Genomic DNA, 57,671 nt, shown 5'->3' with positions numbered 1-57,671 from the left:
GACCAATCCAGTTAGCTTGCATCGCTCTGACCTGATCAGGCCAGTCGTCCAGTTGTTCTAAATCGGTCAGCAGCTCTTCAGCATAGTCGGTTATTTTGATGAACCACTGAGGAATTTCTTTTTGTTCAACCAGGGCACCTGAACGCCAGCCACGACCATCAATAACTTGTTCATTAGCTAACACGGTTTGATCAATAGGATCCCAGTTTACAGTGGCATTCTTTTTGTAAACCAAACCTTTTTCATATAAGCGCGTAAAGAACCATTGCTCCCACCGATAGTAATCCGGTTTGCAGGTGGCGACTTCCCGGTTCCAGTCATAGCCAAACCCGAGAGATTTCAGTTGGCCTTTCATGTATTCAATATTCGAATAGGTCCAGTTTGCAGGCGCTGTGTTGTTATTAATGGCGGCATTTTCGGCAGGCAGACCAAATGCATCCCAACCCATAGGTTGCAATACGTTTTTACCCTGCATTCGCTGAAAGCGGCTGATCACATCTCCAATCGTGTAGTTTCGTACGTGGCCCATGTGAAGACGTCCACTGGGGTACGGGAACATAGACAAACAGTAGAATTTTTCTTTGTCAGGCGCTTCAACTGCCTTAAACGACTGATTAGTATCCCAGTACTGTTGGGCTTCTTGTTCAATTTGCTTTGGATTGTAATGATTCTCGGCCATTGTTGATTAGGCTTCCGCGTTATAAATAGGTGACTTACTGATAAGCGGCATAGAATACCCCAGTGCCATTGCTTCCCACAATAGGAGCAACGGACTTTTATCCTCAGGTGCTGAGAAAATAAGCAAGATTACTGCGTTTTCAGGTAATGGGCTAATGCATTTAGTTGTTGTGCCTGCACGCTGTCTACTATTGGCGCGAGAGAGGCGAACCCATCGGGTGCAAAACCCTGTACTTGGTAGCGCATAATAATTCGGGTTTTACTAGTGTCAGGCAGGTGTGTGAACTGCCAGTTCAACGCGCCGTAAACCCCCATGTTTTGCAGCGGTCCTAAGCCACCGGTCATTGTCAATTGCTTGTCTGGCTCAACAAAACTAATTGCCATATGTTGTGCTGAGGCGTTTCCACTCTTTTCACAGAAACACCCCCCCGCTGCGGCGTCTATTGAAAACGTCCCCCGCCACCAACTATGATCTTTCGGCCACCATGCATCAACATTACTTACGAGTGCTCGCCAGGATTGAGGAACGCTGGCATCCGTCTCAATAGTATTTTCAATAATGAAGCCATGATCGGATACTGCATCAACTTTGGCGAGTGTAAGAAATGAGGGAAACAGGGAAAAACAAACGGAGAAAAAGTAGAAGTACGCTATTTTTTTGTTATTAATTGTCATTTTTTTATTCCTTGAACGTTTTTTAGCCGTTTACGGGTAAATAATAACGTAAAAAAAGCGTAATAGCCCTGATAGTGGTAAAAATTCGCTTTTTTTAAGTAACAGGGGTTTGACAGTGGTGAAGATTCGCGTTTCACTTACAAGAAAATGTGTAATCAGGACCTTATGAAAGGCTCATCTCCCCTTAATTGTCTCGACACTGGCGCGCTAACTCCACGCATTAATCGCCGACAAATCAACCAGGCTCTTAAAGACGACGAAGCGCTCAATACAGCATTTATTGGGCAGGAACGTGCCCGTGAAGCCCTTTCCTTTGGTTTAGGTGTTAACGCCAGCGGTTACAACATCTATGTTATGGGGGAAGCCGCTACGGGGCGTTTCACTCTGGTGAAAGATCATATAGAGCGCCAGGTCGCTACGTTAGCCGCGCCGGAAGATTGGGTTTATCTAAATAATTTTGACGAGGAACGCGAACCGCTATTACTACGAATGGCACCAGGAGAAGGAAAGGCCTTGGTAAAAGACATCAATGACTTAATTGATGATTTGCTTGATACGTTTCCCGCTGCCTTTGATAATCCGGGTTACCAAAGACAAAAAACAGCTATCTCCCGTTCTTTCGAGCGTCGTTACGACCAAGCTATTGATGCTGTAGAACGTTACGCCCAAGCCCATGATGTTGCATTATATGATGAATCAAACAGCATTAGTTTTGCACCTATTGTGAATGGTAAACCTGTGACGGATGAAGAGTTCGCAGGGCTTGATGACGACAAACGAAAATATTTTTACGATTTGATCGAAGAGCTGGAGAATAGGCTAAGTGAAAGTTTGCTTGGATTGCCAGCCTGGAAGCGAGAGTCTTCGGAAAAGCTGCGCCAGCTAAACAAGAAAACCGCCGAATTGGGTATTCGGCCACTGCTTAAAAACCTGGAACACAAATATGCCGGGCACCTTGGCGTCCTTAAAAGTTTACGTCGCATGCGCGGTCATTTGGTGGATACAATTGTATCGCTTTTAGCTGAGGACAATAAGGAAGACAAACCCGACGAGCTAGACCGCCGTCTGTATCTAGAAGAGCAGTATTTACCCAATGTGTTGGTTGGTCACACAGTGGAGGATGGTGCACCTGTCATTTACGAGCCAAACCCAACCTATCAGAATTTGTTCGGGAAAATTGAATACACTAATGTGCATGGCAGTGTGTATACCAATTACAGAATGATCCGCCCCGGGGCTCTGCACCGTGCAAACGGCGGCTACTTACTTCTGGACGTTGATCAGGTTATAGAGCAGGCTTTCGTTTGGGATGCATTGAAACTAGCCATAAAATCAGGCTCTCTTAAGATGGATCTTCCGCAACAGGATGTGGGAATGGTCAATGCTATTACGCTGAACCCTCAGCCGGTAGACTTAAATGTTAAGGTCATTTTACTGGGGTCCCGGGATCTTTATTATACTCTCCAGGATTACGATGATGAATTCGACGAACTGTTCCGGGTGCTTGTTGATTTCGACTATGAAATACCGGTAAACCGGCAATCTACCTTCAATTTTGTGGGCAAAGTCCGGCACCAGGTGCAAAAGGTGGGTTTTACTGACATTTCGCCTAAGGCAATGCACCGTTTGGTTGAGTACTCACTGAGAAGAGCAGAACATCAGGAAAAATTTTCTGCACACTTTTCCGAGGTTATCGAGCTTATCGAGGAAGCCAGCTATTTTGCGTTTCAACAGCAAAGTAAACACCTTGAGTTAGAGCATCTTGAAATAGCCCTTAGTGCAAAAAAACGCCGAACGGGTCGTGTCAGTCAGGCATTATTGAACGATATCAAAGAAGGGCATGTGTTAATTGCCACAGAAGGCACTGCTATTGGTAAAATAAACGGCCTTACTGTTCTTGAGGTAGGCGGCACAGCTTTTGGTACACCGGCGCGTATTACCTCTACAGTTTACGTCGGTGCCAGTGGTGTTGTAGATATCGAGCGTGAGGTAGAGTTAGGGCAACCAATACACTCCAAAGGTGTGATGTTACTCACAGGCTATCTCGGACACAAATACGCTCAGCACTTTCCGCTCACGCTGTCTGCAAATATTGCGTTGGAACAGTCCTACGGGCACATCGATGGCGACAGTGCCTCGCTTGCAGAATTGATTGCCTTAATTTCTGCTCTTACCGAGATCCCCGTTACACAGTCATTAGCGGTCACAGGCTCGATTAACCAGTATGGAGAGGTTCAGGCAGTTGGTGGCGTTAATGAAAAAATAGAGGGCTTTTTCGACTTGTGTCAACACCGGGGGTTGAATGGTGAACAGGGTGTAGTGATCCCCAAATCCAACGCGATAAACCTGGTGTTGGATAAAGTCATTGTCGATGCCGTTAAAAAAGGATTGTTTAAGGTTTATACGGTGGAAACAGTGGATGATGCCATTACCTTACTTATGCAAAAAGACGCAGGGGCCATGTCTTCACGTGGGCGCTATCAGAAGAATTCTGTCAATTATCATGCTGTTAACCGGCTCTATAATATCGCCCTAATGGTAAATGGCGGTGAGGAAGAATAGGGTCGTTCATCGTCATAGGCTGGTAGACCCTCTGCCGTGGGAAGAGGGTCAGCAACTGTTTACTTTGGTTGCATTCGCAACGCCCCATCTAACCTGATTACCTCGCCATTTATGTAAGGGTTCTCGGCAATATGCCCAACCAATTTAGCAAACTCACCTGGCTCGCCTAATCGTTTAGGGAAAGGAACGTTGGCGGCCAGAGCAGTTTGAACATTTTCTGGCATGCTCAACAGCATTGGTGTTGCCATAACTCCCGGAGCAATGGCATTAACGCGAACACCCGATGATGAGAGGTCTCGTGCCATGGGAAGGGTTAAGCCTACTATGCCAGCTTTACTTGATGCGTAAGCCGCCTGCCCAATTTGTCCCTCGAAGGCGGCAATCGACGCTGTGTTAATTATCACCCCTCGTTCCTCGCCGTCAGTTGACGATTTGGAAGCCATGGCCTGAGCGCATAGTCTTGCAACATTAAAAGTACCGATGAGGTTTATGTTTATCACTTTCTGATAGTCTGCAAGTGAACTGGCTACGCCCGATTTATCAAGTACTCTTGTGGCGGGCGCAATACCGGCACAATTGACACACAAATCAATGCTACCGAAATCTTTTTTTATAGCAGTAATTGCGTCACCGACTTGTTCGTCGTCTGTGACATCTGCCTGGTAAAATCTAACTTTATCAGCGGGTAGCGATAGTAACGCTTGACTGGCTTGTTCAGCATTGACATCAAGAATGGCTACATTAGCGCCTTCCTGACATAGAAAGGTTGCCGCAGCAAAACCGAGACCGGATGCGCCTCCGGAAATAACTGCGGTACTGTTAACAAGTTTCATGATTAAGTCCGTTATGTTTACGTTTACGTAAGTGTAACGCGGCTCAACTTGTTAACAAAGGTGTTACAACTAGTGCGTCTAAAATTGTATTAATTTTTTGGCAACTGAATTTTACGCTCTTCTGTAGGCCGGTAGATAACCAGTACATGGCCAATGGTCTGAACTTTAATTCCACTGGTCTCACGCACGATTGCATCCATGATCAATGCTTTTTCTTCTTTGTCGTCGGTTGGAACCTTCACTTTGATCAATTCATGGTGTGACAATGCATAGTCGATTTCGGCTACCACGCCTTCGGTCAGACCATTGGCGCCCAGTTGTACTACAGGTTTTAAAGAGTGGGCAAGGCCCTTGAGATATTGCTTTTGTTTATTTGAAAGTTTCATTTATCCGTTTTTCTTACAATTAATATAACGTTATACCTTGAAATACCATATTCTAACGCCATCTCGTTAACAATCCTAATGACATTGTGTTGGAATGACAAAAAAGAAGCATTCGGCCAGTAGTAAACGTTGGTTTTATGAATGTTTTGATGACCAGTACGAACGACAAGCCCCAAAGCTGCGCTGAACTCTTTTGAACAGAATGTGTGGTAAGAACGTAGATAGTATTATGTCTGGTATCACACCCAACATGTGTGGACATAGTCCAGTTAATCCGGGTCGGTCTATGTATTTGTGGGAATTGGCATCAGACATGTGTCATCAGTTATTGAAACCAAATGGCAGTTTTGTCATCAAAGTATTTCAGGGTTACGGGTTTGATGAGTAATTCCGTTTTGGTTGGGATGTTGTTAAACCAATCAGTACCTGAAAATTAGATTCCTCCAGAGCGCGTTCTCATGAGGTGTATTTGGTGGCTACAGGATATAAATTGTAGTAGTCTGTAGGTTGGCGAAGTAGGGAAGGCATTTCGTACGGAAATCAAAGGGGAATGCGCAGTGTTTGTTAAGGCTGTTTCTTAACTAAACGGGCGAGGCAGCAAGCCGTCATTTATCCTGGACGTTCCGGTTTTATTAGAGGTTAGTAGCTTGAGCGATATGGCAAAAAATTTAATCTTATGGTTGGTCATTGCCGTTGTGTTAATGTCAGTTTTCCAGAGTTTTTCTCCTGGTGAATCAACGCGTGCACAAACGGATTACACCACTTTTCTTAAAGAAGCAAACCAAGGGAATATTCGCGAGGTTCGCATAAACAGTGACGCTCGTGAAATTCGTGGCACCCGTCGTAACGGCGAGTCTTTTGTCACTTACATTCCTTATTTTGATGATCAGCTGATTTCTGATCTTGTGAAAAAAGATGTTCGGGTTTTAGGCGAGCCGCCTGAGAAACCATCTGTACTTACCAGCATCTTTATTTCTTGGTTCCCCATGTTGTTGCTGATTGCCGTCTGGATATTTTTCATGCGTCAAATGCAGGGTGGCGGTGGCCGCGGTGCCATGTCTTTTGGCAAGAGCAAAGCGCGCTTGCTAGGTGAAGATCAAATTAAAACAACGTTTGCTGATGTTGCCGGTTGTGACGAAGCAAAAGAAGACGTTGTCGAGTTGGTTGATTTCCTGAGAGACCCCTCTAAGTTTCAAAAGTTGGGCGGTAAAATTCCCAAGGGCGTATTAATGGTAGGCCCGCCGGGAACAGGTAAAACATTGCTCGCAAAAGCTATTGCTGGTGAGGCGAAAGTCCCGTTCTTTACCATTTCTGGCTCAGATTTTGTCGAAATGTTTGTTGGTGTCGGAGCATCCCGTGTGCGCGATATGTTCGAACAAGCTAAAAAAGCTGCGCCTTGTATCATCTTCATTGACGAAATAGATGCAGTAGGACGCCAACGTGGTGCAGGTTTAGGTGGTGGTCATGACGAGCGTGAGCAAACACTGAACCAAATGCTGGTTGAAATGGACGGTTTTGAAGGGCATGAAGGCATAATCGTGATTGCTGCAACTAACCGTCCGGATGTACTCGACCCTGCATTGCTTCGCCCAGGTCGTTTTGATAGACAAGTTGTTGTTGGTCTTCCAGATATTCGCGGCCGTGAACAAATTCTTAAAGTCCATATGCGCAAAGTGCCCATTGGTGAGAACGTGGAAGCATCTGTTATTGCCCGTGGTACACCAGGATTTTCTGGTGCAGACTTAGCCAACCTGGTTAATGAAGCCGCTCTTTTTGCCGCCAGAGCAAACAAGCGTTTGGTGTCAATGGAAGAGTTTGACAAGGCAAAAGATAAAATCATGATGGGCGCTGAGCGCAAATCTATGGTGATGACTGAAGACGAAAAGGCAATGACAGCTTACCATGAAGCCGGCCACGCTATCGTCGGACGTTTGGTACCTGAACACGACCCAGTCTATAAAGTTTCAATCATACCCCGTGGACGAGCCCTCGGTGTTACCATGTATCTGCCTGAGCAAGACCGGGTAAGTCATTCTAAACAACATTTGGAAAGTATGATTTCAAGTTTGTTTGGGGGCCGTATTGCCGAGCAGATAATCTACGGTGACGATAAAGTGACTACCGGTGCGTCTAATGATATAGAACGCGCTACTGATATTGCTCGTAAAATGGTTACTCAATGGGGCTTGTCAACTAAGATGGGTCCAATGTTGTATGCTGAAGATGAGGGTGAGGTATTTTTAGGTAAGTCAATGTCTAAAGCCTCCCATATGTCTGATGATACCGCGAGAGCGATAGACGCTGAAATTAAAGCTGTTATCGACAGCAATTACGATCGCGCTTACAAAATCCTAGAAGAAAACATCGACATTCTTCACACGATGAAAGATGCGTTGATGAAATATGAAACCATTGATGCCAAGCAGATTGATGATCTGATGGAGCGAAGAGAAGTAAGACCGCCTGCCGATTGGGATGATCGTGCACCAAAAGGTGATGGAAACCCTCCTGGCGGCAAACCAAGCCGCGAAGGTGAAATTACTGACGATGGTGTGGATAAACCGTCTGTTGGTAAACCGGGTGACCTGCCCAGCTGATCGTAAAGATAACAACACTCCCAAAAGCGCCAGAAATTCTCTGGCGCTTTTAGTATCTGCTCTCCTTGGCTAAAATAGCTTTAGTCGTAAAATCAATTTGATAGATATACGCTATGCAATTTAAACATACCAAAATAGACCTCCAAGTGCCCCAGGTAATGGGTATACTCAATGTCACACCAGATTCTTTTTCTGATGGCGGACTGCACAACACAGTTGAAAGTGCGCTGAAGCACGGTCGAAAATTGATTTCCAGTGGGGCTTCCTTTATTGATATCGGCGGAGAATCGACACGACCTGGCGCGCCATTAGTGAGTGAGCAGGAAGAGCTAGACAGAGTTATTCCTGTGATTGAAAAGCTAGCGTCAGAAACGGAAGTAGTTCTTTCTGTGGACACGAGTAAAGCGGCAGTAATGAAAGCAGCAGTAGATGCGGGAGCGTCGTTAATAAACGATGTCAGAGCACTAACTGAACCGAATGCGGTTGAAGTTGCAGCGGCCTGCGCGGTACCGGTTTGCCTTATGCATATGAAGGGCAAGCCTGAAAACATGCAAAATTCGCCTTTGTACGACGATGTAGCAGACGAAGTGATTAATTTTCTACTGGAACGAATTGATGCTTGCAAGCAAGCCGGAATCGATGACAACCAAATCATTCTGGACCCTGGTTTTGGTTTCGGGAAGCAGTTGGATCACAACTATCAGCTGCTAGCACAGCTCGGGAGAATTAATCATCTCGGCTACCCACTATTGGTGGGCATGTCGCGGAAATCAATGATTGGCGATCTGCTGGGTAAAGCAGTCGATGAAAGAATCGCGGGCAGTATTGCACTTGCGACGATAGCTGCGCAATCAGGAGCCAAAATCATCCGTGTACACGATGTGGATGAAACGGTAGATGCAGTGAAAATAGTACATAAAATTCAGCAAATACAAAAAACAATTCAAGGAGCCTGAAATGGGTCAGCGCAAGTATTTTGGCACAGACGGTATTCGCGGAAAGGTGGGTGAAAGTGCCATTAATCCCGAGTTCGTTACCAAATTAGGCTGGGCAGCCGGAAAAGTTCTGGCAGGTCATGGCACGAACAAAGTACTTATTGGTAAAGACACCCGGATTTCGGGTTACATGCTGGAATCGGCCCTGGAAGCAGGCCTTTCTGCTGCAGGTATCAATATTGGCTTATTGGGGCCCATGCCTACGCCAGCGATTGCCTATTTAACGAAAACTTTTCGGTCAGAGGCCGGCATAGTTATTTCAGCATCGCACAATCCGTACTATGACAACGGAATTAAGTTTTTCTCGGCGGCGGGCTTTAAACTCGACGACGACATTGAATTGGCTATTGAATCTATGCTGGACGAGCCAATGACCTGTGTGGCGTCCAATAAATTGGGTAAAGCCACAAGGATTAACGATGCTGCCGGGCGTTATATCGAGTTTTGTAAAGGTACTTTCCCTTCTGATTTATCGCTAAAGGGTATCAAGATCGTTGTCGATTGTGCTCATGGTGCCACGTATCACATCGCGCCAAATGTATTGTCAGAACTAGGTGCTGAGGTGATTGAAATCGGTACATCCCCGAATGGGCTCAATATAAACGAAAAAGTCGGCGCAACGTCTATGCGGGCGACAGTTGAAAAGGTACTTGAAACCGGCGCCGATCTCGGTTTTGCCCTTGACGGAGATGGCGACAGGATCATGTTAGTCGACCATTTGGGGAACGTACTGGATGGCGATGAGATACTTTATATAGTTGCTCGGGACGCCTTAAAATCAGGCAGACTATCAGGTGGTGTTGTAGGGACGTTAATGAGTAATTTGGGGCTGGAAGTTGCTCTGGGTAAATTAGGAATTCCCTTTGCCCGAAGTGCAGTTGGCGACCGTTACGTGATGGAATTACTACAGCAAAAAGGGTGGGCGATAGGTGGTGAGAACAGTGGCCATGTTCTGAATCTGAATATAGCGTCCACTGGTGATGGTATTGTAGCCGGGCTCCAGGTTATCACTGCTATGCTTCGCTCTGGAATGGATCTTCACCAATTAAGTAGCGGTTTTGAAAAGTATCCGCAAAAATTGATCAATGTCAGGTACAATGAAGGGGCGAATAGTCCACTGGAAGAAGGCAGTGTGAAGGATGCAGTGAGTACTGCCGAATCCGCTCTTGGTAAAAGTGGCCGCGTCTTGCTTAGAAAGAGCGGTACCGAACCGCTTATAAGGGTGATGGTAGAGTCTGATGACGACATGCATTCATTGAAATGGGCTGAATTTATAGCCGATGCTGTACGTAAAGTGGCCAATTAGTTGATTCGGCTAAAATAATGTTTGTTTTAGACTTGTATATTACAGCGGGAATCGTTAATATCACGCCCGCTTCGAGACAGGGTTAGGTCTGCATGAAGACAGTAACAAGAAAAAGCCTGGTTGCAGGTAACTGGAAAATGAACGGGTCCCGTGTTCTGGCGAGTGAGTTTATCACTTCCCTAAGCGCATTTAGCAGTGACAAGGTTGATGTGGTTTTATGTCCGCCGGCAATTCTGATATCATCATTTGATGAATCTGGTGTTGCTATTGGTGCACAGGATGTAAGCCAGTTTGATAATGGCGCACACACTGGTGATTTATCGGTTTCCATGTTACAGGAGTTTGGTTGCAAATATTGTCTTGTCGGCCACTCTGAGCGTAGAGATGATCACGGTGAGAGCAACGAATTAGTCGCTGAAAAAGCCTTGAAAGTGCTCGAAGCAGGTTTGACGCCCATTATATGCTGTGGCGAACCTTTGTCTGTAAGAGAAGCAGGCGACGTTAAAAGTTTTGTACGAGAGCAGTTAGATGCTGTGTTTAATCTCATAGATTTAACGGCTCTTCGCAGTGCAGTTATAGCTTACGAACCTATTTGGGCCATTGGTACCGGTAAGACTGCATCGCCAGAAGAAGCCCAGGATGTACATGCATTTATTCGGCAGTATATCGCCGAAAAAGACAGTGAATTAGCACAGTCTATGCAGTTGTTATATGGCGGCAGTGTAAAGCCTGACAACGCCAAAGCGCTTTTTGCAAAGCAGGACATCGATGGTGGACTGATTGGCGGCGCTAGTTTGAAAGCAAGCGATTTTATTGCAATCTGCCAAGCGGCAAATTGACGAGGTATTTATGTTATACGAAGTGCTGTTAGTAGCTTACCTTATTGTTGCACTTATGCTTATTGGCTTTGTGCTTATACAGCAGGGTAAAGGGGCTAACATGGGAGCATCGTTCGGCGGTGGTGGTTCAAATACGGTTTTCGGTTCTGGTGGTTCAGGAAACTTTATGACCAAAACAACTTCTGCATTGGCGACTTTGTTCTTTGTGTTGAGCCTGTTCTTGGGCAACATTACTGCTAATACTGAAAAAGCAGAAGATGGTTGGGATGATCTTTCTGCTCCGGCAGTTGAAGATACGATTCCTGTTGATGTTGCGCCTGTTACCGAAGAGTCTGATGTACCGGTTGTCGATAGTGACGTACCTGTTAATGAAACTCAAACAGACGATGTACCTAACTAAAGGTTTTGCGGAAGTGGTGGAATTGGTAGACACGCCATCTTGAGGGGGTGGTGACTTCGGTCGTGCGGGTTCAAGTCCCGCTTTCCGCACCAAATTTAAAAAGCTAACTCTATTGAGTTAGCTTTTTTTTTGCTTATGGTAAATTTGTGCATCAAACTTGCTACCTAGTAAGTAAACCCATCAATGAAAGGAAAAATCATGGATATTATTCGCATTATCTTGTCAATTTTACTTCCGCCACTAGGTGTCTTTCTGCAAGTTGGTATTGGTCCACAGTTTTGGATAAATATTTTGCTAACCTTGCTTGGTTATATTCCAGGTATTGTGCATGCAGTGTATATCATCGCAACACGTTAATCGCTGACCCTCAGTGCCGCAATGTAAGCGGTATTGAGGGCTTCTCTGTCATACTCGGTTAATTTACTCACATCTGCATTGTCGAATACAGCTTGAACGTGTTTATTAAATAACGTCTTGTGAGCCACAGTTTCCTGCTGACATTTTTGCAAACAGTTCAACAGGTGAACTAATACATCCGGGTGTGATGCTGCTGCTTGTCTGAGTTGAGAAAAAGCAGTGTCGAGTACCATTGCAAAAGAAAAAGTTTCCTTAATCATCCATTGCTCATTGTCGCGATGCACCACTGTGCTTGCGGGAAAGGTTCGTTTACTCATATAAAGACAAATTGTTGTGAGCCTGTCAGCACAAGTCATAGCTGTCATAGGGTCGTTTATTCCCGGAGATAATGCCCGTAAACTGATTTCTACAATTTGTTTAATTCCAAATGTTGTATCCTGAATGGCGGTTCTGCGGTTACCGAGTACGATATAGTTCTTCAAAGTAGAGAGCACTTCGTCCTGTATTGGGTGAATACAGTAAACAGTACATACATTTTGTGTATGAGTAACATAGTCGCCCGCTTTCACATGTAGGTGAAAGCCGCTGATATATTCTCTTTTGCCTGACAAGATGCCATGATAGTCAATTCGTTGGACATAACCTGATTGGTCTAGGTTTATTGCAAAAGCATATTTCGGAAACGTAACCATTTCCTCAGGAATTGAAAGGAATGTGCCGGAATTTTCGGTATTTGGAATTTGTACAGCCACCCGGACAAGACAATCCTGATAGCAACGCTCGATAATTTCATCGACCTGAATAAAACGAGCGATGTGATGAATATAGTAAATGAGAATAATGGTATCTGCGACACCAACTCCCATAACAACAAGGCCCATCAGCGAAGCTGATGCTAGTTGTGCAGCTTCTGAACCGAGATGATATACCGCGAACAGACAATAAATAAATGTAGAAGTTAGCGTGCCTAGGACCAACTGTGTACCCCTGTCATCCATAAACGTCTGCAGCAATCGTGGTCCGAATTGAGATGATGCCATCGTTAACGCTACAAGGGTCATTGAGAATGCGATACTCGTTGCCGTAATGATGGATGTTGCAACTGTAGACGCCAGAGTTCGTGAAGCTTCAGGCGAAAGTAATCTCATTTCGTTTTTAAATGCTGCATTTGCAGTAATTTCAGGTAACCAGCTCGTGCTTAAATAGCCCAGCAAAAGCGCCCCGGTAATCATGATGGATGGAATAAACCAGTAGCTCGCCCGTACACTTTCCCAGTAAGGTCTTAGTGTGTTGTACAACAAAATGTTTGAAAGCTTCATCTTACGTTTTATCGCGCAATGTGTGATCTTCCTCGACGGAAGTTAACACAGTAAGACTGGCGGGCTGGATTTCTATTGAAATTGATTTAGCATTTCTGATTTCGCCGTCTATCGCATAAGAAGTGCTTTCAGGTAAATCAATCTGTACTGAACGCACTTGCTTGTGACGAATTGTGTCGGAGTTTTGTTTCGATTCTTTGTCAGAAAAAACTAACTCTGCTAAAGACAAGAATTGTGATTCGCCAGTAGGTTGTGGGAGCAACCAGGTGACGTCCATAAGGCCATCAGTAATATTAGGTATATCTCCACCCTGAGCCAGGGCTGTGGTCACGGGTGCCGCGTTAGCAACAACGAAACTAGGCGTTTCTATCTCGGTTTCATCGTCTTCGTCAAATTTAACTGTCAGCGTCATGTTTTTATTCGCCGATATGGCATTCCAAAGTCCTTTCAAATAAGCGAATTGGCCCCCGCTATTTTTTTCTTCCCGGTCTGCAGTTGAAATCATTTTCTCTTCAAATCCCACTGCTGCCACTAGCAACATCATGTCGCCGTTACACAAGGTGGTATCCATATCAACGGTATGACCATCAACGATAATGTCACATGCAGTTTGCACGGGGATGAGTTTACTTATGTACCCGTGAAGAACCTGGCTAAGCGCATTGGCTGTGCCAAGGGGAATAACACCCAGTACCTTTTTGTGTGCTGCACAGACTGTGGCGACTTCAGTCACCGTGCCGTCTCCACCACAGGCAATAAGTATATCTGCACCAGCTTCAACCGCTTTCAACGCTAACTCTTTGGCATCAATATCTGGCGTGGTTTCATGAATGGTTACGCGGAAATTTGGGTTCAACATGGAAAGTATGATGTCTTTTTCGTTTTTCCATTTACCACCACCAGATACCGGGTTTGCAATAAGATGCAAGGAACGGGTAAGTTTAAGATGACCGCCTTGTTGAATACTTTGAAGTGCAGCCATTTGCTTTTTGTTTAATCGTGCAGTTTGTCTAACGGACTGAATGTTTTTCATTACACTGTCTATAGTCATACTGGGTGACTTAGCCAGCAAGTAGGCTGCAACGGTTAAAACAGAGCGGCCCCGGCCTAACGCACAGTGCACAACAACGCCGGTCCCTGCTTTTTTGTGCTGATCGATAAAGTTTATTGCTGTAGTAAGTTGAGCAATGGTTGGACTGGTATGGTCTAATACCGGAATATTGAGATAAGCGATATCATATTGATAAGATGACCAGTCAAGACCGTCAAACTCAGCGGTGACATCGAGTACAGCGCCGACCCCCAGGCATTTTAAACTCTCTATATCTTTACCGAATAACCGGCAGGCGAGAAAGAGATCCTCCTCAACTTTTTGAATAGGTGGAACTTTGTCATGTTTTCTGGCCCAAGTATTATAAGCGCCAGTACCTAGCAAAAAAGGAATGAAAACCCAACGTATATAGAAAGGTATTGAACCGTCTTCCCGCTTACGGAACAGGCTGGGGTATTTGAAGATATATGCTGCTGAAACGCTAGTTAATGAAAAGCAAGTCCATACCAGTAGTATTGTTACAAACCAATACGGGCAAGCCCAAGCTAGTAGGGCCGCTAGTATTGCTCCTAAAATATAGTACTTCACCATTTTCAAAGATGCTCTCCCTTTGCGAACTAAACGTGAACTAACTAATTTAATTTACGTACATATTGTGAAATACGAAATCTGTGAAATGTGGATTGCTCAGTGTATAAATTTAAGTTTAGCCACCGTGAATAAGTCTTTGCTTGTAAAAAGTGTGAATTTTATTTGGTTCCAGACCATATGGTTTCTGGTTATTTTTCACCAGTACACCTACTTATGGTTGGTCGGATTGCTCATACTGAGTCATTTTATTATTAGTCCGTTTAGGCGCAACGACGCTTTTTTTACCTGTGCATTGGCTCTATACGGGACCGTCGTTGATGGTTTATTAACACACTTTGGCGTATTTGAATTTTCAGCGTCTGATCAGTGGTTTATCCCTGTTTGGCTGGTCTCGCTATGGGTAGCATTCGGTATTATGCTGCGTGTCAGTCTTGATTATTTGCATCACAGGTTTGTGTTATCCGCTTTACTTGGCGCAGTGTCTGGGCCCCTGAGTTACTGGGCAGGTGCCAGATTCGGCGCTGTTTCTTTTCCCTTATCCTTAGCAACTACACTGATAATTTTAAGCGCGGTGTGGGCCGTAACGGTACCGCTTTGGATGTGGTTGAATAATGGCTTTATTAAGGTGTTACATCACCAGGGTTTATCATCGAGAGAGGAGGGTAAATGACTTCAAGTGTATTAGTCACCGGCGGCAATCGTGGTATTGGTTTAGAAATAGTGAAGGGCTTTGCTAAAAAAGGCTGTAAAGTTCTACTGGCTTGCAGAAATGAAGAGGATGGAATAAAGGCAAAAGAAGATATCGTAGGTGCAGATATACAGGTTATCGAGTTGGATCTGTCTGATATGAATTCTTTAAAGGACGGGGTGGTCAGAGCACAAGCAGTTTACGGAAATATCGATATTTTGGTAAATAACGCAGGCGTACTATGCAAAGATGACTGGCAAACAGTGTCAGACGATGCGATTAAAGAAGCAATGCAAGTACATGTGCATGGTCCTTTGGAAATTATAAAATATCTTTTGCCTTCTATGATTGAAAGGAATTATGGCCGAATAGTGAATATTACCTCCGGGTGGGGCGCTTTCAGCGAAGGTATGGAAGGCCCAATAGCTTACGCAATAAGTAAAGCTGCATTAAATGCCATGACGGTAAACCTGGCGAAGCAGGTTGACGCTAATAACGTTAAAATAAATGCTATGTCTCCAGGTTGGGTGCACACGCGAATGGGCGGCAGTGATGCGCCACTGACCCCCGAAGAAGGAGCGGAAACGGCAATTTGGCTGGGTTTATTGGATGAAGACGGTCCAACTGGCGGCTTTTTCCGAAATAAATCTAAAATTGAATGGTAGTGAGAATTAGCAAGTGGCGAGGATTACCTCGCCGCTTCTATCACTTTCGAACTTTGCTTCGAAACGATTTTATAAATGTCACTGGGTGACTGATGCTTATTTACATTAATCACCAAAGCAAATCTGTCGCGCTTAACTGCGTTTCTGACAGCCTCTATAATTTGTGTCCTGTCTGGTCTCAAACCGAGTAAACCCGCTGCGAAAAGGCCAATAAACAAGCCCGGGCTAATGAGGGCTATGTAGGTGAAAATAGGGTTGTTCCTTGTTAGTTCGGGACCAAAGCTAACCAGTAAAAATGCCACTACCATTCCCATTATAAAGCCGGAGAAACCGAGGATAAGATGAGAGTGCCACATGCGATGGCCAAGTTTGCTGCTTTCTATTTCAAGCTTTTCATTGAACGCCTCATCCATTGGTTGGATCAATGCATACTGGTTGTCAGATAAGCCGACGTCTTCCCTGAGGGATTCAATAGTATTTAATGCTTTATATTCGGAATCAAATACCGCAGCAACCTGGGTATTTGAGGCGCCCACTAATTTGTGGATGTCTTTTAAGGTTGCTTCATTATTCATCTTAAACTCCATATATCTATTTCACGCAAGCAGGGTAGCGCAGTACATAAAAACAGCACAACCGAAACCCATTTATGTGAAGTGTGTATACAAAGATTATTCCGTATGTATAAATCTCTTGCTTTTCATGCCCTTAAGACTGTGCTCAACGGGCTCGTAATCGGTTCACAGTGCATGGATGATGAAGTGTGTGAAGATTTTTCCATATTGTTGAAAAAATTTCGCACTCATAAGTGCGGAGGATCTACTAAAGAGGTCTTGTCATGCCTTTGAATATGTTGAGGTTAAAGGGTTTATGTACAGACAGCCATACTGGCTTTTTCATTGCATTAATTTTCGTAGATAGCATTACAACATCAGGGTAAAACCAATTGAGCGCGCAACCTAATCTTTACAGAGCCATTGATAACCCAGCCAACGGATATGGCGCCGAAAAACCTGTCGTCGCCTTAATATCTGATTGGCCGTCGACATATTTGGCAAGTCGATTCGCTGAACGGGGTATGGGCGTAAACAACATAAGTGCTGCACAAGCACTTCACAATGTTAACAGGCTAAATGATGTCAGTGCGATTGTATTTTGTATTACCAACGCTAGCGAGCACTTAAATTTAGGTAACTATCAACGCTTGCTAGAAAAATTGTCTGGAAAATATGCAAGAAAGCAACCACTGGTAAGCGCCTATTTGACTCATCCAGTGAAGGGTACGCACTTACTGTTTGATTTGATCCAATTATCACGCTTATGCAGCAACTGCAATATGGTCTGGCTGCCGTCAACCGAACTTGGTTGTATGTCCCGAGGTTCAGACACAACACTTTACGTGAAGAATATCTATAGCTCCGTTAAGCAATGGCACAACGGAAGTACGTTCTGATAGCTATGGACGGTACAGACTTAACTATTGTCAGACATCGTTGTGGACGTGGTTTCCGATACGAATATCTCAGTGGTCGGCCAGTAAAATGTAAACGCACGCTCAAAAGAATTGAGAACCTGGTGGTGCCACCAAACTGGCAAAAGGTGATGCTAAGTCGTAATGCAACTTCTGATTTGCAGGCGGTAGGCGAAGATAATAAAGGCCGCAAACAGTACATTTATCATAAGAACTGGCATAAGCGAAGGCAAAAAGAGAAATTTGAAAAACTCAGAGAATTTGGTGATCAGTTGCCAGAATTCAGACAGTTTTGCAGAGACAAAATCAAGGACGAAGGATGGAATCGAGATAAAACACTGTCGCTGATATGCCTCCTTCTCGACCACACAGGGTTGAGAGCGGGTAACCGGGTTTACAGCGAAACTAACGCTACTTTCGGCATTACCACTTTACGCCGTCGTCATTTAGAGAGGGAGGGGGATATTGTTCACTTGCGGTTTACCGGAAAACACAGCAAACCCCGTGATGTAGAAGTTATAGATTCGGAACTTGCGGATTTGGTTGGACAAAGTGCTGAACAGCCCGGTTACGCTTTATTTCGATTCCTCGATGATAGTCGAAAATGGCATGACGTTAGCAGCTGCGACGTGAATGAGTATATTCACGAGAACCTTGGCGCAAGTTTCAGTTGCAAGGATTTTAGAACATGGGGAGCGAGTAGATACGCCCTTACAAGTTTACCTGAAATAGGAAATGAACTTTTACGAAATTCAAGGAAAAGGTGGGATACCACCTTGGTGAAGAAAGTTGCCAAGATGCTCGGAAATACCCCAAGCGTTTGTAGGCAATATTACCTTCACCCCAAGCTATTTTCTGAGTTAAAGGAAGAAAACAGAAGAACGATTGTATTGAACGAGATAAAACAAATAATGGATGGAAAAACTAATTATGACAGCAGGATTCTGAAGGTTGAAGCGAGAATGCAGCAAATTATCTCGTCATAGAACTGTAATAAACTAAATTGACGTGAAGTCTATTAAAGCGGTAATAAGTATCTAACATATATCGATATAAGATAGTTTTGTTTTAAATCTGAACCTGTCATATTGTTTTATATTATTGATTAATAGTTTGTTTATATCAGTTCATGCGCCTTTTTGTATTTATAGGGTATTAGTTTAATAATTTATGGTTGATGCCATATTAGTTAGAGTAGTAGTTATTTCAGCTTGAACTAAACCCATTAGTTTGGTTATAATTAGTACTCAAATTAATTTCTGTTTATTAAAAGGCGCTTCGGGCGCTTTTTGTTTAATTATTTTTTGACTTATAGGGTACGTACAAACGCATGCAGATAGAAAGTTATCTTTCATTAGGCATATATTTTCTTGCGATGTTGGGAATTGGCCTTTTTGCTTATCGACATTCAACCAGTGATATTTCCGGGTACATTTTGGGTGGGCGGCAAGTAAGCCCTCAGGTTACTGCACTATCTGCTGGTGCTTCAGATATGAGTGGTTGGATGCTGATGGGGCTTCCAGGTGCGATGTTTGTCTCCGGTTTCGACGCGCTTTATATTGCTATAGGTCTACTGGTAGGTGCGTTAGCGAATTACTGGTTAGTGGCGCCTAAGTTGAGAGTTTATACCGAGGTAGCTGACGATGCGTTAACCGTACCTGAATTTTTCGCTAAGCGTTTTAATGATCCTAACGCGTCGATTCGAATAGTATCAGCAGCGATTATTGTGTTGTTCTTCACACTATATACATCAGCGGGCCTCGTCGCCGGTGGGAAGTTGTTCGAAAGTGCTTTTGACGTGCAGTATGAGTGGGGCCTGGCTATTACACTAAGTGTGGTCGTAGCTTATACCTTGCTCGGGGGGTTCCTTGCGGTGAGCATGACGGATTTTGTGCAAGGCTGCATTATGTTCGTGGCCCTTGTTTTAGTCCCTCTCGTGGCTTTAACCAAGTTTCAGGATGCCGGTGAAATGACCGCAGCAGCTTATGAAACTATTCCAAGTCTGACTGAGTCATGGAGTTCGGTAACCATAATCGGTTTGCTCTCAAGCCTTGCATGGGGACTGGGGTATTTTGGACAACCCCATATCATCGTACGTTTTATGGCGATTCGTTCGGTTAAATCGGTGTCGACGGCAAGGAACATTGGTATGTCCTGGATGTTAGTAACCATTATAGGAGCGCTTGGAACAGGGTTTGTAGGTGTAGCCTATGCGAACGAATTTGGATTGGCAGTGGATGACCCGGAGACTATTTTTATTATTTTCTCTGAATTGCTTTTTCATCCGTTTATTAGTGGCTTTCTCATGGCGGCGATTTTAGCAGCTATAATGAGTACTATCTCGTCTCAGTTACTGGTTTCTGCAAGCTCACTGACCGAGGACATATACCGCGTAGTTGCCAAGAAGACTCTGGATGAATCTTCCACTGTTCGAATCGGACGTTTCGGTGTTGCTGGCGTTGCAGTCGCAGCAATGGTACTGGCTTTGGATGCTTCAAATACAATTTTGTCTCTGGTAAGCAATGCATGGGCTGGTTTCGGAGCGGCATTTGGTCCACTTGTACTGTTTTGTTTGTATAGAAAAGATTTAACCGTTAACGCTGCGCTGGCAGGCATCGTCAGTGGTGCTGCTACCGTGTTGTTTTGGATTTATGCTCCAGTTTTAAGCAATGGTGCAACACTGAGCAGTGTTATTTATGAAATTATTCCAGGGTTTGCAGTAAGTACGCTTACGCTTTGGCTTTTCTCTGTATTGGGAGATACGCCATCGGCCGAAATTCGGGCCACGTATAGCCAAGCAAATCGGGAACTCGCGAATCAACAATCTTAAGGTGAATGTGAATATGAAACGCAATAATTGGAAACGCATCGTAGTAAAAGTAGGGAGTGCGCTTATATCGCCCAACCGAAAGGGATGTAGCAGCCATTACCTGCTCAGTATTGCACAATTTATAGTTAAATGCCGGGCGATGGGTACTCAGGTCGTATTGGTATCATCGGGCTCTGTAGCGGCTGGTGCTCATCAGTTCCCCGAGGGCGAGCGCTCGGATATCACCATCAAAAAAGCCATGGCTGCAGCCGGGCAAACTGAAATGATTGCTACATGGGACAGACTGTTTGATTTCCCTTCAGCGCAAATCTTGCTTACCCATGCTGACTTGCGAGACAGAGAGCGCTACGTCAGTATTAGGGACACGATATTCAGTTTGCTTGAGCACAATATTTTACCAATCATTAATGAAAATGACACGGTAACGACTGATAAGCTAAAAGTGGGAGATAACGACAACCTCTCTGCCATGGTTGCATCTGCAGCAGATGCAGATGCTCTCATTATTTGTTCGGATGTGGATGGTCTTTATGACAAAAACCCCCATACCCACGATGATGCGACATTGTTATCTTCTGTGGCTAATATCGATCAGTCCATATACGAAATGGCTGGCGGCGCAGCTAAAGGTGGTGTGGGAACCGGTGGTATGCGCACTAAAATTGAAGCGGCCGAAAAGGCAGTTTCCCATGGAATAGACACATATATTATTAACGGGTTCACTGAACTGTCGTTTAATATGTTGCTCAATGGTGAGAACCCGGGTACTCATTTTGAGGCGCATGAAAAACCAATGGCGGAAAATGAGCACTGGATGCGTCACACTACCCGCGCTCAGGGGGAAGTAATTGTTGAAAGTGAATTTGCACCTAACTTATCGGATGATGCAGAGTCGCTAACAAGTAAAGAAATTGTAGATGTAAAAGGTGAATTTTCAGTGGGTGATACCATCATTGTTCGTAAGGACGATGGTACAAAACTCGTCAAAGCCCGCTCTAATTACAGCAGTTGTCTGCTTAATTTTATCGCCAATCAAGAGAACGAAGAATTCGCCTCAGAGTTTGAAGAGCAAACCGGGCCAATTATTTCGAAAAAGAATTTAGCAAATTTGGAGAAAGAATGAGTTTAATTACGACCTTAGCAAACGACGCCAAGAAAGCTGCTCAGCGTTTGGCGATACTCGACGAAACGTCAAAGAATGCGGTGCTTAAGGACATGGCCGCGGCTATTCGTGGCAATAAAGAAACCATTAAACAAGTTAACGAGAAAGAGGTTGCTCGAGCAAGGGAAAATAACCTCGACGCAGCGATGATTGACCGCCTTATCCTCGATGATGCTCGTATTGAAGCGATGGCTGAGGGTATTGAGGTTATCATTAGCCTTGATGATCCGGTGGGTAAGGAGCGGGTCGTTGGCACGCGCCCAAATGGCATAGAGATTAAGAAAATGCGTATTCCATTAGGTGTCGTGTGCATGATTTATGAAGCACGGCCTAATGTGACAGCAGACGCTGGTGCGCTTTGTTTTAAATCTGGAAATGCAGTCATTCTTCGCGGCGGTAAAGAAGCGTTAGATACCAGTCTGGCAATAGCGGGCTTATTGCAAGACGTACTCGAAAAACACGGTTTGCCAAAAGCGCTAATTAGCGTCGTACCTGATCCAGACAGAGCGCTAATGCAAGAATTGATGGAACAGAGAGATTTCATTGACGTTATTATTCCTCGTGGTGGCGAAAGTTTGATTAATTACGTTACTGAAAACGCTAAAGTGCCTGTAATTCAGCATTTTAAAGGTGTATGTCATTTGTACGTAGATAAAGATGCCGATCTTAACAAGGCCATGAATCTGTTGTTAAATGGTAAAACTCAGCGTACAGGTGTGTGTAATGCTCTTGAAGGACTGGTTGTTCACCAGGCTATAGCCGGAGACTTTTTACCAAAAGTTGCTGAAGCATTTAAACAGCACGATGTGGTCGTTCATGTAAACGAGAAAGGCGCTAAGTATTTCGAAGGTGCTGACGTGATTGCAGAAAATGCGTATGGCGAGGAATATCTTGGATTAGAAATATCTATTCGCGTTGTTGACGATTTCGATAGTGCAATTGAACACATTGCAGATTTTGGTAGCAATCATACAGAAGTGATATGTACAGAGAATACAGATGCAGCAGCGCTTTTCCAACGAGCTGTAGACGCTTCAGTAGTAATGGTTAATGCTTCTTCTCGTTTTTCTGATGGCAGTCAGTTGGGGCTTGGCGCAGAAATTGGTATCGCCACAACTAAGCTTCATGCTTATGGTCCTATGGGACTGGAGTCCCTTACTGCAGAAAAATATCTGGTTAATGGTACTGGCCAGATCAGGGATTAAAACTTGTTACTGGTCGGCATTGTGTAAGCGATGCTGAATTGAGATAATGAAATACCGGGCTTTGCCCGGTATTTTTTTAGAAATAACAGGTATTAAGGTAACCTAGCAATGGCAGATGTTAGCATTGATTTACAATTGTGGTGGCAATATGTGAACGATTTTGTTCAATCACATAAGTTGCCTGCCTCAGCTATTGTTGTTGTACTTTTTCTTGCTTTTAAGCGGGTTATCCTGCTGGTATTAAAAAAGCGAAGTAAGCGTACCGGCGAGGACAGACGTCATTCAATCAATATTATAGAGCAACTGGGCAATGCTATTTTGCTCGTTTTACTGATGATGTTGTGGGCGTCGGAAATTCAGAGCCTGGCCATTTCAATTGCTGCATTCATGGTTGCCATTGTGCTTGCCACCCGTGAGTTTATCCAATGCTTCATGGGGTTCATCTACTATCTAGGGGCGCGCCCTTTTCGGGTGGGAGATTGGATTCAAATGAATCAGATCCAGGGAGAAGTGGTCGAAATGGACTGGGCCAAAACTGCGTTGCTAGAGGTTGATCCTGAATCTTATAATTACACCGGTAAACATCTGTACATCCCCAACAGTCAGTTGGTGACGCAAACCGTGCGTAATCTTAACTTTTTACGTCGCTATACCTTGCATACGTTTACCCTCGTATTAGAGCCAGATGCCAATCCCTATGCTTTACTGACGTCATTTCGCGAGAAAACGTTAGCCCATTGCCAGCATTTTAGAGATGTTGCAGACCGCTATAAAAGTCTAATTGAGCGGCATATGGATGCCGAATTTATCGATATCGACCCGGATATAGCCATTGAAACCAACCAGTTTGCAAAATTAATAGTCACTGTGTCGTTGTTTTGCCCAATTGAAGAGGCACACGCACTACAGCAAAAGATTTCACAAGATTGGATGGCCTTATGGCATGAAGCGATATCAAAAAACGAGTTTCAGCGTAAATCCCGTGAATAATCATTAAGTATGTGGCCACTGGCGCCTTTGTGAAAAATGGTTACTAAGAAAGGCCATTTGATCTGCCAGTATTCGACGATTCATAAGGTAAAACCGTTCGTAAATGTTTCGCTTAAAAGGAACGGCAAGTAGAGGCATAGCAGCTTCTTCCGGCGTTCTTGCGCCTTTGGCGTGATTGCATCGGGCACAGGCAGTCGCCACGTTTGTCCAGCAGTCCTTGCCACCTCTGGAACGAGGGATAATGTGATCGCGGGTGAGCTGTGAAGGCGCAAAATGGTTACCGCAATATAAACAGATATGGTTATCACGGCGAAAGAGAAAACGGTTGTTCAAGGCAATTTTGCCAGAAGTATCTGTCACTTTTCCATCGCACGCAATAATGCTGGACAGGGTCAGTGTACTTTGCTCGCCATGTCGGTTCCAGCCGCCATGCAAAACACAATCTGCTTCGCCTAACTCAAACAAAACTTTATTCTGACAATACAGTTTTGCTGCGTCTTCAGGATGAATCCACTCCTGTGGCATACCCGCTTTATTTAATCTTAGCACAAGCATTACCATTACCTCCTGCAGTTCACCTTTGTCGGGGAAGCTACTGTGTCTACCAAAAGTTGGTATCTGCTAATTTTTTTATACAGCATGGAATGTGGCTCAAGATCCATTTTCTGTATTTACTTAGCATACAACTTTTTATTGCAATATGATGAAAAAACGCCCAAAAGACAAATGTGTCGAGTGCAAAGTAGGCGTTATAATGCTTTGCTACTACGGTTTTTGTACTTCATTGAAATCCATTTGATAATGGCATTACCGAACATTCACAGCTATAATATCCGCCGCGTTTAAAAGCGAAATAAATATCAAAGAACATAAAGGACAAATAGTGACTCCTATTACTCATTCTTTTCAGTATGGTCAGCATACTGTAACACTGGAAACCGGCGTAATTGCCCGTCAGGCTACGGCTGCAGTTATTGCCAGCATGGACGACACCTCAGTTATGGTTACTGTGGTTGGTAAAAAAGAAGCGAAAGCCGATCAAGATTTCTTCCCATTGACAGTTAACTATCAGGAAAAAGCATATGCAGCAGGTAAAATACCTGGTGGCTTTTTCAAACGTGAAGGCCGTCCGTCAGAGGGTGAAACACTGATTGCGCGCTTAATCGACCGCCCAATCCGTCCTCTGTTTCCAGAGGGTTTTTTCAACGAAGTACAAGTCGTTGTAACTGTTTTATCAGCGAATCCTGAAATCCCCACTGACATTATCTCATTAATTGGTACGTCTGCCGCCTTGGCAATTTCAGGTATTCCTTTCAATGGACCTGTTGGTGCTGCTCGCGTTGGTTATGCAGAAGGCGAGTACATCCTTAACACCCGTAACTCAGAGCAAGAGACCAGCGATCTAGATCTCGTTGTAGCGGGAACAGAAAGTGCGGTTCTGATGGTTGAATCAGAAGCAAATATTTTGCCTGAAGACGTCATGTTAGGTGCTGTAATGTTCGGTCACGAACAATCGCAAGCCGTGGTTAGTGCGGTTAAAGCATTTGCCGCAGAGGTGAATACCCCAGCTTGGGATTGGTCTGCGAAAGCAGAAAATACCGAACTCAAAGAAAAAGTGAAAGCGTTGGCAGAAGCCGGTATGACTGCTGCTTATCAAATTTCTGACAAACTTGAACGCAAAGATGCGGTAACCAAAGTAACAGACGAAGCGTTAGCAAAAATTTTGGAAGAGAATCCAGAGCAAGACGCTAAAGAAGCGTCTGATTTGCTGCACGATCTGGAAAGTGACGTAGTGCGTTCACGCATTTTGGCTGGCGAACCTCGCATTGATGGTCGTGACCCGGCAATGGTTCGTGCATTGAATGTATCTACTGGAATTTTGCCGCGAACTCACGGTTCTGCTGTATTTACCCGTGGTGAAACCCAAGCGTTAGTTGTTGCAACCTTAGGTACAGAGCGCGATGCGCAGATGATTGACGAGTTGCAGGGCAAGCGCGATAGCAAGTTTATGCTTCATTACAACTTCCCTCCTTACTGCGTAGGCGAAACCGGTATGATTGGCTCGCCGAAGCGTCGTGAAATCGGCCACGGTCGTTTGGCTAAGCGTGGTATTCAGGCGGTAATGCCTTCTGATGAAGACTTCCCGTATGTAGTGCGTGTGGTGTCTGAAATCACAGAGTCTAACGGTTCCTCTTCAATGGCATCAGTTTGTGGTACCTCTCTGGCATTGATGGATGCGGGTGTTCCAATCAAAGCCTCTGTTGCTGGTATTGCAATGGGGCTGGTAAAAAGTGATGAAAACTTTGTTGTTCTGTCTGACATCCTGGGTGACGAAGATCACCTTGGCGACATGGACTTTAAAGTTGCCGGTACTACTGAAGGTATCACTGCTTTGCAGATGGATATCAAAATTGAAGGTATCACTAAAGAAATCATGCAGATTGCGTTAAAGCAGGCGAAAGAAGCCCGTTTACACATTCTGAGCGTGATGGATCAAGCCATTACTGGTCACCGTGAAGAGCTGAGCGAGTTTGCTCCGCGTATTTACACCATGAAGATCGATCAGGATAAAATCCGTGACGTTATTGGTAAAGGCGGCGCTATGATCCGTCAAATTACCGAGGAGTCGGATACCAACATCGAGATTGAAGACGATGGTACGATCAAAATCTTCGCTACTGAACGCGCTAAAGCAGATATCGCTATTGGCAAAATCGAAAGCGTTACAGCAGAAATCGAAGTTGGCAAGACTTACAACGGTAAGATTACTCGTATCGTTGACTTTGGTGCCTTTGTAGAAGTATTACCAGGTAAAGAAGGCTTGGTACACATTTCACAAATCGCCCATGAGCGCGTGAACAAGGTTTCTGATTACCTTAAAGAAGGTGAAATGGTTGATGTTAAAGTGATGGAAATTGACCGTCAGAACCGCGTTCGTCTGAGTATCAAAGAACTTCTTGAAAAGCCAGCACCTGCGGCTAAAGAAGATAACAAAGACGCAGAGTAATACCGTAGCAGTCCTGTCTGCTAAAAGTATTAATGTTAAAAAGGCGCTTAGCGCCTTTTTTTATGGAGAAAAATAATGACTGAAGAACAACAAACTAAAATAGAATCTGCAACATTCAGACGTTTACTTAAACACCTGGACGAGAATAAAGATGTACAGAATATAGATCTGATGATCCTTGCTGACTTTTGCCGTAATTGTTTGGCGAAGTGGTATGCCAGTGCGGCGCAGGAGCAGGGTATCGAGGTGGACTACGATGCCGCACGGGAAGTTATTTACAAAATGCCCTACAGTGAGTGGAAAGACAATCATCAAACCCCAGCTACAGCGGAACAACTCGCTGCACTTGAGGCCAGAAAAAACAAGTAAATCGATGTAAGCGCTAGTGCGGGCGTTACTTTGTTATTTTTGCAGGTTGAAGCCGAAAGGCATGAGGTAATAATTCTCCCACTGTGTGAGTTTGCGTATTACCCTGGGAATTTACGAGAATAACGGGGGTGTCGTCACCGGCAAATTCAGCTATTTTTTGGCGACATCCTCCGCAGGGGAAACAGTACTCATCAGTAGGGCTGGCAATTACTACAGCACTAATAGCGCGTTCTCCATCGGAAACCATTTTGCCAATGGCTGTTGCTTCTGCGCACTGGCCTAAAGGATATGCCGCGTTTTCCACGTTACAACCAGAGAATATGCTATCCTGTTGTGAAAGTACTGCTGCACCAACATGAAAACCTGAATAAGGAGCGTAGGCGTGTTGCTGTGCTTGTTTTGCGGCCTGTGTAAGTTCTGTTATTTTTTTATTTTTCATTACGTCTCTTTGAATATGTGGGGGCTTTACTTTCTTCGCTAAATCGGCGAAGGTGACAGCCATATTAAGCTGTATTTATTGACAGTGTAAAACTTAACCCTAAGCTTAATGTATTGTGTAAGCGATATTTGTTGCGACAGTTTCATTGCGAGAGAGTTTATTTTTAACATGCGTATTCTTTTTAGTCTCACTTTTTTTTCCTTTTTTGCCCTGACGATATCTGGTTGCGCAAATACTCAACAGACTGCAAGTAAAGCGGAAATGGGAAACCTTTTGTTGGCGGAACCTGCGCCGGTAAATCCCCGTTCTCAGATGGCAATAGCCCGTTATAATCAGGTCCTTGCCAATACCGCTATACCGGATGAAGACAGAGCCGAACTTTTGTATCAAAGAGGCATGCTGTATGACAGTGTTGGATTAGCCGGTTTAGCGCAATTCGATTACAGCCAGGCATTACAATTAAAGCCGAACATGGCAGAAGCATACAATTCAATGGGGATCCACTTTGTCCAGCAATTGGATTTCATTCAAGCGTACGAGGCATTTGATTCAACACTTGATATTGATCCTGAGTACGATTTCGCATTTTTAAATCGCGGTATTGCTCTTTACTACGGAGGCCGGGCTGATCTTGCGGTTTCAGATCTATCCCAGTTTCAGGCTAAAGATGAAAGTGACCCATTTAGGGTACTGTGGGCTTATTTTGCAAAAGCGGAAATTAATAGCGAAGAAGCCTTAGCATATCTGGTGTCGGTTCGACCTCAACTTAATAACCGTCATTGGGCGGTCAAATTAGTTGATTTATTTATGGGGACAGCCACGGAGACTGAATTGTTAAATTCACTCATCGAAGGGATCGCCAGCCAAAAGGCATTGACCGATAGATTATGTGAAGCGTATTTTTACTTGGGTAAATTTCATAGTGCTCAAGGGAATAAAGGTATTGCTTCTAACTATTTCAAGCTAGCCTTAAGTACCAATGTTTACGAGTATGTGGAGCATCGGTACGCAAGAATCGAGCTTAACCGCTTAAGACATCCGTCACAAAGCGATAGCGACTGATTATTATATGCGCGGACTCATCGTGGCGCTATTGGCGATTTTACTCATAGGTGCCGATTCGGGGCGTGATACCTCACAGTTGCTGAAAAATGCAGAAGAAGCACAATCGCCAGCATCACTGTTATGGTTTGCAGCAAGAAATGGCAGTTCGGCAGCGCAATCCAGACTGGTTGCGTATGCTACTAATACGGGGTCTGAGTACTGGTTGAATAAATTGGTTTCTCTGGGTAATGCAGATGCCGCCTGGGCCCTCTATCATCTCATTGGTGATGACGCCAAAAGTGATAAACTCATGCATTTAGCTGCTGTTGGAAACGTGCCAGAAGCACAAATGGAGTTTGCCTTTAACACGGAAGACCCTCAGAAAAGAGAAGCTTGGTTGAAACGCGCCGCAAATCAGGGGTATTTGCCGGGTCAGGCTGCATTGGCTGATTGGTATTTGCTTAATGGTGAACCAGATAAAGCCATGCCGTGGTTTCGGGTTACCGCGAATGATTATCCACAAAGCGCGTTTCAATATGGCCGTATGTTGTGGGATCAGGGAAATCGTGAAGCGGCTATCAGTTGGATAGATAAATCAGCCGAACAGGGTCACGAAATGGCGGCAAAGGTCAAACGGGTCCTGGCAAAATATCAGCCCACATCTCCCGCTAACGTGACTAAATCTTCGCTTCCAAGTCAGTGTTTACAGCGAATTGGTGTTTTTGCAACGTCTTTGTCGACAATTGTAAAAGCGGATAGTCTGGTACAAGCGTACAAAGAAGACAACCGTTTACAGTCAATCCCCCTTTGCATTGACAAACCCATATGGCTGAAACAAAAAACATTATCCTGTAGACCGGACTGGCAGGGTGCTAATCGCCTTGGTTGTGATGTGCGTCCTCTTGCTAACGCCGTTGAGCGCCGCGACTATACTCATGCGATTATTGTGGCAGAACAGGGCAAGGCAAACGTGAATAACGGTGTGATGTTCCTTGATCTCACGGATGCCTATTCAGTGTTTGTTCACGAACTCGCCCATTTTGCCGGTTTCGTAGATGAATACGCCCTCGGTTCAAAGGCCGCAGAACGAAACTGTAAAGCTATGTCGGTGCCAAATTTAATTTTTGATGATGTGTTAGCTTATGCCCCAATGTCGACTTATGACAACTGGCAGCAGCTACAACCTGGTGTAGGGGTTTGGCCTGCCCAGACCTGTGCCCGTAGCAATATTACGGCATATAAGCCTTCTGGCCGTGTTACTTTTCTCGAGCACCATGACAGCGGCGAAATTCCTCCTATTTATCTGGCTCTATGGCGACAACAACTGACTAAACCAGCTGCTCAACGTCCGGTTTATATGAATCTGTTTCAACGCTTTCAAAAAGCAGGGCAAACCCGGCAGGCTGGTAAGTGGTTGGCAAAATACGAAGGCTTTTTGAAACCACCTATGGCTTCAAAAGAACAAGAGGGACGCCCTGGTAATCCAGTTAACACGCCAACAGAGGTCAGTGTCGCTCAGTAGCGCGCGCTGATGTTGCGATTCAGTTCTCCACATAAGGCCCTATCGGTTAAATCCGGCCCTGCAACATTCAACTCGCGCTATTGCGAATTAAAGTTTTTACTGCTTCTTATTTAAGTCAGGATTTAATTGCTCAACCCACATCGACGTGGCACCACAAATAGCCACTGGCATGACGATGAAGTTTACCAGTGGGATCAATGAAAATAAGCTTACTCCAATACCAAAAGACAAGCTTTTGCCCTTGTGAGCTTGTAGATGCTCCCGCATAGTTTTAAACGGAATTTTATGGTTATCGTAGGGGTAATCACAATACTGTATGGCCATCATCCAGGCATTAAACAAAAACCACAAGATCTGTCCAATTAGTGGAATAAGGAAAAACAAAATAAGGAAGAGAATGGCTCTGGGTAAGTACCAGGTCAACTTCGCAAATTCCCGACCCAGCATGCGTGGAACGTCTTTCACCAAATCGAGCAAACCGTCATCACCGATTGCTTGGCCAGTGAGGTGGCGTTCTACTTTTTCAGCGAGAATACCGTTGAATGGTGCTGCTATCCAGTTTGCCAAGGTTCCGAATATTAATGCAAATACCAGTAGTACAGAGATCACTGCGAGCGGCCAGAGGAAAAAGCTGATGACGCCACGTAACCAGTCGAGCCAATCTGGGATCAATCCTATTATCCAGGCAATTCCAACTGCAATTTCTCCGTAAAGGAAATAGAATGCGACGGAAAACAGCAGTAAATTGACAAACAAAGGGATAAAAACAAATCGCTTTAACCCCTTCGTTGTTATTAACTGGAAGCCTGAAAGAAAATAACTAAAACCACTTTTATCGGCCATTTTTACTCCTGCCTAACCGGGAAACTTACAACAGGCATAGCGTACCATACTAAAAACGTTGAAAATAACTATACTGTAACCAGACGAAATGACAATTGTTACAACCTGTGAGTTTTGATAGAGTCGAGAGATAACAATAACTTGTCTGCAGCGCTAGCATATTGGTGAAGAACATTATTCACGCCATTGAATTTTACTTGCTCGTTAGTTTTAAGACCCTGTTCAGGATTTTGGATCGGGGGCATAGTCCGTGCGCCTGAAAAAAATTAAACTGGCCGGGTTTAAATCTTTTGTCGATCCGACTTCAATACCTTTTCCCGGAGACATGACTGCGATCGTGGGTCCAAACGGATGTGGGAAATCGAATGTTATCGACGCCGTGCGTTGGGTTCTTGGAGAAAGCTCCGCCAAAAATCTACGCGGCGATGCTATGACTGACGTTATTTTTAACGGTTCGTCAGCACGAAAACCAGTGGGGCAGTGCAGTGTTGAGTTAGTTTTTGACAATGAATCAAATCGCATCGGCGGCGAATATGCTACCTACAATGAATTATCCGTAAAGCGACTGGTTACACGGGACGCCCAGTCTCACTATTTTCTCAATGGAACCAAGTGTCGTAGAAGGGATGTTACTGATCTGTTTCTTGGCACAGGACTCGGTCCTCGCAGCTACGCCATTATTGAACAAGGTATGATTTCCCGGTTAATCGAATCAAAACCCCAGGAACTCAGAGTTTTTATTGAAGAAGCTGCGGGCATTTCGAAATACAAAGAGCGCAGGCGGGAAACGGAAAATCGTATTAGACATACCCAGGACAACCTCGAGCGGCTGGACGATGTTCGAAGTGAATTAGGCAAGCAATTAGAAAAGCTGCAACGCCAAGCGGCAGCGGCTCAGCGATACAAAGCGCTAAAGGCAACCGAACGACAACTTAAAAATGAGTTGTCGGCGTTACGCTGGCGTCATCACAGTGAACACATTGAACGCTTAGAAAAAGAGCAACTGCAACATCAAAGTGAGCTGGAGGCATTACTTTCACAACAGCGGGGCGATGAAGCAGGAATGGATGTTTATCGTACCGAATCAGAGTCAATTAAAGCTGTGTTAGACGATTTACAACAACAGCGCTTTACCGTTTCTACACAAATAACCCGCCTTGAGCAAAATGCACTTCACAGTCAGCAGAGAGCAAGTCAAATTGACAGTGAACTTAGTGCCCTGGATGATAAATCAACAACGCTGTTAGCCGCCATGCAAGAAGGGCAACAGGCCCTGGAAAATGCTGAGCAAAAGCTCAATATTGCTGAGCCGGAGCTGGCAGTGCTCGAAGCGTCTATCGAGCAAGCCCTGGAACTTGCCGAATCAAATGAGCAAACACTGCGTGAATTTAATCAACACCGGCGAGAGCAAGAGCAACAACTTCATAGCCTGAAACATCAAGCCCAACGATTACACGGCGAAATCCAGACCATCACAAGCATGCAAATGCGAACCACTGAGCGTATCGCAGAATTGAATGATGAATTACATGATGATCAATATCCCATTTTACAAGAGAGACACGAGCAGCAACTGGCGTTAGTATCCGTTGCAAGCGAAAAAGTGCTCATAGCTGAGTCAGAGGTTACCCTTGCTGATTCGCTTTTACGGGAGCATCGTCAGGTATTAGATGAGAAAGTGGCGCGTTTGCGAGAGTGCCAGAATGCTTTGCAGGAATATCGTTCTTCTCTTGCTGCCTTGGTCGCGCTACAGGATCTTGCCGAAGCAGAAGCTGCGCAATTGCCAGCAGGTATCTTAGCATTATGGCAAGCGATTGATGTGAAACCCGGTTATGAAGCGCTTATAGAAAACATGGCAGTATGGTTAAACGACCCTGCTGTCGCCGCCGAATACACCATAGAAACACTGGTGGCGTCTGCGCCGCAACTTCCCTTTGGCCACCGGTTATTCCCCATGGCAAAACGCCACGACGTAGCGAAAGGTTCGTTGGCGGATTGTCTCGACGGTGCATATGTCCCTGAATTTTTTAATTCTATAGAAGTGGTAAATACCCTGGCTGAGGCGCAGACACGATTACCCGAGCTAGCCGATGGTGCCTCGGTTGTGACAATGACTGGTGAGTGGCTAAGTCCTCACTGGTTCCTTCAAGGGACGCAAAGTCCCCAAACACAGGGGGCCATAGCCAGAAAAGCGAAGATAGCCGCAATTGAAGCACAGGTTGAAACTTTAGCGGCGCAGGCAGACAGCTTACTTGAATATAAAAACGCAGCAGCCACAGCCCTTGATAACGTTCAAGCTACCCTGGACAAAAATCGTCAGGCCCATGTGAATGCGATTGCTGATAAAAGAGAACAGGAGAGCAAACTTGCACTACTGGTGTCTCAAATAGAGCAGCATCATAAGCGTCAGCAAAAGCTTTTTGAAGAAAGGCAAAAGTTTACAGCACAACTCGAGCAAGAAGAATTACAACTCGCGAATGCCGTGGAGCAATTGGAGGTCCTTGAATCTGAGCTGGAGGAAGTTCAGGAAGCGGATCTTGCGTCTCAACACAAACGAGAAAACCTTGAACGACAAGCGACCGAAGCACGGCAACGTGTTGATGCTGAAAAGTCTCGGCTTCACCAGTTGGAAATGACGATACAGCAGCAGCAGAATCAGCGGGAAATGTATCTGCAACAAGTAACGCGTAACCGTGAGCAGAGCGCAGAATATGCTGCAAGAAAGGAAGAGCTTAAGCTGGAAAAACAATCGCTTAGTCAGCCTCTGGCGATGAATGAAGCCCAGCTTCAAAGCCTTTTGCAGCAACAAGAAGATATCGAAGCGCAGCGGGTAACAAAACAAGAAAAATTGAATGAATTAGAAACATTGTTACGCGAAGCTCAGCAAGGTCAACAGGGCTTGCTGACACAAATAAAACAACGACAGGCTGTGCTTGATGGGCTAAATATTGATATCGAAGGTGCCCGGGTGAGAGCAATGTCAGTGTTAGAGCAGTTGCAAGAGTCCGGCGCTTCATTAAAAACCTTACTGCCAACACTTGATGAAAAAGCTAACGAGAGTGATTGGCAGACTGAGTTAGATAAAACGTCCGCTGCCATTGCTCGTCTTGGAGCCGTTAACCTCGCTGCCGTCGAAGAATACGAGCAGCAAGCTGAGCGCAAACAACATTTAGATACGCAATTCGACGACCTTGTAACCGCCTTGGACACACTGCAATCGGCTATTCGAAAAATCGACAAAGAAACCCGCACCCGCTTTTCCACAACCTTTGAGCAAGTCAATGAAGGGCTCAAGGAACTCTTTCCGAAGGTATTTGGTGGAGGGTCGGCTTACCTTGCTTTAACCGATGACGATTTACTGGAAACGGGTGTCACCATCATGGCCCGGCCTCCTGGTAAGAAAAATAGTACAATTCATCTGTTAAGCGGTGGAGAAAAAGCCTTAACCGCTTTATCATTGGTGTTTGCGATTTTTAGGCTCAATCCGGCTCCATTTTGTCTGCTAGATGAAGTGGACGCGCCGCTGGATGATGCCAATGTTGGAAGGTTCTGTAAATTAGTCTCAGAAATGTCTAAGACCGTACAGTTTATATATATCACCCACAATAAGATTGCGATGGAAATGGCGACACATCTCACTGGCGTTACGATGGCTGAACCAGGCGTATCGAGAATGGTTGCAGTGGATGTAGATGAAGCACTGACCTTCGTAGAATCATAACAAAGGGCGAAGCAATTAAATGGATGAATTACGTTTATCACTACTTATTCTGGGTACGTGTTTTATTGTCGCCGTGTTAGCTCACGGGATCTGGAAAATAAGAAAATCGAAGCCTGCGACCGAACGTGAGCGTATAGAGCCCCGTCAATGGGAAGATGGTGACTCCGAGGAAGAGCCATTACAAGAGGTTAGTGATGCAGACGACGATGGCATGCCGAATTATGATGATCTTGGTTTAGGTCAGGTTCGCGTGGTGTCTTCAACGTCATCATCGGAGGTAACCGCTGAAGAAAATGACCCTAGCCCGACATCAGAAGCAGATAAACAGGATCATTCTGACGAAGCATTATCATCAACTGTTGATGAACCAGCTAACGCGCCAGAACAAACAGCACCCGAAAAGCCAGAGAAATTATATGGTTCCGTGGTATCGAATCCTAAACCACATTTGCAGTCTGCTCGGGGAACGGCGCCTGGCATCGCTAATGATGAAGATATTCCCGCACCACCTGAGTTTTTGATAAAAAAAGAACAGACAGACGCCAGTGAACCTGAGACAGAAAGTTTTAGTCTTGACGCGCCCGTCAGCGAAGCAGAGAGCCCTGCGCAGACAGAAGAGAGCAAGCGCACTGGCACTAAGCGTAAATCATCCCAGCGACGCAGGCAAGAGCCAAATTTCGGTGATGATCAAATGGATATAGACTTTGAATCATCTGACGCGTCTGTCACTACAGTTGATGCAAAAACTTCTCAGGGATCTTCATCTCCGGCGTCATCAAACAGTGGTGATAGCGCTGAACAAGAAGTGCTGGTCGTGAATGTCCGTGCAGCCGATGAATCGCCGATTTCCGGCGCAGCACTGTTACCTTTACTGTTGACGTTGGGGTTTAAATTTGGCGATCAGGATATATTTCACCGACATGTGAATGCCAATGGCAAAGGACCGGTTCTGTTTAGCCTGGCTAATATGTTTAAACCTGGTGTATTTGACATTGATAATCTGGAAAATTTTTCTACCCACGGGGTGTCCTTATTTATGATCCTGCCCATTGAAGGGGATGCCCATCAGGTTTTCAACATGATGCACAACGCCGCTAGAAAAATTGCAGACGAATTCGGTGGACAGATCCTTGACGGTCGTCGCAGTGTACTAACTAAGCAAGGTTTACAGCAGTACATGGAGAAGATCCGTGAGTTTGAACGCAAGCGAATGATATCCCGCCGTTGACAATCCGGCTGTGGCATCGCCACGGCCCTCGTGAAATCTAAGAGTATATTATGTCCACAGAGAAAACGTCTGTAGAAGCACGGGTGGCCGAGCTTCGCCATACCCTGAATGAATTGAATTATCAGTACTACGTAGAAGACTCGCCATCTGTGCCAGATGCAGAGTATGATCGTCTTTTCAATGAACTCAAACAACTCGAAACATCACACCCAGAATTTGAGTCTGCAGACTCACCCACGCAAAAGGTGGGTGGGGCGCCCTTGTCAACCTTTGAACAAGTGACTCACGAAGTCCCCATGTTGTCGCTGGATAATGCTTTTGATGAAGCGTCCTTACACGCCTTTGAAAAGCGTCTCAAAGATCGCTTGAAATCAGCACAAACCTTAACGTATAGCTGCGAGCCGAAACTTGATGGCTTAGCGGTGAGTATTTTGTATGAAGATGGCATTCTGGTGCAAGCAGCTACCCGTGGTGACGGGCAAGTAGGGGAAAACATCACCCAAAATGTGAAAACCATTGGCAACGTTCCGCTGCGACTTCGCGGCGACAAGATCCCTTCCCGGGTGGAAATTCGGGGGGAAGTATTTATGCCAAAAGCCGGATTTGAGAAGCTAAATAACAGGCAACGAGAACTCGGCGGAAAGGTTTTTGCCAATCCGAGAAACGCTGCCGCAGGCAGTTTACGTCAATTGGATAGCAGGATTACAGCGAAAAGGCCATTGATGTTTTACGCCTATTCCTTGGGAGTGGTAACACCTGATTCGTTCTCCTTAGCTGAGCTTCACAGCGAGCGGTTGAAGTCGTTAGCACAATGGGGTGTGCCATTGTGTCCTCAGATATCTGTAGCCACAGGTGCTGAAGGTTGTCTTGCCTATTACAACCACATATTGTCCGTCAGACAGGATTTACCCTACGACATAGACGGCGTGGTATTTAAAGTTGATCCCATTGATTTGCAGCAAAGCTTAGGTTTTGTTGCTCGTGCTCCACGATGGGCTATTGCTCAAAAATTTCCGGCGCAAGAAGAAATAACGCGTCTGGTGGACGTTGAATTTCAGGTTGGGCGAACTGGAGCAATTACACCGGTAGCAAGACTTGAACCCGTCTTTGTAGGAGGCGTAACAGTTTCTAACGCCACCTTGCACAATCAGGACGAAATAGACCGGCTGGGTGTGAGGGTTGGCGATTATGTCACTATTCGTAGGGCAGGTGACGTTATTCCACAAGTGGTGTCTGTGGTTATGTCGAGAAGACCGGATAACACGGAAGAGGTTGTTTTTCCCACTCATTGCCCGGTGTGCGGTTCTCACGTAGAAAGAACCGAAGCCGAAGCGGTGGCAAGGTGTACTGGTGGGCTGGTGTGCGGTGCTCAGCGAAAGCAAGCACTCAAACATTTTGCATCCCGTAAAGCCCTCGATATTGATGGCTTAGGCGATAAACTCGTTGATCAACTCGTAGATGCTGACATGGTGCAAAGCCCAGCAGACTTTTTTCATCTGAAAGTCAGTGATCTGGTAGGGCTAGAGCGAATGGCTGAGAAATCTGCGTCTAACCTGGTTGCGTCTCTTGAGGCTGCCCGTGAAACTACGTTTGCCCGTTTTCTTTACGCTTTGGGTATTCGGGAAGTTGGAGAAGCGACTGCAAGTAATCTCGCTAATTATTTCGGCAGTTTGGATAACCTATTGGCAGCGTCAAAAGACGCATTGCAAGATGTGGATGACGTTGGGGAAGTTGTAGCCAACCATATTTATCATTTTGTCAACGAGTCTCACAATCGGGATATTATCAATGCCCTTGTTGATGCAGGTGTGCATTGGCCAGACGTCATTGTACCAGACAGCGCGGAGCAACCTTTAGATGGCCAGACCTGTGTACTTACAGGAACGCTGTCAGTGATGGGCCGCAACGATGCTAAGGCGTTGCTTCAGCAGTTAGGAGCAAAAGTTGCCGGTTCGGTATCTGCGAAAACCGATTTCCTTGTCGCCGGTGAAAAGGCGGGCTCAAAGCTCACTAAAGCACAGCAATTGAATGTTGACGTGTGGGATGAAGAGAAGCTAATCACAGAGTTGACAAAACACGGTGTTTACAACGCTTAAAGAAATTTCCTCGCTGCCCGGTCCTCTCGGGCAGCTTTGCGTTTGTTCCATGACTTCTGCACTGAAAAACGCCACAGCCAGTTAAGCCCAAAATAGCCCACTAAGCCAAAGAACACAGAACAAATTGCGCAGCCAACCAAAAACGCAGGGCCGATTGTACTGATACTTTCAATAATCCATTTCCAACTAAATTGCAGCTCAAAATGTTGTGTTTCCGTTCCCATTACTGTTGTCCCCACTTTATATGCCGCATAAAAGATAGGTGGCATGGTAAACGGGTTAGTGATCCACACGGTGGCAACAGAGAGTGGGAGATTTGCCCTGAAAGGGATCGCAGTTGCAGCTGACAACCACATTTGAAAAGGCACTGGCCAAAATGCAAAAAACAAACCGATACCAAAGGCATTTGATGCTGAGCGCCTGTTGAGATGCCAAAGGTTTGGTTCATGCAAAACCGTGCCAAAGATCCGTAGTGCTTTATTGCGTTTGATCGTTTGATGGTCAGGTAAAAAACGTCTGATGAACTTTTTAGGCATAAACAGATTTCACATCAATAAAGGCTGATAATAGCGTGTGGCAACATTTAACGGTGCTCCTTGCGGCATTTTGCATAACTGCGATTTCGTCCACTTTGTGGCCGGGTATTCCCCAAAGCCGGGAGATGGTGTTAGTTGCCATAGCTATTGTCATCATTTTTTGCCTGTTCATTTACCGAAGAAAACACAGATTTGTACTTAAAATTGGCAAGTTTAGATTTCCTTTCTTCACATCTGTTTATCAGCCTGGGCGCTCCATAACAGGCTGCTATTGTTTCAGTGGAATATTGATTGGCATTCTATGGGTGGCAAGTTTAGGCCATTGGCACTTCGCTTGGCAACCACTGGAAGATAAAATTCAACAAGATGTCATAGTTACGGGGCGAATAGCTGAATGTCACTCCTTCGTCGACTATCAGTTAATCATTATTAACGGCGAATCGATAGACAACACCTCTTTTTCAGGAGGCATTGCAGTTCGGGTAGACAACAGTTTTGGTAAGTTTACTATTCACCAACGGCTGCAATTGACCCTTGTTCTCAAACCAGCATCCAGTTTTGTTAATCCGGGCTACGATAGGCGAGCGTCTCTTGTGGCTAAAAACACGCCTTTGAGTGGCTATGTACCTGCTCACGGATTTGTGAAAATACTAGCGCCGGCGAACTCACTTCATCACGTTACATCACGAAAACTACTAAATGCAGACTATTCACGATGGATGCTTGCCTTGTTTACCGGAAATAGAAGCAACTTAAGCAAGGAAGATTGGACATTATTACAGCGAACAGGTACTGCGCATCTGTTTTCTATCTCTGGTCTGCACGTGGCAATGGTGGCATTGTGGACAGCCCTAATTACTGCGCCAATGATTGCCCTTCTGTTTTGGCTTGTGACGGTAAATTACAACCGGTTAAACTTATCTACGGGTATTGCCTCCAGTGTTTTGATTTCCACAACGCTCTATGCCTCTATTGCCAACTGGCAGATACCCGTTTTCAGAGCCTGGCTTTGCATCGGTGTACTCTATTTTTTTACTTTACTAGGCAAATATTGGCTTTGGCATCAACGTTTTCTTGTTATCTTGACACTATGTATTGTTATTTTTCCTCGCTCTGTCTATAGCAGCAGCCTCTACCTCAGCGTAGGAGCAGTGATGATGATATTACTAATTCAGTGGCGCTACCCACTTCGATCGTCATCCTTGTGGTTCAGAATAATCACAATGCTTCGCCTACAGTGTTTGTTAAGCTTATTACTCATCCCAATTACCTTACTATTTTTTGAGCAGGCGTCATGGCTGACATCTGCTATTAATTTACTTGCGATACCATGGATTTCCGTGCTCGTCCCCATTGGTTTAGCAGGGTTGGTGCTAGCGCATTGGGGAGAGCACAATAATCTGTTGCTGGATCTTACCGAATACGGTTTAAACACACTTATCAAATGGCTGGAAAGTTGCGATCAATTTATGCTGGTTACATCACTACCGGCATTGTCTTCTACCAGCATTATTTGTACTTTATTGATACTTTTTTGCTGGTTATGCCCGGCTTTTCCATATCGTTCGTTGTGTACACTCATTTTAGTTATTCCGATTTTCAGCCATTTTTTGCCACCAAGTGATGGTCGTTGGGTTGTGCATGTATTTGATGTTGGTCAGGGTACAGCGACGGTAGTGTCCCGGGGCGGGCGTGGGGTAGTCATAGATACCGGCCCTTCATATCCAACGGGTAATGCATTTGAACAGGTTGTGTTGCCATCACTGAAAAAGCTCGGCGTAAACTATATTGACAGGCTTATTGTCACCCACGGCGACGATGACCATGCTGGAGGTGCTCAATCAGTAATGGCGCAAATAGATAGAGGGCGTAGAAAAGAGAGTTACATCACAAATACACAGGGTTGCGTCAAGGGGAGCGCGTTACACTGGCAAGGTTTGCAATTTGAATTTTTATGGCCAGCTGAGGGGGGAGAGGTAAAAGATACGAACCACTACTCTTGTGTTGTTCGCATTACCGATGGCACCCGCAGTGTTTTATTTGCAGGTGATATCGATACAACCGCTGAATACGCACTGTTATATAGTCATACAGTATTGCAAAGCAACGTTTTGATTGTGCCCCATCACGGGAGCCGTACCTCTTCATCACCCGCTTTTATTGATGCCGTATCTCCGGACTATGCTGTTTTTACTACAGGTTATCTGCATCGCTGGGGGTTACCACACAAAAACGTGAAGTTGCGATACACTCAGCGTGGTATTCGCACCATGCGCTCATCTTTACATGGTTACATGCAATTTAATTTTTTACCTTTTCACCTGAAAGTCAGTAACTACGGTACGCAAGCTAAGCGACGTTGGTATGATGCCCGACTATTCACAAACCGCAATAACGCTGACAGAACTTGAAAGTGGTATGTTTAACCCATAGCTTACTGAACTCACAACGGTAAGCCGGTGTGTTTTTTGTAAATTCCAAGTACAATAGCCAGGATCTATCAACAAGTGACTTTTATACATGCAGCAACCTGACCCTTCGGCCAGTAACCAGCGCCGTTTTTTTAGCTACCTTCGGCAATACAAACTCGTCTTCTTTATCGCTATAGTGGGTATGATTGGGTATTCAGCGTTGGATACTTTTGTGATCTCTAATCTAAAGCCACTTATTGATGATTCACTGGGCAATGGCGACAGTAACTTCCTTCGCATTGCAGCGTACTCTATTGTGCCCCTGTTTATTTTACGGGGAATCTTTAATTTTATGGGGACGTACTCTCTCAATTGGATTGGCTCGCAAGTGGTCATGACAATGCGTCAGCAACTGTTTGACAAGTACATACATTTGCCCGTGACGTTTCACGATCAACAGGCTGTGGGAGCCCTGATCAGCAAAGTAACTTACGATACAGAGCAAGTATCAAAAGCCGCCAGTAAAGCCTTACTGACGTTAGTCAGGGAAGGGGCATTCGTTATCGGCCTTCTGGCAGTGATGTTGTACCAGTCTTGGCAGTTGTCAGTGATATTCCTCATTATCGGCCCGTTGGTGGCTATTATCGTTTCCATAGTGAGTAAGCGGTTCCGAAAAGTCAGTCGAAGTATTCAACAGTCTATGGGTAGTGTAACTGCAGCCGTTGAACAAGCGGTGAAAGGACATAAGGTGATCCTTATGTTCGGTGGTCAGGACTTTGAGCAAACCCGCTTTGCAAAGAAGAACAATGAAAACCGACAACAAACCATGAAGCTGGCTGTGACGCAAATACTCAGCGTGTCCTCTATTCAGGTGATAGCATCAGTGGCACTCGCCGTGGTGCTGTTTATGGCAAGTTTACCGTCAATAATGGAAACCCTCACTGCGGGTACCTTTATCAGTGTGGTGTTTTACTTGGTTATGCTGTTAAAGCCACTCAAGCAGCTAACCACCGTTAACAACGAATATCAAAGAGGCATGGCAGCATGTACCAGTATTTTCGAAGTTTTGGATGAAGAGATTGAAGTCAATACTGGAACACGCCATATCGACAGAGCGTCGGGCCATATCGCATTTAAAGATGTGACATTCACATACCCGGGTAAGGAAAATCCCGCATTGAGTGCTATTTCTTTTCAAGCCAAACCTGGTGAAACTGTCGCGCTTGTTGGTAAATCAGGAAGCGGAAAATCAACTATTTCATCTTTGCTCACGCGATTCTACCTGCCACAACAAGGTGAGGTAACGCTGGACGGAATAAACATTAACGACATTGAGCTTCGCGCGCTTCGAAAACAGTTCGCTACCGTTTCTCAGCATGTCACCCTTTTTAATGACACCATAGCAAACAACATTGCGTATGGTGTCATCGGTAAAGTATCCCGAGATGACATTATCGAAGCAGCTACAATGGCGCATGTAATGGAATTCGTTGATCAACTGGATAACGGCCTTGAAACTATTGTTGGTGAAAATGGTTTAATGCTCTCCGGCGGTCAGCGGCAACGTATCGCTATTGCACGAGCTATTCTCGCTAAAGCGCCTATTTTGATCCTTGATGAAGCGACGTCGGCTCTGGATACAGAATCAGAAAAACTCATTCAGGATGCGCTTGAAAATTTACAGGCGTCTTGCACGTCACTGGTGGTAGCGCATCGGTTGTCAACAATTGAAAAGGCCGACCAGATTATTGTCGTGGATCAGGGCCGTATTCTTGAGCAGGGACGCCACCATGAACTGCTTGCTAAAAAAGGGTACTACGCGCAGCTTCACTCGCTTCAGTTTCCGGAGCAGGTTTAGTCATGACCCTTCATGAATTGTGGTACAAGCGAAATGCATTCGCTTATTTGTTATCGCCACTTACAGTGTTATTTGCCTTTTTCAGTGCGTTGCGTAGGCTGTGCTTTCGCGTTGGAATATTTCAAACTTCAAAACCCGACGCAGTAGTTATCATTGTTGGCAATATTTCTGTAGGCGGAAACGGTAAGACGCCCGTCGTACTTGCTATTATTGACTACCTGAAACACAAAGGGGTAAGTGCAGGCGTATTGAGCCGTGGCTATGGCGGAAGTCATCAGTCTTTTCCTCATCAGGTGAATGCAGAAAATACTGCGGCAGAGGTAGGGGATGAACCTTTTCTGATTGCTAATCGAACGGCAGTACCTGTGGTGATTGACCCTAAGCGGGCACGAGGGGCCGCTTATTTGGCTGACGACCTGGGTTGTCAGGTTATTGTTTGTGATGATGGGCTTCAACATTATGCGCTTCAACGGGACGTAGAGCTGGTGGTTATGGATGCCCGTGGCGTCGGGAACGGAAATTTGCTTCCCATGGGTCCCCTACGGGAAGGTATCTGGCGTCTGCACACTGTCGATGGCATTGTGGCTAATGGCGATGTAGCATTTGATTCGCTTAGCGGCAACAAACTGAATACACCATTGTTTCCCATGTCTCTCATAGGAGAAGAACTGGTTAATGTGGTGGATAGTAGTAAACGCATGCCCGTGGTCGAGGTACGTCAAACTGCAACTGCGATTGCTGGTATTGGCCATCCTGAACGCTTTTTCCAGGCTCTAAAAGGCAAAGGTTTAACACTTAATCAAACGTTCGGTTTTAACGATCACCACGATTTTTCACCCGCGGACATCCCCTCTGGCATGGTGATTATGACTGAAAAAGATGCAGTGAAGGTCAAGCCTTTCGCCCACGATGAGTGTTGGTATCTCCCAGTTTGCGCGAGGTTACCAAAGGGGTTTTACGATTTGATTGACGCGGCATGCAATGCCGCATCTGATAAGGAATAACAATGAGTTTTGATGTTAAATTACTTGATGTACTCGCTTGCCCGATGTGCAAAGGGAAATTGGTTTTTTCAAAGGATAAGTCACAATTGTTATGTAGATTTGATCGCTTGAGTTTTGCAGTGGAGTCAGGCATTCCGGTACTCATTGAATCACACGCAAAACAGCTGACGCTGGAAGAAATGGACGACTTACAATAATGAAATTCACGGTAATTATTCCCGCTCGATATGGTTCGTCCCGATTCCCAGGCAAACCTCTGGCCGATATTAATGGTAGGCCTATGATCCAGCATACGGTTGAACGCGCCCAGGAAGCCGGAGCAGAGAATGTTATCGTGGCAACCGAAGACGCTCGTATCGCCCGGGTTGTCAATGATTTTGCACAAGTGGTGATGACAAGTGATCAACATGAATCTGGTACAGAGCGGCTTTCAGAAGTCATTCAGCAGTGCAAACTTAGCGATGATACGGTAGTCGTAAACGTTCAGGGCGATGAACCTTTTGTTCCAGCCAATAATATTCGACAAGTGGCAGAAAATTTAGCGGCTAGGGAAGATATAGCAATAGCTACGCTGGCCACACCGGTTGATTCTGCCGATGATGTGGTTAACCCCAATATTGTTAAGGTAGTGAGAAACGTTCGGCAAGAGGCCTTATATTTTTCGCGCTCACCAGTACCCTTTGACCGCGCAACCATGATGGAAAATCCCTTGCACGCTGATCCGAGTTTGTTCCTACGACATATTGGACTATATGCATACAAAGCAGGGTATGTGACCCGTTACGTTGCTTACTCGCCGACGATGCTAGAGCGCACGGAGTCATTAGAGCAATTGCGTGCTTTGTGGTATGGGGACAAAATTCACGTAGATATCGCAATGTCACCTCCACCAGTTGGTATAGACACGCCCCATGACTTAACACGCTTAGTCGCGTCGATGAGTAAGAGCAACTAATCAACTAGCCACCGTTATCAAAGGAGGTGAAAAATGAATATTGTTATTACCGGCGGAAATCGGGGTATCGGGCTTGCATTGGTAAAACAACTATGTGAACGGGGAGATAACGTGTTTGTGGCTTGTCGTAACAGTTCTGATGAATTGAATGAGACAAATGCCACGGTAATTACGGGTGTGGATGTTTCTAATCCTGATTCACTTGCCAATGCACTCGCGCCTCTTGCTGATATCAAAATCGACTGGCTTATTAATAACGCCGGTGTATTGGGCAATGAAACACTTGAAGACTGGGAACCTGCTACGATTGATTATCAGTTTCGTGTTAATGCGCTGGGACCTTTACTCGTTACTCAACGCTTACTCCCCAACATACAAGCGGGTGGGAAGATTGGGCTTGTCACCAGTCGGATGGGTTCTATGACGGACAATTCTTCCGGCGGTTATTATGGTTATCGTATGTCTAAGGCTGCCCTCAATGCAGCCGGGGTATCACTGGCTAACGATCTCAAAAGTCAGGATATCAGTGTTGCATTACTTCACCCTGGTTTCGTGAAAACCGAAATGGTAAACAAAGCGGGGGACGTAGAGCCAGAAACAGCTGCGCAGGGGTTGATCCGGCAAATGGAGCTGTTGAACATGGACTCGTCCGGTAGTTTCTTCCATGCCAACGGAACCGTGTTACCGTGGTAAAATCCTTACATCTAATCGCTGGGGCGATGCTAACGCTAACAGCATGCGACGTTCAAACTAACGCGGTTCCTAAAGAGGCCAGCTACTACTGGCAAGCAGGCCCTGCGCTACCAGAGCCCATTCAGGAAATATACCCAGCGGTTCACAAAAATGCCATTTATGTGGTGGGTGGACTTCGTGAAGCAGATGAAGGCTTTGCTGTTTCTGACAGGGTATATCGGCTGTCATCTCAAAGTGATAAGTGGCAGCGCCTTTCTGACTTCCCTGTGCCAGTTCATCACGCCATGTTGGTTTCTGCTGAGGGAAACCTCTGGGCATTTGGCGGTTTTACTGCAGCTGCAGATGGACAATGGAGTAACTCGTCAACTGTATACGCTTATGACGATGCTACTGATAGCTGGGCGAAAGCTGGAGATATGCCCGTTAAGTTGTCGGAAAGTATTTCTGCAGTTATCAATGGCAATATTCATTTAGCGGGCGGTCGAACCACAAATACGGATAATTACGCCTGGCAACATCACCTCGACTCTGCCTGGCACGGTGTTTATGATGCTGAGGGCGGGGTATGGAAAAGTGCCGCTGCGCTTCCCACGCCGCGAAACAGCGGTTGTAGTGTGGTCGTTGACGGGAAGTGGCATGTGATTGGCGGTAGAGTGGTGGACGAAGGGAACACTGGAGCCCATGACATCTTCGATCCCGAAACGGATAGTTGGTCGGCCGCAAAACCGATGCCAGAAGCACAAGGTGGTATTGGGTGCGTGGTTTATCGCGGCGATATTTATGTCTTTGGTGGTGAATACTTCGACAGTAATCAAAGCGGTGTTTATTACAAAGTGTGGCGGTACGAAACCAACCGTGAAAGGTGGCAGGATGTTTCTGTCATGCCTGTGCCCCGTCACGGTTTGGGCGTTGTGACAATGAACGACGCCATTTGGCTTATTGGCGGGGCGTCGAAAGCCGGCGCGAAAGAAACACGCAATACGGTTAGCGTGTTCAGCTTGGCGCCACACTGATTGTTTGCACTAAAAAATTTTAACGGGCAAAGGTAAATTACTCGTTTAACCCGTTTTATTCATCTTCTGAATCATCTTCAGGGTGAACAATTCCCCACACATCGTGTTCATCTGCATGGATGATCTCTGCCCACACTCTGTCTCCGGGTTTTACATCATAAACGCCATTTAAATGAACTACGCCATCTACTTCAGGTGCATCGGCATAGGTGCGACCTACAGCACCTTCACTGTCGAGACTATCGATTACCACCAGGTATTCCTGGCCGATTCGAGCTTTTAGTCGCGCTGCACTGATTTTGCTTTGTACTGACATAAAGCGAGCCAATCGATCTTGTTTTACGTCTTCAGGAACGGGATCTGGCAATTCGTTGGCTTTTGCACCTTCAACCGGGCTATAAGCAAAACAACCTACGCGGTCTAACTGCGCTTCGCGAATAAATGACAGCAGTTCCTCGAATTCTTCTTCGGTTTCACCCGGAAATCCAACAATGAACGTCGATCGGATAATCAATTGTGGGCACGCCTCACGCCATGCTTTTACTCGTTCAATAACCCTTTCAGCACTACCTGGTCGTTTCATTAAACGCAAAATACGCTTACTTGCGTGCTGGAAGGGGATATCAAGATAGGGTAGAAGACGCCCTTCGTTCATTAAGGGAATAAGATCATCAACATGAGGGTAAGGGTATACATAATGCAACCTTACCCACATATCCATTTCCCCTAGTTTTTCACACAATTGCTGCATGTGAGCTTTGACGGGCATTCCGTTCCAAAATCCCGTTCTGTGCTTCACATCTACGCCGTAAGCACTGGTATCTTGTGAAATTACAAGTAGTTCCTTTACGCCGGCGCCTTGTAGTCGTTTCGCCTCATCCAGAATTTCACCCACTGGACGGCTGACCAAATCACCGCGCATTGAGGGAATAATACAAAATGTGCAGCGGTGGTTGCAGCCTTCAGAAATTTTTAGATAGGCATAATGACGCGGTGTAAGTTTAACGCCGTGGTCGGGAACTAGATGCTCAAAAGGGTTATGTACGGGTTTTGGCAAGTGACTATGCACTTGTTCTACCACTGATTCATAAGCATGGGGGCCTGTGATAGCAAGTACATTTGGATGCACCTCGCGGATCTCGTCTTCTTTGATACCAAGACACCCCGTGACGATGACTTTGCCATTTTCCGCAAGTGCTTCACCTATGGTATCGAGGGATTCTTCAACTGCAGAATCGATAAAGCCACAGGTGTTAACGATCACCAAATCTGCATCATTGTAAGTCGGAACGACATCGTAGCCTTCAGTTCGTAATTGAGTGAGAATTCGCTCTGAATCCACAAGGTTTTTGGGACAGCCCAGGCTAACAAAGCCGATGCGGTTCCCAGTAGAAGGCGCATGACTACGATTATCGTCGAGAACTTTAACTGGCGTTTCCAGTGTCGTTGTCTGTTTGGGAGTAAAGGTCTTAACCGTCATAGCAATAGGCCAAATATCTGTATTAAAAAAATGGACGCGGATTATACAGTAACTATACAAGCATCGCAGCAGTAAGTTTCTTTTTTTGCTATACCAATCAGGCAAGCACGCCATCAATGCCGATTCGGCTTGAAACTAATAGGCTGAGAATGCAATAGTAGAAACTAAAATATCGCAAACCCAACAACAATAAGGGAACAACAATGAACTTGTATATCGTAGGTGATACAGGTTTGCCAGTGGAATCTATTCTACCGGTCATGGCAGAACTTCGAACAGAGCTTTCAGAAGTGTCGATGGCTACGCAAATTCGTCGTCAATTGGCAGCAGGTTATGAAATGATAGCAGCAATGGATGATGGTCAGGTAGCCGCTGTTTGCGGGTTCACCACTGGCGAAAAGTTGGCCTGGGGGAAGCATATTTATATTGATGATTTGGTTACTATTTCCAGCCATCAGGGACGAGGGGCGGGAAAATTGCTGCTTGATACTGTTGTGGATTTGGCGAAAGAAAGAGGGTGTCAGTCTGTCCATCTCGATTCTGGGGTGCAGCGCTTTGATGCACATCGCTTCTATCTGAAAAATCAATTCTTTATTGCCAGCCATCACTTCGCTCTAACGCTGTAGCCATGGTAAAACTACTTTTACCGCTCCATTGTTATGATGAGTCAGGACGCATAAAGCCACCGCGATGGTTGACGGTACTATTGATTTTGTTGTGCAGTGACTGGATTGCTTTGATTTTTTCTCTGGCAAGTATGGGTCATACGTCTCAGTTACTGGGTTTAATATATCCCGACAAAAGTCAATTTGGTTTGCGGTTAGTTGCATCCATTCCACTATTGATCGCGATTTTAATGCTTTCAAACAGGGAGCGGTTGTGGAAACGTCACTGGTATCGCTGGCGTATATTGTGTTGTGTTTTGATCGTTGTTGGGGTTGTGTGTAGTGCAATGATTCAAGTGCTGGCACTTTCTCATGACAACTGGGCTTTTCACGTAACCCCAGGTATTTTTCTTTTTCTCAATGGCTTGACCATTGTGAGTATTGCTAACAGCCGTCATGTGCGCTATATGCTACAGGACTGGCGTCAACCCGATGACACCAGTGGCCGGAACATTACTGCTGACGTTGCTTCAAAGCCTGATTAAAGTACTCGGCGACACTGATGTTACTGTCGTTAACCAGCCTTTCATAACAAATACCGGCGAAAGCGTAAGAACGTTCCCCAACATCCAACACGACAAAAGGCGCGTCGGGATTTGTCTCATCATAACGCCATTGTCCACCGGCTATATTGCGATAGCACTCGCCTAAATAAGCGCCGAAAACATTACATATGGTGAATACAGCAGAATCTTCCAGGGCGCTGTCTTGGTACTTGTCCAGTAACGACAGAAGAATATCGTCAATCAATGGAATGCTGTCAACGTCACCATTCAATTCAATATTGAATTCTTCTTGTGCGGTTTTGACTGCGTCAGCCGCACATTCTGTCATTAGTGTCACTAATTCAGATTGTTGCATGTATTTCTCCTTTTTTTGTTATTGTGCGCGTTATTCTTTACGGTGTCTATTCAGAGTCTCAATTATAAGGTTCGGGATGTGAGCCGATTGATAACACTGGCGGCAGCGTACATGCCAAAGGTGGCGGTGACGGTGACTACCGCGCCGAAGCCGCCAGCACAATCAAGCCGTGAACCATCTTCAAGGGCCGATTTATTAAAACACACACTGCCATCGGGTTGGGGATAGCGCAGTTGCTCAGTTGAATATACACACTCAACACCAAAGCGTCGTTTTGGATTTTTGCTAAAGCCATAGAATCTGCGCAAATCACTGCGTACTTTGGCCGCGAGAGGGTCTTGTATTGTTTTTGCCAGATCCCCTTTTTTTATACATGTCGGGTCAATCTGGCCGCCAGCGCCACCTAGCGTGACAATGTGTATTTTGTTGCGTTTACAGTGTGCGATAACGGCCGCTTTGGCTTTAACACTGTCGGTGGCTTCAATAACGCTGTGCATGTCAGAGGTAATGAGTTCTCTTACATTGTCGGGAGTGATAAAATCTTCAATAGCACTGACTTCACATGCAGGATTAATCATTTTTATGCGATCCGTAAGCACGTCAACCTTCGCTTGGCCGACTGTGTTGTCCAACGCATGTATTTGACGATTAATATTAGTGGTACACACATCGTCCAAATCGATAAGGGTGATTTTGCCAACGCCTGTGCGAGCCAGTGCTTCAGCACTCCAGGACCCAACTCCGCCGACACCAATTACACAGACATGGCTATTGCCCAACGCTGCGAGGCCAGCGTCACTGTATAGGCGTGCAACACCACCAAACCGTTGTTTTTCACTCGTCATGCTCTGAAATTCACCTCTTAGTCGTCTGGAGCTATGGTCTAAACGGCGTATTCTACCTAATTCACTTTAGAGTTGAAGCGCGCCTATGCGGATTTGTTAAAGTCACTCTGCTAGTTTCATGTCAGTTTAATGAAATAAACGGGGAATTGTTCTATTTCGCATTTTTACAATTGAACCTGTCACCTGGCTTTTATACTATTGCATTTGTATGTGTTGGTATAAGTGAAAAGTATTTCTCAAACGCAGCACGCTCCAGGTAGGAATAAGAACAGTCGTACTATAAACAGGAATGTAAATGAAACCAGTAATTTTAGCAGGCGGCTCTGGTAGCCGACTTTGGCCAAAGTCCAGAGCAGCGCTTCCCAAGCAGTTTCTCGCGCTAACCTCGGAACAAACCATGTTGCAGGAGACCGTAGCACGACTGAAAGGAACTGATTCTGAAGGCCCCATCTTCATTTGTAACGATGCACACCGTTTTTTGGTAGCAGAACAATTGCGTGTACAGAATATCAACCACGATGGCATTTTGTTAGAACCGGTGGGTCGCAATACAGCGCCTGCTATCGCCCTGGCGGCCTTGCATGCGACTAAAAATGGTGAAGACCCGGTATTACTGGTATTGGCGGCAGACCATTTGATCAAAGACACTCCCTCTTTTCATCAGGCCATTGAGAAAGCTGAAGTGTTGGCCAAATCTGGCGCCCTCGTGACTTTTGGTATCGTACCTGACCAGCCTCACACTGGGTACGGCTACATCAAGGCCGGAGAGGTCAAGGGCGAAGGGTTTGCTGTCGCGGAATTTGTAGAAAAGCCTGATTACACTACAGCAGAAGGATACGTTGCGTCAGGAAAGTATTTCTGGAACAGCGGTATGTTTATGTTTAAGGCGAGCCGATATCTCGAAGAACTCGAAAAATTCAATCCAGATATCCTCTCAGTTTGTCGCAGTGCCATTGAAACTGAATCTAATGACTTAGACTTTATTCGCGTGGATGCAGACATTTTTGCAACGTGTCCGGATGACTCCATCGATTACGCTGTAATGGAGAAAACTCAAAATGCTGCCATGGTGCCGTTGGACGCTGGTTGGTCAGATGTTGGCAGTTGGTCGTCTTTATGGGAAACCGCCGATAAAGATACCCGTGGAAACGTCATCATTGGCGATGCTATTTTAGAAGGCGTTAACAATAGCTATGTGAATGCAGAAGAACGCTTGATATCTGTGATTGGCTTAGATGACGTGGTAGTGGTAGAAACCAAAGACGCCATTATGGTTGCGCACAAGGACAAAGTGCAGGATATCAAAAATGTAGTAAATCGACTCAAAGCAGAGAAGCGACCTGAGTTTCAATATCACCGAGAGGTTTTCCGTCCTTGGGGTAGTTATGATGCCATCGATTCAGGACATCGTTTTCAGGTAAAACGGATTAAAGTTAAACCCGGTGAACAATTGTCAGTGCAAATGCATCATCATCGCGCAGAACATTGGGTGGTTGTTGCAGGCACGGCTAAGGTTACTGTAGGAGAAGAGACCGTTTTAGTGACGGAAAATGAATCCACGTATATACCTATCGGCGAAGTCCACTCCCTTGAGAACCCGGGTAAAATTCCTCTCGAACTCATTGAAGTACAGTCGGGTACTTATTTAGGGGAAGACGACATCGTTCGTTTTTCAGATCGCTACGGAAGAACAGAGAGTACAGATAAATAACATGACACAACCGATCACTTGTTTTAAGGCATATGACATTCGCGGCGAATTAAACAGCCAGCTTTCAGAATCTGTTGCGTACAGAATTGGGCGTGCGTTTGCTCAAGAACTCGATGCAAAATCAGTAGTGGTGGGCGGCGATGTAAGACTGACTTCTGCACCACTAAAACTCGCGTTAAGTGCCGGATTAATAGATGGCGGTGCTTCCGTCATTGACCTGGGAATGACCGGAACAGAAGAGATTTATTTTGCTACTAAGCATTTAGGCGTAGATGGCGGAATAGAGGTAACGGCCAGCCATAACCCAATTAATTATAACGGTATGAAACTTGTTAAAGCTGGTTCAGTACCCATTAGCGGTGATACCGGCTTAAATGCAATTAAAGACGCTGCTCAAGCATTGTCTGAGGAAGACGTATCCGCACGCCTAGCATATTATTGTAACGGCGAAACGATTGATGCTGACGCGTTTTTTGGTGGCCATGCTCATGTTTGTGGATCTGTTCTGAAGGCGTCCGGACAATATGTCGAGAAGGATTGTCTCGACGATTATGTCAAACACATTGTTTCTTATATTGATTTAGCAAAGCTAAAACCAATGAAACTGGTGGTAAATGCCGGTAACGGGGCAGCTGGTAAGGCCCTTGATGCCATCGAAAAGCTATTTATTAGCCAAGGCGTGCCTGTTAGTTTTATCAAAGTAAATCATGAACCTGACGGGAAGTTTCCCAACGGGATCCCGAATCCATTGTTACCCGAAAATCGCGCAGATACAGCCAATGCAGTGATAGAGCACGGCGCTGACTTTGGTATCGCGTGGGATGGTGATTTCGATCGCTGCTTCCTTTTTGATGCCAACGGTACCTTTATCGAGGGTTATTATATCGTTGGTTTGTTGGCACACGCTTTTATCGAAAAAGAAGCCAACGCTAAAATCATCTACGACCCGCGTGTTTACTGGAATACCGAAGATATTGTCAGACAAGCAGATGGCATACCGGTTAAAAGTAAAACTGGTCATGCTTTTATAAAAGAACGGATGCGAAAAGAAGATGCGGTTTACGGTGGTGAGATGAGTGCGCACCACTATTTCCGCGATTTTGCGTATTGTGATTCAGGTATGATCCCCTGGCTGCTGGTTGCAGAGCTGCTCTGCGTGCAAGGTAAGTCGTTGGATGAGTTGGTACAGGCGCGCATAGAGGCGTTTCCTTCTTCCGGTGAAATAAACAGCTTATTGAAGGATGCTGATGCTGCGCTGGCCAGAATACAGGAAAAATACGAATCTCAAGCCAAGGTTATAGACGATACAGACGGTATCGGCTACGAATTCGAGAATTGGCGGTTTAACCTTAGAAAGTCAAATACAGAACCAGTAATTCGTCTTAACGTTGAATCGAAAGGTGATATTGCTTTGATGGAAGCAAAAACAGAAGAATTACTGGCCATCATTCGGGCCGAATAGCGCTGTTATTTCGTGATTGAAGCTAAAAAACCCCGTGAAGCCAGCGGGGTTTTTTATGTGCAAACTATTAATCGAGCAGAAAAATAAGCCAAGCGTGGCACAACACTACAATAGTGGTAAGACCCATTCTTAACGTTATGTATGAAACAATGGCTTCCTTTGTTAACACTAAGCTTTTCTTATCATAAAACAATACAGCCAGGTAACTTAGCGAAAGTACGCCAAGTACCCAATATTGCCCTAAGAATACTAAGCAAAGCCAGCCAACAATAGTGGGTAGCATTGCTATGAAAAGTTGTTTATCAAACTGCTGCTTTTGTAAGGCATCCCACCAGTAAATACCACCAAAAAATGACAGTAGAACTGCTGAATACTGAGTGAAATACCGTGCAGCCTCACTTATGGGAAATAAACCCAAAGAGGCAAGTAACGGTAGTGCAAAAAAAGGAATTAATCCGGCAATACCTAGCATAACCACAGAGTAGGGCATGATAACCTCCGAAAAAAATAGCGCCTTAAGGCGCTATTTCATGTTGTTACAGCTTACTTTTCAACGGGAGTGAACTTTCGTTGATTGTGGCCTGTGTACATTTGACGTGGACGACCGATTTTTTGTTTCGGATCGCTCATCATTTCGTGCCAGTGTGAAATCCATCCTACTGTACGAGACAAGGCAAAAATACACGTAAACATATTCGTTGGAATACCGATTGCCTTTAAGATGATACCTGAATAGAAATCGACATTCGGGAACAATTTCTTCTCAGAGAAGTAAGGGTCGTTCAGAGCAATTTTTTCCAGTTCCATCGCAACATCAAGTAATGGATCCTGTACGTTGAGCTCTGCAAGAACTTCGTGACAACTTTCACGCATCACTGTTGCGCGAGGGTCGTAATTTTTATAAACCCTATGACCAAAGCCCATGAGACGGAACGGATCGTTTTTGTCTTTTGCACGCTCGATGAATTCGGGAATGCGATCAACACTGCCGATTTCTTCCAACATGTTAAGACATGCTTCATTTGCTCCGCCGTGTGCAGGACCCCATAGTGATGCAACACCAGCTGCAATACACGCATATGGGTTGGCACCAGAAGAGCCCGCAAGTCTTACTGTAGACGTAGATGCGTTTTGCTCGTGGTCTGCGTGCAAAGTGAAAATACGGTCCATTGCCAGCTCTACTGCCGGACTGATTTTGTAATCTTCTGCTGGAACAGAAAACATCATATTGAGGAAGTTTCCAGCGTAGCTTAAGTCATTGCGCGGGTATACAAAAGGCTGACCGACGTTGTACTTATAGCACATTGCAACCAGGGTTGGCATTTTTGCAATCAACCGGTGTGCGCTTCGTTTGCGGGCTTCTGGATCTGACACATCCAAATCACTGTGATAGAACGATGACATTGCACCCACTGTACCGCACAACATTGCCATTGGGTGGGCGTCGTTACGGAAACCGTGGAAGAACATGTTGATCTGTTCATGAACCATAGTATGGCGGGTAATGGTTTCACTAAAATCCTGATATTCTTCTTTGTTAGGCGCTTCTCCATTGAGAAGCATATAACAAACTTCTAAGTAAGAGGCGTCGCGTGCAAGTTCTTCAATTGGATAACCACGATGTAATAAAATTCCCTTAGCACCATCAATAAAAGTTATGGCTGATTCACAAGAACCCGTAGCCATAAAGCCTGGGTCAAAAGTAAAATAGCCATGAGCCCCTAATGAACGTACATCAATTACATCTTGACCCTCGGTTCCGGATAAAATCGGTAGTTCGACTTCTTTATCTCCGGCTTTCAGAATGGCCTTCTGATCTGCCATAAATGCTCTCCTCAGAATGTTTCTTTGGCAACATGCCCAACGTCGAAACGTCTTCGATGTTATAAAAAAGTGGCGTAGTTTTACTTTAAAATGCAGTGAAATGTCAATTTAATTGCAAAATTGTATATTTCTTATTCCAACATATTAAAAAGATAATTCAACACTTATTACATCTTATCTTAGTGTGATGTTTAAGTTACAAATAGTCTATTACAACTATTGATAGTTTGGTTTAAAAAAATTTATAGCTGAAAGGTTTGTATGAAACTTATTCTTTTTCAATTACATTAACTTCATCTGTCTTCCGAAAAACAGGACATTGGTGTACCATCGGCAAGTAATTGGCAATACCATACTACATTGTATAGTGTGACCAATGCACATTGCTATTGTTGTTGTATTATTATGTGAAACAATGTTTAAAACGTATACGACTAAAGTCTTAATACAGTACAAAAAATTGTAATTGTACAATGCGCTGGATATACTCAGTGCGCTTAAGAAAACTCATCGTTAAAATGTTAATTAAGCATTTAAAATACTTCACAAATTGTTAACAACTCAATGGATGAGGCAATTAACAGGTAAAACAACTGAATTACTATGTCAGGACATAAAAACAACATGTAATTCTAATCCCTACGGATCAAACAGGCATTAATTGTGAAAAAGCAAAGACCAGTAAATTTAGATCTCCAAACCATTAAATTTCCCCCTTCTGCTGTTTCTTCAATTCTCCACCGCGTAACCGGCGTCGCCATGTTTTTTGCACTTTTATTTGTGATATGGGCATGGGCAGTTTCTGTCTCTTCAGCTCAGGGTTTCGCAGATGTGCAAGCTATTATGGACGGAGTAATTGGAAAGTTGGTCGCTCTCGGCACCGCTTCAGCACTGACATATCACATCCTCGGCGGTATCCGCCACGTAATTATGGATATGGGTCATTGGGAAGAACTAGAGTCCGGCAACAACAGCGCTAAAGCGATTATAGCGTTGTGGGTTGTACTGACTATCGTTATTGGAGTTGCATTATGGTAACAAATCAGGCTAGCGTTAAACGCAATGGTGTACAGGACTTTGTCACACTGCGTACCACCGCTGCTGTCATCACAGCATTTTCTTTTTTCATGGCATGGTTTTTTATAACTACGGATGAGCTTACGTTTATAGTATGGCGTGGTTTGTTCGCTGGTCTTGGCATGAAAGTTTTCACCTTTGCTACCTTGTTATCAATTATGTTCCACGTTCGTGTGGGCTTGTGGCAAGTACTAACCGACTACGTAAAATCAGCGGCGCTGCGTTCTGTGATTTTGTTTGTGCTGAACCTAACTGCGTTTGTTTACGTTGCAGTTGGTCTGTTTGTTTTGTGGAGTATTTGATATGAGTTTACCAGTACATGAATTTGACGCTGTAGTAATCGGCGCTGGCGGTGCGGGTATGCGTGCCGCATTACAAATTTCCCAGTCGGGTAAATCTTGCGCGTTGTTGTCTAAAGTCTTTCCAACCCGATCTCACACAGTGTCCGCACAAGGCGGTATCACTGTAGCGTTGGGCAACTCCCACGAAGATAACTGGGAATGGCACATGTATGACACCGTTAAGGGCTCTGATTACATCGGTGATCAGGACGCTATCGAATATATGTGTAAAACTGGCCCGGAAGCCATTATTGAAATGGAAAACATGGGGCTGCCTTTCTCGCGATTCGAGAATGGTAAAATCTACCAGCGTCCGTTTGGCGGTCAGTCTAGAAATTTTGGTGGTGAGCAGGGTGCTCGTACGGCTGCTGCTGCAGACCGAACCGGTCACGCATTGCTGCATTTGCTTTATCAGCAAAATGTAAAAAATAAAACCAAGGTATTCTCTGAATGGTATGCACTTGATCTGGTGAAAAATCAGGATGGTGATGTAGTAGGTTGTACTGCAATTGATATTGAAACCGGTGAAGTCGTTTATTTCAAATCCCGCGCTGTTGTTTTAGCTACCGGTGGAGCGGGGCGCATCTTTGCGTCAACGACTAATGCTCACATTAACACTGGTGATGGTGTGGGCATGGCATTGCGTGCAGGTGTTGCAGTTCAGGATATGGAAATGTGGCAGTTCCACCCAACGGGTATTGCTGGCGCCGGTACACTGGTTACTGAAGGCTGTCGTGGTGAAGGTGGTTATTTGCTCAACAAAGACGGCGAACGCTTCATGGAGCGCTACGCTCCAAATGCTAAAGACTTAGCCGGTCGTGATGTAGTCGCACGTTCCATGATGACAGAGATCCGCGAAGGACGCGGATGTGAAGGTCCATGGGGAACCCACATTAAGCTCAAGCTCGATCACCTTGGCAAGGATGTTCTTGAGTCTCGTTTACCAGGCATTCTTGAGTTGTCCCGAACTTTCGCTCACGTTGACCCGGTTAAAGAGCCTATTCCGGTTATACCAACCTGTCACTATATGATGGGTGGAATCCCAACCAATGTAGATGGTCAGTGT

53 protein-coding genes and 1 tRNA gene (2 of these 54 cut by a window edge) are annotated in these 57,671 nt (G+C 45.2%); 38 read left to right on the top strand and 16 right to left on the bottom strand.

Going from position 1 to position 57,671, the window contains the following annotated elements; translation table 11 throughout:
- Together leuS and ACXACM_RS13990 are read right to left on the bottom strand one after the other, a co-directional pair.
- A protein-coding gene (leuS, locus tag ACXACM_RS13995; protein WP_474822471.1) for a leucine--tRNA ligase crosses the window boundary here: on the bottom strand, positions 1–679 show its start. 1,928 nt of this gene lie to the left of the window's left edge; the window shows 679 of its 2,607 coding nt (coding positions 1–679); it begins with the start codon at positions 677–679; the stop codon falls past the left edge of the window.
- Between the two features lie 128 nt (positions 680–807).
- Entirely contained in the window at positions 808–1,353 is a 546-nt protein-coding gene (locus ACXACM_RS13990) for an SRPBCC domain-containing protein (protein ID WP_474822470.1), read from the bottom strand.
- A 165-nt stretch (positions 1,354–1,518) separates the two neighbouring features.
- Between ACXACM_RS13990 and ACXACM_RS13985 the strand changes: the two genes are divergently transcribed.
- Positions 1,519–3,915, top strand: a complete 2,397-nt coding sequence (locus ACXACM_RS13985) for a Lon protease family protein (RefSeq protein ID WP_474822469.1) — start codon at positions 1,519–1,521, stop codon at positions 3,913–3,915.
- A gap of 59 nt (positions 3,916–3,974) precedes the next feature.
- Here the strand turns inward: ACXACM_RS13985 and ACXACM_RS13980 are convergent, their stop codons facing one another.
- Entirely contained in the window at positions 3,975–4,748 is a 774-nt protein-coding gene (locus ACXACM_RS13980; protein ID WP_474822468.1) for an SDR family oxidoreductase, read from the bottom strand.
- An 89-nt stretch (positions 4,749–4,837) separates the two neighbouring features.
- Entirely contained in the window at positions 4,838–5,134 is a 297-nt protein-coding gene (gene yhbY, locus ACXACM_RS13975; protein ID WP_474822466.1) for a ribosome assembly RNA-binding protein YhbY, read from the bottom strand.
- Between the two features lie 202 nt (positions 5,135–5,336).
- On the opposite strand from yhbY, the gene ACXACM_RS13970 reads away from it, so the two are divergent.
- The 8 genes from ACXACM_RS13970 to ACXACM_RS13935 all read left to right on the top strand — a co-directional run bounded on the left by ACXACM_RS13970 (position 5,337) and on the right by ACXACM_RS13935 (position 11,628).
- The gene (locus tag ACXACM_RS13970; RefSeq protein ID WP_474824358.1) at positions 5,337–5,522 is read left to right on the top strand and encodes an SAM-dependent methyltransferase; all 186 of its coding nucleotides are present in this window, start codon (positions 5,337–5,339) and stop codon (positions 5,520–5,522) included.
- Between the two features lie 259 nt (positions 5,523–5,781).
- A complete protein-coding gene (gene ftsH / locus ACXACM_RS13965) occupies positions 5,782–7,731 on the top strand; it encodes an ATP-dependent zinc metalloprotease FtsH (protein WP_474822465.1) in 1,950 nt (649 codons plus the stop codon).
- Between the two features lie 113 nt (positions 7,732–7,844).
- Positions 7,845–8,687, top strand: coding sequence for a dihydropteroate synthase (folP, locus tag ACXACM_RS13960; protein WP_474822464.1), 843 nt, complete (start codon positions 7,845–7,847; stop codon positions 8,685–8,687).
- Position 8,688: 1 nt separating this feature from the next.
- Positions 8,689–10,032, top strand: coding sequence for a phosphoglucosamine mutase (gene glmM / locus ACXACM_RS13955; protein WP_474822462.1), 1,344 nt, complete (start codon positions 8,689–8,691; stop codon positions 10,030–10,032).
- Positions 10,033–10,124: 92 nt separating this feature from the next.
- Complete coding sequence (gene tpiA, locus ACXACM_RS13950) at positions 10,125–10,871, top strand: triose-phosphate isomerase (RefSeq protein ID WP_474822461.1); 747 nt, start codon at positions 10,125–10,127, stop codon at positions 10,869–10,871.
- 10 nt (positions 10,872–10,881) lie between these two features.
- Positions 10,882–11,271, top strand: a complete 390-nt coding sequence (secG, locus tag ACXACM_RS13945) for a preprotein translocase subunit SecG (RefSeq protein ID WP_474822460.1) — start codon at positions 10,882–10,884, stop codon at positions 11,269–11,271.
- A 7-nt stretch (positions 11,272–11,278) separates the two neighbouring features.
- Positions 11,279–11,363, top strand: a tRNA-Leu gene (locus ACXACM_RS13940).
- 106 nt (positions 11,364–11,469) lie between these two features.
- A complete protein-coding gene (locus tag ACXACM_RS13935) occupies positions 11,470–11,628 on the top strand; it encodes a YqaE/Pmp3 family membrane protein (RefSeq protein WP_216026518.1) in 159 nt (52 codons plus the stop codon).
- Here ACXACM_RS13935 and ACXACM_RS13930 read toward each other — a convergent pair.
- Both ACXACM_RS13930 and ACXACM_RS13925 read right to left on the bottom strand, forming a co-directional pair.
- The gene (locus tag ACXACM_RS13930; protein ID WP_474822459.1) at positions 11,625–12,947 is read right to left on the bottom strand and encodes a DUF2254 domain-containing protein; all 1,323 of its coding nucleotides are present in this window, start codon (positions 12,945–12,947) and stop codon (positions 11,625–11,627) included. The genes ACXACM_RS13935 and ACXACM_RS13930 overlap by 4 nt on opposite strands.
- Before the next feature lies 1 nt (position 12,948).
- Entirely contained in the window at positions 12,949–14,595 is a 1,647-nt protein-coding gene (locus ACXACM_RS13925) for a diacylglycerol kinase family protein (protein ID WP_474822458.1), read from the bottom strand.
- Between the two features lie 58 nt (positions 14,596–14,653).
- Here ACXACM_RS13925 and ACXACM_RS13920 point away from each other — a divergent pair, with 58 nt between their 5' ends.
- Together ACXACM_RS13920 and ACXACM_RS13915 are read left to right on the top strand one after the other, a co-directional pair.
- Positions 14,654–15,259: a DUF2878 domain-containing protein gene (locus ACXACM_RS13920; RefSeq protein WP_474822457.1), complete on the top strand. Its 606-nt coding sequence runs from the start codon at positions 14,654–14,656 to the stop codon at positions 15,257–15,259.
- Complete coding sequence (locus tag ACXACM_RS13915) at positions 15,256–15,942, top strand: SDR family NAD(P)-dependent oxidoreductase (protein WP_474822455.1); 687 nt, start codon at positions 15,256–15,258, stop codon at positions 15,940–15,942. The genes ACXACM_RS13920 and ACXACM_RS13915 overlap by 4 nt, the downstream gene beginning before the upstream one ends.
- Before the next feature lie 23 nt (positions 15,943–15,965).
- Here ACXACM_RS13915 and ACXACM_RS13910 read toward each other — a convergent pair whose 3' ends face one another.
- The gene (locus ACXACM_RS13910) at positions 15,966–16,517 is read right to left on the bottom strand and encodes a hypothetical protein (RefSeq protein ID WP_474822454.1); all 552 of its coding nucleotides are present in this window, start codon (positions 16,515–16,517) and stop codon (positions 15,966–15,968) included.
- Positions 16,518–16,888: 371 nt separating this feature from the next.
- On the opposite strand from ACXACM_RS13910, the gene ACXACM_RS13905 reads away from it, so the two are divergent.
- The 6 genes from ACXACM_RS13905 to ACXACM_RS13880 all read left to right on the top strand — a co-directional run bounded on the left by ACXACM_RS13905 (position 16,889) and on the right by ACXACM_RS13880 (position 23,600).
- Positions 16,889–17,395: a hypothetical protein gene (locus ACXACM_RS13905; RefSeq protein ID WP_474822453.1), complete on the top strand. Its 507-nt coding sequence runs from the start codon at positions 16,889–16,891 to the stop codon at positions 17,393–17,395.
- The gene (locus tag ACXACM_RS13900; protein WP_474822451.1) at positions 17,371–18,399 is read left to right on the top strand and encodes a DNA topoisomerase IB; all 1,029 of its coding nucleotides are present in this window, start codon (positions 17,371–17,373) and stop codon (positions 18,397–18,399) included. The genes ACXACM_RS13905 and ACXACM_RS13900 overlap by 25 nt, the downstream gene beginning before the upstream one ends.
- Positions 18,400–18,743: 344 nt before the next feature.
- A complete protein-coding gene (gene putP / locus ACXACM_RS13895; protein ID WP_474822450.1) occupies positions 18,744–20,243 on the top strand; it encodes a sodium/proline symporter PutP in 1,500 nt (499 codons plus the stop codon).
- Positions 20,244–20,256: 13 nt separating this feature from the next.
- A complete protein-coding gene (gene proB, locus ACXACM_RS13890) occupies positions 20,257–21,366 on the top strand; it encodes a glutamate 5-kinase (protein ID WP_474822449.1) in 1,110 nt (369 codons plus the stop codon).
- Positions 21,363–22,610 (top strand): glutamate-5-semialdehyde dehydrogenase, encoded by a 1,248-nt coding sequence (locus ACXACM_RS13885; RefSeq protein WP_474822448.1) that lies wholly within the window; start codon positions 21,363–21,365, stop codon positions 22,608–22,610. The genes proB and ACXACM_RS13885 overlap by 4 nt, the downstream gene beginning before the upstream one ends.
- 108 nt (positions 22,611–22,718) lie before the next feature.
- Positions 22,719–23,600, top strand: a complete 882-nt coding sequence (locus ACXACM_RS13880; RefSeq protein ID WP_474822447.1) for a mechanosensitive ion channel family protein — start codon at positions 22,719–22,721, stop codon at positions 23,598–23,600.
- A gap of 3 nt (positions 23,601–23,603) precedes the next feature.
- Here the strand turns inward: ACXACM_RS13880 and ACXACM_RS13875 are convergent, their stop codons facing one another.
- Positions 23,604–24,155 carry an HNH endonuclease gene (locus ACXACM_RS13875; protein WP_474822446.1) on the bottom strand — a complete coding sequence of 184 codons (552 nt, stop codon included), beginning with the start codon at positions 24,153–24,155 and terminating at the stop codon, positions 23,604–23,606.
- A gap of 328 nt (positions 24,156–24,483) precedes the next feature.
- On the opposite strand from ACXACM_RS13875, the gene pnp reads away from it, so the two are divergent.
- Positions 24,484–26,607: a polyribonucleotide nucleotidyltransferase gene (gene pnp, locus ACXACM_RS13870; RefSeq protein WP_474822445.1), complete on the top strand. Its 2,124-nt coding sequence runs from the start codon at positions 24,484–24,486 to the stop codon at positions 26,605–26,607.
- A gap of 75 nt (positions 26,608–26,682) precedes the next feature.
- On the top strand, positions 26,683–26,976 hold the full coding sequence (locus ACXACM_RS13865) for a DUF1244 domain-containing protein (RefSeq protein ID WP_474822444.1): 294 nt from the start codon (positions 26,683–26,685) through the stop codon (positions 26,974–26,976).
- Positions 26,977–27,001: 25 nt separating this feature from the next.
- Here ACXACM_RS13865 and cdd read toward each other — a convergent pair whose 3' ends face one another.
- On the bottom strand, positions 27,002–27,415 hold the full coding sequence (cdd, locus tag ACXACM_RS13860; RefSeq protein ID WP_474822443.1) for a cytidine deaminase: 414 nt from the start codon (positions 27,413–27,415) through the stop codon (positions 27,002–27,004).
- 168 nt (positions 27,416–27,583) lie between these two features.
- Between cdd and nlpI the strand changes: the two genes are divergently transcribed.
- Positions 27,584–28,477 (top strand): lipoprotein NlpI, encoded by an 894-nt coding sequence (nlpI, locus tag ACXACM_RS13855; protein ID WP_474822442.1) that lies wholly within the window; start codon positions 27,584–27,586, stop codon positions 28,475–28,477.
- 7 nt (positions 28,478–28,484) lie between these two features.
- The gene (locus tag ACXACM_RS13850) at positions 28,485–29,981 is read left to right on the top strand and encodes a tetratricopeptide repeat protein (protein WP_474822440.1); all 1,497 of its coding nucleotides are present in this window, start codon (positions 28,485–28,487) and stop codon (positions 29,979–29,981) included.
- Positions 29,982–30,077: 96 nt separating this feature from the next.
- Here the strand turns inward: ACXACM_RS13850 and cysZ are convergent, their stop codons facing one another.
- Positions 30,078–30,824, bottom strand: a complete 747-nt coding sequence (cysZ, locus tag ACXACM_RS13845; RefSeq protein ID WP_474822439.1) for a sulfate transporter CysZ — start codon at positions 30,822–30,824, stop codon at positions 30,078–30,080.
- A gap of 250 nt (positions 30,825–31,074) precedes the next feature.
- On the opposite strand from cysZ, the gene smc reads away from it, so the two are divergent.
- Genes smc through ligA form a run of 3 tightly spaced genes read left to right on the top strand, consistent with a single transcriptional unit; the run spans position 31,075 to position 37,869 of the window.
- Complete coding sequence (gene smc / locus ACXACM_RS13840; RefSeq protein WP_474822438.1) at positions 31,075–34,545, top strand: chromosome segregation protein SMC; 3,471 nt, start codon at positions 31,075–31,077, stop codon at positions 34,543–34,545.
- Positions 34,546–34,564: 19 nt separating this feature from the next.
- The gene (gene zipA / locus ACXACM_RS13835; protein ID WP_474822437.1) at positions 34,565–35,773 is read left to right on the top strand and encodes a cell division protein ZipA; all 1,209 of its coding nucleotides are present in this window, start codon (positions 34,565–34,567) and stop codon (positions 35,771–35,773) included.
- Positions 35,774–35,823: 50 nt separating this feature from the next.
- Positions 35,824–37,869 carry an NAD-dependent DNA ligase LigA gene (gene ligA / locus ACXACM_RS13830; RefSeq protein WP_474822435.1) on the top strand — a complete coding sequence of 682 codons (2,046 nt, stop codon included), beginning with the start codon at positions 35,824–35,826 and terminating at the stop codon, positions 37,867–37,869.
- Here ligA and ACXACM_RS13825 read toward each other — a convergent pair.
- Positions 37,866–38,405, bottom strand: a complete 540-nt coding sequence (locus ACXACM_RS13825; RefSeq protein WP_474822434.1) for a DUF2062 domain-containing protein — start codon at positions 38,403–38,405, stop codon at positions 37,866–37,868. The two genes, ligA and ACXACM_RS13825, sit on opposite strands and share 4 nt — an antisense overlap.
- A 35-nt stretch (positions 38,406–38,440) precedes the next feature.
- On the opposite strand from ACXACM_RS13825, the gene ACXACM_RS13820 reads away from it, so the two are divergent.
- The 7 genes from ACXACM_RS13820 to ACXACM_RS13790 all read left to right on the top strand — a co-directional run bounded on the left by ACXACM_RS13820 (position 38,441) and on the right by ACXACM_RS13790 (position 46,339).
- Positions 38,441–40,816, top strand: coding sequence for a DNA internalization-related competence protein ComEC/Rec2 (locus tag ACXACM_RS13820; RefSeq protein ID WP_474822433.1), 2,376 nt, complete (start codon positions 38,441–38,443; stop codon positions 40,814–40,816).
- Between the two features lie 109 nt (positions 40,817–40,925).
- Positions 40,926–42,674, top strand: a complete 1,749-nt coding sequence (gene msbA, locus ACXACM_RS13815) for a lipid A export permease/ATP-binding protein MsbA (RefSeq protein ID WP_474822431.1) — start codon at positions 40,926–40,928, stop codon at positions 42,672–42,674.
- 2 nt (positions 42,675–42,676) lie between these two features.
- On the top strand, positions 42,677–43,678 hold the full coding sequence (gene lpxK / locus ACXACM_RS13810) for a tetraacyldisaccharide 4'-kinase (protein ID WP_474822430.1): 1,002 nt from the start codon (positions 42,677–42,679) through the stop codon (positions 43,676–43,678).
- Positions 43,679–43,680: 2 nt separating this feature from the next.
- Positions 43,681–43,875 carry a Trm112 family protein gene (locus ACXACM_RS13805; RefSeq protein WP_474822429.1) on the top strand — a complete coding sequence of 65 codons (195 nt, stop codon included), beginning with the start codon at positions 43,681–43,683 and terminating at the stop codon, positions 43,873–43,875.
- Complete coding sequence (kdsB, locus tag ACXACM_RS13800; RefSeq protein ID WP_474822428.1) at positions 43,875–44,633, top strand: 3-deoxy-manno-octulosonate cytidylyltransferase; 759 nt, start codon at positions 43,875–43,877, stop codon at positions 44,631–44,633. Before ACXACM_RS13805 ends, kdsB begins: the two co-directional genes overlap by 1 nt.
- A gap of 33 nt (positions 44,634–44,666) precedes the next feature.
- Positions 44,667–45,326 carry an SDR family oxidoreductase gene (locus ACXACM_RS13795; protein WP_474822426.1) on the top strand — a complete coding sequence of 220 codons (660 nt, stop codon included), beginning with the start codon at positions 44,667–44,669 and terminating at the stop codon, positions 45,324–45,326.
- Positions 45,320–46,339 (top strand): Kelch repeat-containing protein, encoded by a 1,020-nt coding sequence (locus tag ACXACM_RS13790; protein ID WP_474822425.1) that lies wholly within the window; start codon positions 45,320–45,322, stop codon positions 46,337–46,339. Before ACXACM_RS13795 ends, ACXACM_RS13790 begins: the two co-directional genes overlap by 7 nt.
- Positions 46,340–46,394: 55 nt before the next feature.
- Here the strand turns inward: ACXACM_RS13790 and rimO are convergent, their stop codons facing one another.
- A complete protein-coding gene (gene rimO, locus ACXACM_RS13785) occupies positions 46,395–47,819 on the bottom strand; it encodes a 30S ribosomal protein S12 methylthiotransferase RimO (protein WP_474822423.1) in 1,425 nt (474 codons plus the stop codon).
- Between the two features lie 203 nt (positions 47,820–48,022).
- Here rimO and ACXACM_RS13780 point away from each other — a divergent pair, with 203 nt between their 5' ends.
- Complete coding sequence (locus tag ACXACM_RS13780) at positions 48,023–48,445, top strand: GNAT family N-acetyltransferase (RefSeq protein WP_474822421.1); 423 nt, start codon at positions 48,023–48,025, stop codon at positions 48,443–48,445.
- A 2-nt stretch (positions 48,446–48,447) separates the two neighbouring features.
- A complete protein-coding gene (locus ACXACM_RS13775) occupies positions 48,448–48,969 on the top strand; it encodes a DUF2919 family protein (RefSeq protein WP_474822420.1) in 522 nt (173 codons plus the stop codon).
- On the opposite strand, the gene ACXACM_RS13770 is transcribed toward ACXACM_RS13775, so the two are convergent.
- A complete protein-coding gene (locus ACXACM_RS13770; protein ID WP_474822419.1) occupies positions 48,938–49,345 on the bottom strand; it encodes a hypothetical protein in 408 nt (135 codons plus the stop codon). The two genes, ACXACM_RS13775 and ACXACM_RS13770, sit on opposite strands and share 32 nt — an antisense overlap.
- A 62-nt stretch (positions 49,346–49,407) precedes the next feature.
- Positions 49,408–50,190 carry a tRNA cyclic N6-threonylcarbamoyladenosine(37) synthase TcdA gene (gene tcdA / locus ACXACM_RS13765; protein ID WP_474822417.1) on the bottom strand — a complete coding sequence of 261 codons (783 nt, stop codon included), beginning with the start codon at positions 50,188–50,190 and terminating at the stop codon, positions 49,408–49,410.
- A 295-nt stretch (positions 50,191–50,485) separates the two neighbouring features.
- Here tcdA and ACXACM_RS13760 point away from each other — a divergent pair, with 295 nt between their 5' ends.
- Positions 50,486–51,901, top strand: coding sequence for a mannose-1-phosphate guanylyltransferase/mannose-6-phosphate isomerase (locus ACXACM_RS13760; protein ID WP_474822416.1), 1,416 nt, complete (start codon positions 50,486–50,488; stop codon positions 51,899–51,901).
- Between the two features lies 1 nt (position 51,902).
- A complete protein-coding gene (locus ACXACM_RS13755) occupies positions 51,903–53,363 on the top strand; it encodes a phosphohexomutase domain-containing protein (protein WP_474822415.1) in 1,461 nt (486 codons plus the stop codon).
- Between the two features lie 67 nt (positions 53,364–53,430).
- Here the strand turns inward: ACXACM_RS13755 and ACXACM_RS13750 are convergent, their stop codons facing one another.
- Positions 53,431–53,853: a DUF3429 domain-containing protein gene (locus ACXACM_RS13750; protein ID WP_474822414.1), complete on the bottom strand. Its 423-nt coding sequence runs from the start codon at positions 53,851–53,853 to the stop codon at positions 53,431–53,433.
- A gap of 53 nt (positions 53,854–53,906) precedes the next feature.
- Positions 53,907–55,187: a citrate synthase gene (gene gltA / locus ACXACM_RS13745; protein WP_474822413.1), complete on the bottom strand. Its 1,281-nt coding sequence runs from the start codon at positions 55,185–55,187 to the stop codon at positions 53,907–53,909.
- Between the two features lie 663 nt (positions 55,188–55,850).
- Here gltA and sdhC point away from each other — a divergent pair.
- The 3 genes in view from sdhC to sdhA are tightly spaced (at most 1 nt apart) and all read left to right on the top strand, a layout consistent with a single transcriptional unit that may run on beyond the window.
- A complete protein-coding gene (gene sdhC, locus ACXACM_RS13740; RefSeq protein WP_474822411.1) occupies positions 55,851–56,225 on the top strand; it encodes a succinate dehydrogenase, cytochrome b556 subunit in 375 nt (124 codons plus the stop codon).
- Complete coding sequence (gene sdhD / locus ACXACM_RS13735) at positions 56,219–56,566, top strand: succinate dehydrogenase, hydrophobic membrane anchor protein (protein ID WP_474822410.1); 348 nt, start codon at positions 56,219–56,221, stop codon at positions 56,564–56,566. The genes sdhC and sdhD overlap by 7 nt, the downstream gene beginning before the upstream one ends.
- Position 56,567: 1 nt before the next feature.
- On the top strand, positions 56,568–57,671 hold the 5' portion of the coding sequence (gene sdhA / locus ACXACM_RS13730) for a succinate dehydrogenase flavoprotein subunit (protein WP_474822409.1). 669 nt of this gene lie beyond the right edge of the window; the window shows 1,104 of its 1,773 coding nt (coding positions 1–1,104); its start codon is at positions 56,568–56,570; the stop codon falls past the right edge of the window.

This window comes from Alteromonas sp. AWQ4_252, assembly GCF_056158205.1.
Note: the sequence above shows the minus strand (reverse complement) of the source record. Positions and strands in the feature narration are given on the sequence as shown.

What these genes read in the sequence shown, in the direction of transcription:
- ACXACM_RS13985 (WP_474822469.1), top strand. Translation starts at nt 1,519, where the DNA reads ATGAAAGGCTCATCTCCCCTTAATTGTCTCGACACTGGCGCGCTAACT.
- yhbY (WP_474822466.1), bottom strand. Translation starts at nt 5,134, where the DNA reads ATGAAACTTTCAAATAAACAAAAGCAATATCTCAAGGGCCTTGCCCAC.
- ligA (WP_474822435.1), top strand. Translation starts at nt 35,824, where the DNA reads ATGTCCACAGAGAAAACGTCTGTAGAAGCACGGGTGGCCGAGCTTCGC.
- putP (WP_474822450.1), top strand. Translation starts at nt 18,744, where the DNA reads ATGCAGATAGAAAGTTATCTTTCATTAGGCATATATTTTCTTGCGATG.
- ACXACM_RS13795 (WP_474822426.1), top strand. Translation starts at nt 44,667, where the DNA reads ATGAATATTGTTATTACCGGCGGAAATCGGGGTATCGGGCTTGCATTG.
- ACXACM_RS13775 (WP_474822420.1), top strand. Translation starts at nt 48,448, where the DNA reads ATGGTAAAACTACTTTTACCGCTCCATTGTTATGATGAGTCAGGACGC.
- ACXACM_RS13805 (WP_474822429.1), top strand. Translation starts at nt 43,681, where the DNA reads ATGAGTTTTGATGTTAAATTACTTGATGTACTCGCTTGCCCGATGTGC.
- sdhD (WP_474822410.1), top strand. Translation starts at nt 56,219, where the DNA reads ATGGTAACAAATCAGGCTAGCGTTAAACGCAATGGTGTACAGGACTTT.
- zipA (WP_474822437.1), top strand. Translation starts at nt 34,565, where the DNA reads ATGGATGAATTACGTTTATCACTACTTATTCTGGGTACGTGTTTTATT.
- ACXACM_RS13780 (WP_474822421.1), top strand. Translation starts at nt 48,023, where the DNA reads ATGAACTTGTATATCGTAGGTGATACAGGTTTGCCAGTGGAATCTATT.
- ACXACM_RS13910 (WP_474822454.1), bottom strand. Translation starts at nt 16,517, where the DNA reads ATGAATAATGAAGCAACCTTAAAAGACATCCACAAATTAGTGGGCGCC.
- rimO (WP_474822423.1), bottom strand. Translation starts at nt 47,819, where the DNA reads ATGACGGTTAAGACCTTTACTCCCAAACAGACAACGACACTGGAAACG.
- nlpI (WP_474822442.1), top strand. Translation starts at nt 27,584, where the DNA reads ATGCGTATTCTTTTTAGTCTCACTTTTTTTTCCTTTTTTGCCCTGACG.
- glmM (WP_474822462.1), top strand. Translation starts at nt 8,689, where the DNA reads ATGGGTCAGCGCAAGTATTTTGGCACAGACGGTATTCGCGGAAAGGTG.
- ACXACM_RS13760 (WP_474822416.1), top strand. Translation starts at nt 50,486, where the DNA reads ATGAAACCAGTAATTTTAGCAGGCGGCTCTGGTAGCCGACTTTGGCCA.
- tcdA (WP_474822417.1), bottom strand. Translation starts at nt 50,190, where the DNA reads ATGACGAGTGAAAAACAACGGTTTGGTGGTGTTGCACGCCTATACAGT.
- ACXACM_RS13875 (WP_474822446.1), bottom strand. Translation starts at nt 24,155, where the DNA reads ATGCTTGTGCTAAGATTAAATAAAGCGGGTATGCCACAGGAGTGGATT.
- ACXACM_RS13865 (WP_474822444.1), top strand. Translation starts at nt 26,683, where the DNA reads ATGACTGAAGAACAACAAACTAAAATAGAATCTGCAACATTCAGACGT.
- proB (WP_474822449.1), top strand. Translation starts at nt 20,257, where the DNA reads ATGAAACGCAATAATTGGAAACGCATCGTAGTAAAAGTAGGGAGTGCG.
- ACXACM_RS13915 (WP_474822455.1), top strand. Translation starts at nt 15,256, where the DNA reads ATGACTTCAAGTGTATTAGTCACCGGCGGCAATCGTGGTATTGGTTTA.
- cdd (WP_474822443.1), bottom strand. Translation starts at nt 27,415, where the DNA reads ATGAAAAATAAAAAAATAACAGAACTTACACAGGCCGCAAAACAAGCA.
- ACXACM_RS13930 (WP_474822459.1), bottom strand. Translation starts at nt 12,947, where the DNA reads ATGAAGCTTTCAAACATTTTGTTGTACAACACACTAAGACCTTACTGG.
- ACXACM_RS13885 (WP_474822448.1), top strand. Translation starts at nt 21,363, where the DNA reads ATGAGTTTAATTACGACCTTAGCAAACGACGCCAAGAAAGCTGCTCAG.
- ACXACM_RS13755 (WP_474822415.1), top strand. Translation starts at nt 51,903, where the DNA reads ATGACACAACCGATCACTTGTTTTAAGGCATATGACATTCGCGGCGAA.
- ACXACM_RS13990 (WP_474822470.1), bottom strand. Translation starts at nt 1,353, where the DNA reads ATGACAATTAATAACAAAAAAATAGCGTACTTCTACTTTTTCTCCGTT.
- kdsB (WP_474822428.1), top strand. Translation starts at nt 43,875, where the DNA reads ATGAAATTCACGGTAATTATTCCCGCTCGATATGGTTCGTCCCGATTC.
- gltA (WP_474822413.1), bottom strand. Translation starts at nt 55,187, where the DNA reads ATGGCAGATCAGAAGGCCATTCTGAAAGCCGGAGATAAAGAAGTCGAA.
- ACXACM_RS13750 (WP_474822414.1), bottom strand. Translation starts at nt 53,853, where the DNA reads ATGCCCTACTCTGTGGTTATGCTAGGTATTGCCGGATTAATTCCTTTT.
- secG (WP_474822460.1), top strand. Translation starts at nt 10,882, where the DNA reads ATGTTATACGAAGTGCTGTTAGTAGCTTACCTTATTGTTGCACTTATG.
- ACXACM_RS13825 (WP_474822434.1), bottom strand. Translation starts at nt 38,405, where the DNA reads ATGCCTAAAAAGTTCATCAGACGTTTTTTACCTGACCATCAAACGATC.
- tpiA (WP_474822461.1), top strand. Translation starts at nt 10,125, where the DNA reads ATGAAGACAGTAACAAGAAAAAGCCTGGTTGCAGGTAACTGGAAAATG.
- ACXACM_RS13935 (WP_216026518.1), top strand. Translation starts at nt 11,470, where the DNA reads ATGGATATTATTCGCATTATCTTGTCAATTTTACTTCCGCCACTAGGT.
- cysZ (WP_474822439.1), bottom strand. Translation starts at nt 30,824, where the DNA reads ATGGCCGATAAAAGTGGTTTTAGTTATTTTCTTTCAGGCTTCCAGTTA.
- ACXACM_RS13970 (WP_474824358.1), top strand. Translation starts at nt 5,337, where the DNA reads ATGTGTGGTAAGAACGTAGATAGTATTATGTCTGGTATCACACCCAAC.
- ACXACM_RS13850 (WP_474822440.1), top strand. Translation starts at nt 28,485, where the DNA reads ATGCGCGGACTCATCGTGGCGCTATTGGCGATTTTACTCATAGGTGCC.
- ACXACM_RS13770 (WP_474822419.1), bottom strand. Translation starts at nt 49,345, where the DNA reads ATGCAACAATCTGAATTAGTGACACTAATGACAGAATGTGCGGCTGAC.
- ACXACM_RS13980 (WP_474822468.1), bottom strand. Translation starts at nt 4,748, where the DNA reads ATGAAACTTGTTAACAGTACCGCAGTTATTTCCGGAGGCGCATCCGGT.
- ACXACM_RS13900 (WP_474822451.1), top strand. Translation starts at nt 17,371, where the DNA reads ATGGCACAACGGAAGTACGTTCTGATAGCTATGGACGGTACAGACTTA.
- msbA (WP_474822431.1), top strand. Translation starts at nt 40,926, where the DNA reads ATGCAGCAACCTGACCCTTCGGCCAGTAACCAGCGCCGTTTTTTTAGC.
- folP (WP_474822464.1), top strand. Translation starts at nt 7,845, where the DNA reads ATGCAATTTAAACATACCAAAATAGACCTCCAAGTGCCCCAGGTAATG.
- ACXACM_RS13880 (WP_474822447.1), top strand. Translation starts at nt 22,719, where the DNA reads ATGGCAGATGTTAGCATTGATTTACAATTGTGGTGGCAATATGTGAAC.
- lpxK (WP_474822430.1), top strand. Translation starts at nt 42,677, where the DNA reads ATGACCCTTCATGAATTGTGGTACAAGCGAAATGCATTCGCTTATTTG.